We start from the raw sequence: 54,436 nt of genomic DNA, 5'->3' as shown, positions 1-54,436 counted from the left end.
ATCCCCAGCGGCAACTGGTTCAGCCGGTCGCCCATTGCGAGGAAGGTATAGGCCCCGTCGGGCAGGGTGGCGAGGAAGAACAGGTCGATGAAGCGGCTGATCTGGTAGACGCCTGCGCCGAACACGGCCGGGAGGATCAGAATCCCGAGCTCCTTCACCCCGTGCGTGATCCGCGGGCGGCCGAGGCGCATGCGGAAGCCCGCCTTGCGCGCCCAGACCCACAACCAGACGAGTTGGAGCACGCCCGACACGGTGACCGCGGCCGCGAGCAGCTCGCCCGTCGCGCGCCGCGCCTCGACCCCCTCGCCCAGCGTCATGCCCGCAATCAGCGCGACGATCATGCACAGATTGAGCAGGATCGGCGCCGCGGCGGCGGCGGCAAAGCGCGAGAGCGAGTTGAGCACGGCGGCGAACAGCGTCGCGAGGCTCATAAAGGCGAGATAGGGGAAGGTGATCCGCGCCATCAGCACGGCAAGATCGAACAGCTCCGGGTCGCCCTCGATCCCCTCGTTGGCGAACAGGCCGGCGATCCACGGCATCGCGATCAGCGCCAGCGCGCCGAACACGATCAGCACCGGGATCAGAAAGGCGAGCACTTCCTCCGCGAAGCGGCGCGCTTCGGAAAGGTCGTCGCGGCCTGCCATGCGCCGGTTGAACAACGGCACGAAGGCGCTCGCGAAGGCGCCTTCGGCGAACAGGCGACGGAAGATGTTGGGGAGCTGGAAGGCGAGCTGCCAGGCGTCAGCCACACCGCCTGCGCCGAGCGCCCGCGCGAGCAGCATGTCGCGCGCGAAGCCGAACAGGCGGCTGACCATGGTCAGCCCCCCGATCGTCCCGACGTTCTTGAGCAGGCTCATGCTACCCGTACCCTTCCCGCTACTTCGTTGGGAGGGGCGCGGAAGCTCAGGCCTCGCCCGCCGGCGTGCCACCCGCAGCGGCTTCTTCCTGCTGCTTCTGCTGCAGGCGCTGCGTGTAGAGGCCGTTGAAGTCGATCGGGTCGATCATCAGCGGCTGCTGACCGGCGTCGCGGCTGGCATCGGCCAGGATGCGGCGGGCGAAGGGGAACAGCAGGCGCGGCGCTTCCGAATAGAGGAAGGCATGCGCCTGATCCTCGGGCAGGTTGCGCATGCCGAGGAGGCCGCAATAGGCGACTTCTACCAGGAACACGTTGCCCTGTTCCGCCTTGGCGGTGGCGTTGATCTTGAGCTCGACCTCATGGACCTCGTCGCTGATCTGGCGCGCGGCGATGTTGAACTGCACGTCGACCTGCGGCGTGTCCTTCCACTGGAAGCACTCGGGCGCGTTGGGCACTTCGACGGACATGTCCTTGACGTACTGCGCGATGATCCCGGCGGCGGGAAGCGTGTCCGCACCGTTGCCGTTGGGTGCGGGATCGAGATCGAGATCGGTGAGAACGTCGCCTTCGTCGGCCATGATGGAATACGCTTTCGTCGAGAATGGTACGGAGCGCCCGCCCGGCAGGGCGAGCCTTGGCCCGCGCGCCTAGCACCGCGCGCGCGGTGCCGCAACTCACGCTTGCGGCACGAGGCAGGCCGGATCGCAGACGGGGCGATACGCGTTGTCCATTTGTATTTTGCCACTATCTAGGGCACGATTGACCGCGTGCGGCATCTGGCCGCCCCGCTACGCAAACGGACAGCATCTGTGATCTACGAAATCGTTATCCTCGCCATGATCGCCGCCTTCCTTGGCATGCGACTCTATTCGGTTCTCGGCCGCCGTGCCGAGCACGAGGAGGAGCCGATTCCGACGCGGTTCGACAAGGGCAAGCAGGCCGCGCCCCACGCCGCCGCGCCGGTGCACCGCCAGAACGCGCCGCCGCCGCGCCCCGCGGGCGTGGTCCCGGCGGTCGAGCGCGGGGTGCAGGAGATTGCCGCCGCCGACCGCTATTTCGACCTTACCGCCTTCCTCGAAGGGGCCAAGGGCGCCTATGCCATGGTGCTCGAGGCGTTCTGGAAGGGCGACCGCGAGACGCTGCGGGAGCTGTGCGACGACGACGTCTACGCCGGCTTCGACGGGGCGATCACGGCGCGGGAGGAAGCGGGCGAGACGCTCGACAACCGCCTCATCCGGATCGAGGACGCGACGATTCATAGCGCCTCGCTCGACGGCGGGCGGGCGCGGATCGCGGTGAACTTCGTCTCCGACATTGCCGCGGTCACCCGCGACAGCGAGGGTAACATGATCGCCGGATCGCTCGACGATGCGATCGAGAGCCGCGACGTGTGGACTTTCAGCCGCATGGTCGACTCGCCCAATCCGGACTGGTTGCTCGACGAGACCGACGAGGGCTGATTTCAGGCATAAAGGGAGAGACCGGCCATGCGTCGCTGGGGGATACTGGCCGCGCTGGCCCTGATGACCGGCTGCACGATCGTGCCTCCGGGCACCGGACCGCGCCCATCCGGACCGCCCGCCGGGATGACCAGCGCCGCCCTTGCCGGAGTCGCCGCCGGTCCGAACATCGGCTCACTCGGTCTCCGCGCTGCCGATGCGGGTACTGCGCTCGCTTCGTTCCGCGAAAGCTGCGGCTGGCTGCTGACCCGTCCCGACGCGAGCGGCCTGACCCGTCCGGACGATTGGCGTCCGGCCTGCGACGCAGCGAACACCTGGCCGCACGGCCGCGGGCAGGAATTCTTCCAGCAGTACTTCGAAACCGCCCGCATCGGCGACGGCGCGGCCTTTGCTACCGGCTACTTCGAACCCGAGATCCGCGGCAGCCGCACGCGTCTCCCCGGCTACGATGTGCCCGTCTACGCCATGCCGCCCGACCTCGTCCGCGCCTGGCCCGAGGACGTGCCGGAGAGCGAGCGCACCGGCCGTCCGCCGCTCGGCCGTTACGATGAGAACGGCGATTTCGTGCTCTACTACGACCGCACGCAGATCGAGCAAGGCGCGCTCGCCGGCCGCGGGCTGGAAATCGCCTGGGTGGCCGATCCGGTCGAGTTCTTCTTCCTCCAGATCCAGGGCTCCGGCCGCTTGATCGCGCAGGACGGCAGCGTCATGCGCATCGGCTATGCCGGGCAAAACGGGCGTGAGTATGTCGGCGTGGGTCGCGTGATGCGCGAGCGCGGGCTGATCGGCGACGAGCCGGGCCAGTACTCGGGCTCGATGCAGGGCATCATGGCCTATATCCGCGAGAATCCGGAGGAAGGCCGCGAGCTCATGCGGCTCAACAAGAGCTGGATCTTTTTCCACGAGTTGAAGGGCGACGGACCGCTCGGCTCGCTCGGCGTGCCGGTGCGGCGCGAAAGCTCGGTCGCGGTCGATCCCGCCTTCGTTCCCTATGGCGCGCCGGTCTGGCTCGAAGTCGACCGGCCGGAGGCGGGCGGCCTATGGGTGGCGCAGGACACCGGCGGCGCGATCAAGGGCGCGAACCGCTTCGACACGTTCTGGGGCGCGGGCGAGGATGCGCGTCGGATCGCCGGCGGCATGAGCGCGCGCGGCCAGGCGCTGGTGCTGCTGCCGAAGGGAACCGTCGCGCGCCTCAACGGGCGATGAGCGCCCCGCGGGGATTGAGCGAGGCGGAGAAGGCGGCATGGGAACGCCTGGCCGCCACGGTAACGCCGCTGCGCCCTCTTCGCCCCCGGGCAGGAACCGTGCCGGCTGACCCGAAGCCTCCGGCCAAAGCGCCTCCGAAACCGCAGGCCAAGTCCGCCAAGCCGCCGGCGTCCGGAACGCGGCCCGCGCCTCCCCAGCAACCTCCGGCCAGTGCCCCTCCCGCCAGGGTGGAGGATGGGCTCGACTCGCATTGGGAGCGGCGCTTCAAGGCGGGCAGCGTGGCGCCCGACTTCACTCTCGATCTGCACGGGCACACGCTCGACGCGGCGCACGCGCGGCTGGAGAGCGGCCTGTTCCAGGCCAAGGCGATGGGCGCGCGCGTGATCCTGCTGATTGCCGGCAAGCCGCGGCCGGTGGACGCCGCGGACCGCGGCAACCGCCGCGGCGCGATCCGGGCGAAGATCCTCGACTGGCTCGCCGCGGGCCCGCATGGTTCCGACATCGCCGCCATACGAAAAGCGCACCGCCGCCACGGAGGCGAGGGTGCGCTTTACCTGGTGCTGAAGCGGCGGAGGTGAGTGGATGGGTGACCAAGTATCCGAACGTGTGGTTGAACAACGGCTTCGAAACCGCATCATCGAAGCGGTCGACATCTTGGCCGAGGGCAAAGCCGGGGTGCGAACCGTCGGTTTCGCCGACTACTTCGAGATCTTCTACGACAACGTTCCGCACCGGGACGACGGGCCAATCGCGCAACTATCCACGCTCAGTGCCCGAGAGCGAGTGCTGCTCGATGAGCTTTGTACGATTGTCGATAATGTATGCGATGCCACGCCGGGGCAGATGACGGAGGCGGATTTCATCGCGACTGGGTGGCCGGACCGCATCGCAGACCATGCACGCCCAGTTTTGCGAGCAATGCTGACACGAGGGCGGTTCAGGGAGGACATCGAAGAACCCGAACCCTCACTGGCCTGACCTGTCTACACTCAGGCCGCCTGCGCCACCTCCACGGGTTCGTTGCGGATCAGGTAATCGAAGGCGCTCAATGCCGCCTTGGACCCTTCGCCCATCGCGATCACGATCTGCTTATAGGGCACGGTCGTGCAATCGCCTGCGGCGAAGACGCCGGGCAGGTTGGTGGCCGCGCCGCCATCGATTTCGATCTCCCCGAACTTGCTCAGCGCGAGGCCGCTGTCCTTGAGCCATTCGGTGTTGGGCACGAGACCGATCTGGACGAACACCCCGGCGAGATCGACACGATGCTCCTCGCCGCTCGCGCGGTCCTTGTAGACGAGGCCGTTCACGCGGGTGCCGTCGCCGGTGATCTCGGTCGTCTGCGCATTGGTGAACACCTCGACGTTGCCCATGCTGCGCAGCTTGGCCTGCAGCACTTCGTCGGCACGCAACTTGGTGTCAAACTCGATCACGGTGACGTGATCGACGATCTTGGCGAGGTCGATCGCCGCCTCGACGCCAGAGTTGCCGCCCCCAATCACCGCGATGCGCTTGCCCTTGAACAGTGGGCCGTCGCAGTGCGGGCAGTAGGCCACGCCCTTGTTGCGATATTCGGCCTCGCCCGGCACGCCGAGGTTGCGCCAGCGTGCGCCGGTCGCGAGGATCAGCGAGCGCGTCTTGAGCGAGGCGCCGTTGGCGAACACGACTTCGTGCAGCGCGCCCAGCTCCGTCGCGGGGATCAGCCTTTCCGCCTGCAGGCGGTCCATCAGGTCGATCTCGTACTCGCCGACGTGGCTTTCGAGCTGCGCAGCGAGTTTCGGGCCCTCGGTATAGGTCGTGCCGGTCAGGTTCTCGATCCCGAGCGTGTCGTGGAGCTGACCGCCGAAGCGCTCGGCCGCGACGCCGGTGCTGAAGCCCTTGCGCGCGGTGTAGATCGCGGCCGAAGCACCGGCGGGTCCGCCGCCGACGACGAGCACCTCGAACGGGTCCTTCTCGGCCAGCTTGGCAGCCTGTCGTTCGCCTGCGCCGGTGTCGAGCTTCGCCAGCACGTCCTCCAGGCTCATCTTGCCGTTGAAGAACGGCTCGCCGTTGAGGAAGGTCGCGGGCACGGCCATCACATCGCGCGCCTCGACCTCGTCCTTGAACGTGCCGCCTTCGATCAGCGTCGCGGTAATGCGCGGGTTGAGGAGCGCCATCAGCGTGAGCGCCTGCACCACGTCGGGGCAGTTATGGCAGCTCAGCGAGAAATACATCTCGAAATTGTAGTCGCCCTCGAGCCGTTCGATCGCCTCGATCGTTTCGGCATCGACCTTGGGCGGATGGCCGCCGGCCCAGAGCAGCGCGAGCACCAGCGAGGTGAACTCGTGCCCCATCGGCAGGCCGGCGAAGTGGACCCACTTCTCCGCATCAGACGCGCGGCGGATGACGAAGCTCGGCTTGCGTTCGTCGGTCCCGTCGAACTGGGCGGAGACGTGCTCGTGCAGCTCGGCGATCTCGGTCAGGAGCGCGCGCGTTTCGCCTGACTTCGCGTCGTCGCCGAGCGAAGCGACGAGCTCGATCGGCTCGCGCAGATTGGCGAGGTACTGTTTGAGCTGCTGCTTCATCGCGGTGTCGAGCATGGGGTGAACTCCTGGAAAGTGCTTCGCCATTGCCGGCGCGCCGATCGCGCGCGGTCGATCCAGCGGGCGGGCCCGCCGGATCGCGTCGTCGCTTGTCCCCTCGCAATGGCGATGGGAGGGGCAGCGGAAGAAAGTGGATGAAGGCCCGGGGCGGGGGGGAGGGGGGAGGTCGCCCCGGGCCTTCCACGTGACCCGGGCCGAAGCCCAGGGTCCTGTGTTCGGTTGCTAGCCTTAGAGCTTGCCGACGAGGTCGAGCGAGGGGGCCAGCGTGTCGCCGCCTTCTTCCCACGCCGCCGGGCAGACCTGGCCCGGGTTCGCGCGGACATACTGCGCGGCCTTGATCTTGCGGGTCAGCTCGTTGGCATTACGGCCGACGCCTTCGCAGGTGATCTCCATGATCTGGATCACGCCGTCGGGATCGACCACGAACGTCGCACGGTCGGCCAGGCCGGCGCCTTCGCGCAGCACGCCGAAGTTGTTGGCGAGGATGTGGTTCTGGTCGCCGAGGAAGGCGTATTCGAGCTTGCCGATCTTCTCCGACGTGTCATGCCAGGCCTTGTGGCTGAAGTGCGTGTCGGTGCTCACGGCATAGACGTCGACGCCCATCTGCTGGAGCATGTGATACTTCTCGCCGAGATCTTCGAGCTCGGTCGGGCAGACGAACGTGAAGTCGGCCGGATAGAAGAAGAACACGGCCCACTTGCCCTCGAGGTCCTTTTCCGAAACTTCGAAGAAGTCCTTGCCCTTCTGGAAGGCGGTCGCCTTGAACGGCTGGATCGTGCTGCCAATGATACCCATGTCTGAAATCCTCTTTTTAGGTTGAAACTCGAGGCTTCAGATAAGGTCTTGTACGATCAACAAAAGCGTTTTTGTGCGATTGCGAACATCGGAATAATCGATCACAGCGCTGGAACTTTCGAAAAGTGCAACGGACTCATGATGAGCATTGCGCGCGGTGCAACATCTTGTGGTCGGCCAGCACCAGCGCCATCATCGCGGCGACCACCGGCGTGCCGCGGATGCCGACGCAGGGATCGTGGCGGCCCTTGGTGCGAACCTGCGTCGCCTCTCCCTCGCGAGTGATCGAATCGACCGGGGTGAGGATCGAGCTGGTCGGCTTGAAGGCGACGCGGCAGACCACCGGCTGGCCGGTCGCGATGCCGCCGGCGATGCCGCCCGCGTGGTTGGCGGCGAACTCCGGCCCGTTCTCTCCGGGGCGCATCGGATCGGCGTTCTCCTCCCCGCGCAAGGCGGCGGCGCCGAACCCATCGCCGATCTCGACGCCCTTGACCGCATTGATCCCCATCATCGCCGAAGCGAGGTCGGCATCGAGCTTGGCGTAGATCGGGGCGCCCCAACCCGCCGGCACGCCTTCGGCGACGCATTCGACGACCGCGCCGAGGCTGGAGCCGTCCTTGCGCGCCTCGTCGACCAGGTTCTCCCAGCGCTTGGCGGCCCAGCTATCGGGGCAGAAGAAGGGATTGTCGCCGATCGTGTCGAGGTTCATCGCCTCGCGGTCGATCGCGTCGTTGCCGATCTGGACGACATAGGCGGTGATCCTCACCTCGGGGATCACCAACCGTGCCACGGCCCCCGCCGCGACCCGCGCCGCCGTCTCGCGCGCCGAGCTGCGCCCGCCGCCGCGGTAGTCGCGCAGGCCGTATTTCGCGTCGTAGGCATAGTCGGCGTGGCCGGGGCGGTAGGCGGCGGCGATCTCCGAGTAGTCCTTCGACCGCTGATCGGTATTCTCGATCATCAGCGCAATCGGCGTGCCGGTCGTCCGCCCGTCGAACGTGCCGGAGAGAATCTTCACCCGGTCCGGCTCCTGCCGCTGGGTGGTGAACTTCGACTGCCCGGGCCGCCGCGCGTCGAGGAACGGCTGGATCTGCTGCTCGGAAAGCTCAATTCCCGGCGGGCACCCGTCGACCACCGCGCCGAGCGCCGGCCCGTGGCTCTCTCCCCAGGTCGTCATGCGAAAAACGCGTCCGAATGTGTTCCAGCTCATGGGTGAGGATGTGGCGCAAGATTTCTGGCGTGTCCAATTCCGGCGAGGAAGGAATTTTTGGATCGCGCAAAGGCGCAAAAGACGCGAAGATGTCCCGATCGCGGCGAAGCCGCTATATTTCACACAAAGACACGAAGATGGAGTGCCCGGTTCGACCGGCGCGACATCTTCGTGTCTTTGTGTGAACCAAATATTCGAACGCGGCTGCGCCGCATGGGCCTCCGCGCCTCCGCGTGAATGATCCTCCGGCGGGGATTGCTCCACGTGGAGGGCTGGCCAAACCGCCCGCGCTCGGGCAGGAACAAAGCATGATTGCGAAGCTGAAGGGCCTGCTCGACGAAACCGGCGCCGACTGGGCGGTGATCGACGTCGCGGGCGTCGGCTATCTCGTCCACTGTTCGTCGAAGACGCTGGCCGCGCTGGGCGATGTGGGCGAGGCCTGCACCGTCTATACCGACCTGCAGGTGAGCGAAAATGATATGCGTCTACTCGGCTTCGCCGAGGCGGCGGAGCGGGACTGGTTCCGCCTGCTGACGCAGGTGCAGGGCGTCGGCAGCAAAGTCGCGCTGGCGATCCTCTCCGCCCTGTCGCCGGGCGAGTTGCAGGCGGCGTGCTCGGGCGGCGATGCCGCGATGGTCGCCCGTGCGCAAGGCGTCGGCCCCAAGCTGGCGAGTCGTATCGTCAACGAGCTGAAGGACAAGGCCGGCGCGCTGCCGGGTGGCGGTGGAGTGGGCGCGGTGCCGGCCACCCCCGCAGGCGGCGCCAGTGCGGACGCGGTCTCCGCCCTCGAAAACCTCGGCTTCAAACCCGCCACCGCCGCCCGCGCCGTCGCCGCCGCGCAAGGCGAGCTGGGCGAGGGTGCCAGCGAGAGCGAGCTGATCCGTGTGGCGCTGAAGAGGGCGGCGGGGTGAGGCTCGCGCTCGGCCATCTCTCTCGCTGGAGCGATCTCACGCTGTTCGGCCTGCGTGTGCTGACCGGCGGCTTCCTGATGCACGAGACCTGGGACAATGTGACCAGCCGCGCGCGGATGAACGAATTCGTGCAGTTCCTCGACCAGTTCGGCTTCCCCCTCCCGTGGCTGCTCGCGCCGTTCTCGGTTGCGGTCCAGTTCGGCTGCGGCGCCCTGCTGGTCGTGGGCCTGCTGACCCGCTGGGCCGGGTTGCTGATTGCTGCCAACTTCGCCGTTGCGGTCGCCATGGTGCATGTGAACGAGCCGTTTCGCGGCTGGTGGCCGGCGATCGTGCTTGTGTTCCTGGGTCTGCATTTCACGGCGTCGGGATCGGGCAAGTTCGGCCTCGACGGGTTCTTCGGGAGGGGTCGGTGAACCTCGACGATCCCGACCGGCTGACCGCGCCCGATCGCCAGAGCGGGGACGTCGACGCCGCCCTGCGCCCGAAGTCGCTCGGCGAGTTTATCGGGCAGGAGGGCGCGCGGGAGAACCTGCGGGTGTTTATCGCGAGCGCGAAGTCGCGCGGGGAGGCGATGGACCATGTGCTGTTCTTCGGGCCGCCGGGGCTCGGCAAGACGACGCTGGCGCAGATCGTGGCGAAGGAGCTGGGCGTCGGCTTTCGCGCCACCAGCGGACCGGTGATCGCCAAGGCGGGCGACCTCGCCGCACTGCTAACCAATCTCGAGCCGCACGACGTGCTGTTCATCGACGAGATCCACCGGCTCAATCCGGTGGTCGAGGAAGTGCTCTATCCGGCGATGGAGGACCGGGCGCTGGATCTCATCATCGGGGAGGGACCGTCGGCGCGCAGCGTGCGGATCGACTTGCCACCGTTCACGCTGGTCGGCGCGACCACGCGGCAGGGGCTGCTGACCACGCCGCTGCGGGACCGCTTCGGCATTCCGGTGCGGCTCAATTTCTACACCCACGAGGAACTCGATCTGGTCGTTACCCGCGGCGCGCGGCTGCTGGGGATGGAGATCGACCCGGCGGGTGCGCGCGAGATCGCCCGCCGCAGCCGGGGAACGCCGCGCGTCGCCGGGCGGCTGCTGCGGCGGGTGCGCGACTTCGCGCATGTCGCCGGCGACGGCGTGGTGACGCGCACGGTGGCGGACGAAGCGCTGACCCGGCTGGAGATCGACCGCCTCGGCCTCGACGCGATGGACCGGCGCTACCTGACAATGATCGCCACGACCTACCGCGGCGGCCCGGTGGGCGTGGAGACGCTTGCTGCCGGGCTCTCGGAACCGCGCGACACGGTGGAGGAGGTGATCGAGCCCTACCTGATCCAGCTCGGCCTGGTGGCCCGCACGGCGCGCGGGCGCTGCATCAACGAATCGGGCTGGACCCATCTGGAAATGACACCACCCAAGGGCGCGCAGTCGGGCCTGTTCGACGAAAACCCCTGACGCGAAGGCAAGGATTTCCGCGGTTTTCGCCCCAACGCGGGACAAGTCGTGCCCGTCCGCGGATTTTGGCCGGTTTTCTTCGGCAGTGGCCTCCGAAATGTGGTTAAAACGATTGCCGCGTTAGCTGCGTTGCGTTCCCATGGCATGACAAGGAGCGGTCTGTAGCCGGGTTCGCCGGCCGCCAGAGCTCCGAGGCAACGAGAGAACCTGTCATGTCGGTAAAGATGGCTCTGGCGAAACTGTCCGTGACTGCGGTCGGCGGCGCGCTGCTCGCAGGCGGCGCGGTCCACGTGGCCGAGAAGCAGATCACCGACACGCCCTCGTACAAGTCGGGCAAGACGCAGCCGGTGCGCTACATCAAGGAAACGCCCAAGATCGTGAAGCGCGCGGTGCCCGAGGAACGGCGCAAGCGCCGCATCGTCGAGCGCCGGGTGGAATGCGTGCCGGCGGGGCCGGCTGCACCCGCGCCCGCCCTGCCCGCGCCGGTCTATGACGAGGAGTGCCCGCCGGCCTACCAGGTCGCGATGGTGCCAGTGCCACTGCCTCCCGCGCCCCCGATCTCGGGCGGCAGCAGCGGCGGCGTGACGGTGATCGGCGGCAGCGGCGGCTTCGGAGGTTTCGGCGGAGGGTTCTTCGGCGGCTTCTTCGGCGGCGGCAGCAGCAGCGGCGGCAACGTCGTGGTCACCTCGACCACTTCGGGCGGCTCGACCTCGACCTCTACGGGCGGCAGCTCGACCTCGTCCGGCGGCAGTTCCACCTCCACGTCGTCGGGCGGCAGTTCGACGTCGACCTCGACCGGGGGCAGCTCGACGTCGACGTCCACCGGCGGGAGCTCGACTTCGACCTCGGGCAACGTGTCGACCAGCACCTCGACCTCGGGCAACGTCACCAGCAGCACGAGCACCAGCAGCTCCACCAGCACGTCGAGCAGCACCAGTTCGAGCACGAGCAGCTCGACCAGCTCGAGCACCTCGTCCTCGACCAGCACGTCGTCCAGCACCGGCGGCACCACCAGCGGTACGCAGGTGCCGGCTCCGCCGATGACGATCCTGTTCGGGCTCGCCGCGGCAGCAGTGCTCGGCCGGCGCAAGTTCAAGGCGGCGAAGGCGGCCTAGACCCGGCCCTCGCCACTCCCTACGAGCCCGTCACTCCCACGAGAAAGGGCGGCCCCCGCGAGGGAGCCGCCCTTTTTTGCGCCCGCGCAGGCCTGCGGCTCAGGCTGCCAGCTTGCGCAGCACGTAGTGGAGGATGCCGCCGTTGCGGTAGTATTCCATCTCGTTGGCCGTATCGATCCGGCACTTGGCGGTGAAGGTGAAGCTCTCACCGTTGGCGCGGGTCACCTCGACCGTGACGTCCTGCGCCGGCTTGAGATCGGCGAGGCCATGAATGGTGAAGCTGTCGTCGCCCGTCAGACCCAGGGTCTCGCGCGTCTCACCGCCCATGAACTGCAGCGGCAGCACGCCCATGCCGACCAGATTCGAGCGGTGGATGCGCTCGAAGCTTTCGACGATCACCGCGCGCACGCCGAGCAGGATCGTGCCCTTGGCCGCCCAGTCGCGGCTCGACCCGGTGCCGTATTCCTTGCCCGCGATGACGACCAGCGGGGTGCCGTCGGCCTTGTGCTTCATCGCCGCGTCGTAGATCGCCATCTGCTCGCCGTTGTAGGCGGTGAAGCCGCCTTCGACCCCGGGCACCATCTCGTTGCGGATACGGATGTTGGCGAAGGTGCCGCGCATCATCACTTCGTGGTTGCCGCGGCGGCTGCCGTAGGAGTTGAAGTCCGCCTTCGCGACCTGGTTCTCGATCAGGTACTTGCCCGCCGGGCTGTCTTCCTTGATCGATCCGGCCGGGCTGATGTGGTCGGTGGTGACGCTGTCGGCGAGGATCGCGAGCGGCTTGGCGTCGACGATATCGGTCACCGGCGCCGGCGTCATGCTCATGCCCTCAAAGTAAGGCGGGTTGGCGACGTAAGTGCTGCCCGGGCGCCACTGGTAGGTGTCCGATCCGGTCACGTCGATCGCCTGCCAATGCTCGTCGCCCTTGTAGACGTCGGCATAGCGGGCCTCGAACATTGCGCGGTCGATCGCGCCCGAGCGGACGGTGGCGATCTCGTCGTTGGACGGCCACAGGTCCTTCAGGAACACGTCGTTGCCGTCCTTGTCGGTGCCGAGCGGCGTTTCGATCATGTCCTGCGTCACCGTGCCCTTGAGCGCATAGGCGACCACCAGCGGCGGGCTGGCGAGGAAGTTCGCGCGCACGTCGGGGCTGACCCGGCCTTCGAAGTTGCGGTTGCCCGAAAGCACGCTGGCGGCGACGATGTCGTTGCTGTTGATCGCCTCGCTGATCGGCGGAGCGAGCGGGCCGGAGTTGCCGATGCAGGTCGTGCAGCCGTAGCCGACGAGGTCGAAGCCGATCGCGTCGAGATGCTCCTGCAGTCCGGCCTTCTCGAGATAGTCGGTGACCACCTGCGAACCGGGCGCGAGGCTCGTCTTGACCCAAGGCTTTGGCTTCATGCCGCGTTCGTTCGCCTTCTTGGCGAGGAGGCCGGCGGCGACCATCACGTCCGGATTGGAGGTGTTGGTGCAGCTCGTGATCGCGGCGATCACCACGTCGCCGTCGCCGATGTCGTGGTCCTTGCCCTCCACGGCCACGCGGGCGGGCACGCTCTTGCCGTAGAGCGTGTCCAGATCGGCATTGAACAGGTCGTCGACTTCGGGGAGTATGACCTTGTCCTGCGGGCGCTTGGGGCCGGCGAGGCTGGGGACGACCGCGCCGATGTCGAGTTCGATCGTCCTGGTGAAGACCGGCTCGTTGTCCGGCTCGAACCACATGCCCTGTTCGCGGCTATAGGCCTCGACCAGCGCGATCGTATCCTCGCTACGGCCGGTCAGGCGCATATAGTCGAGCGTCTTGTCGTCGATTCCGAAGAAGCCGCAAGTCGCGCCGTATTCGGGCGCCATGTTGGCGATCGTCGCGCGGTCGGCGAGGCTCAGGGTCGAGACGCCGGGGCCGTAGAACTCGACGAAGCGGCCGACCACGCCTGCCTCGCGCAGCATCTGGGTGCAGGTGAGCACGAGATCGGTCGCGGTCACGCCCTCGCCCAGCGAGCCGGTCAGCTTGAAGCCGACGACCTCGGGGATCAGCATCGAAACCGGCTGACCGAGCATGGCGGCCTCGGCCTCGATCCCGCCGACGCCCCAGCCGAGCACGCCGAGGCCGTTGACCATGGTCGTGTGGCTGTCGGTGCCGACGCAAGTGTCGGGATAGGCGACCATCTGGCCGCTTTCGTCCTCGCTCGACCACACGCCTTGGGCGATGTGCTCGAGGTTGACCTGGTGGCAGATGCCGGTGCCCGGGGGCACGGCGGAGAAGTTGCGGAAGCTCTTGGAACCCCACTTGAGGAAGTCGTAGCGCTCTGCATTGCGCGCGTACTCGAACGCGACGTTCTGCTCGAACGCTTTGGGATGGCCGAACTCGTCGACCATGACCGAGTGGTCGATCACAAGGTTGACCGGCACCTGCGGGTTGATCTTGGCGGTGTCGCCGCCGAGCTTGGCGATCGCGTCGCGCATCGCGGCGAGGTCGACCACGCAAGGCACCCCGGTGAAGTCCTGCAGCAGCACGCGCGCCGGGCGGTACTGGATTTCCTCGCCGGTAGCCGGGTTCTTCTGCCAGTCGGCGATTGCGCGGACGTGTTCCTCGCCGACGGTGAAGCCGCCGTCCTCGAACCGCAGCATGTTTTCGAGAAGGACTTTCAGCGAAAACGGGAGACGCGAGATGTCGCCGACGTGCTCCGCCGCCTTGGCGAAGGAGTAATAGGCGTAGTCCCTGCCGTTCACGTTGAGGGTGGAGCGGGTCTTGAGGCTGTCCTTGCCGACCTGGGTCATGCTGTGCGTCGTCCTTTCGTGAATGGCGTCCGCCGTCTGCGCTCCGGCGGAAAGAGTCGCGATTTTGCCGCGGCACCTGCGCGTTCGCGCGCGAGGCGTCAAGGGCGCGCACCGCGACCATGCACTGCGCGCGGCGCATTATCCTTGCACAAGCAATAGCTCTTATAGCGCGCTTTGTTCCGGCCGGCGCCGTGCGGCGATCCAGCAGCCGATCACGATCAGCGCTGCGCCTGCGACCGTGCCGGGCCCCAACTCCTCGCGGAAGAACAGCCAGCCGAACAGCGCGGCCCAGAGGAAGGCCGAATATTCGATCGGCAGGAGCACCTGCGTCTCGGCCCGTGCATAGGCCCAGGCGAGTGCGATGGCGGCGCCCGTCGCGAGCAGCGCGGCCGCGCCGATGTCGCGCCAGGCCGCCGGTTCCGGCACGATGAACAGCAGCGGCGCGAGCGGCAGGAGCGTGAGGGTGACGATGCCGTTCTGGAAGGTCGCGACTTCGAGCGGCCTCGCTACGAGCGCCTGTTCGCGCTGGATCACGAGATTCCATGCGTAGAGCAGGGTGGAGAACGCCATCGCCGACAGGCCGAGCACGGCATCGCGGTCGAGTTCTTGGGTTCCGAGCTTGCCGGCGACGATCACCACCACGCCCGCCAGGCCCAGCAGTGCGGCGATCACCGCCCGCCGTTCGATCGTCTCACCCAGCAGGATCGCGGCGAGATAGAGCGCGATCAGCGGCGCGACGAAGGATAGCGCGATCGCCTCCGCCAGCGGCAGGCGCACGAGTGCGAAGAAGAAGGTGAGCGCCATGAAGGCCACGACGATCCCGCGCTTCAGGTGGATGCGCAGCACGCGCCGTGCCGGCCAGCGCCCGCCGAGCCCCAGCCAAAACGGGGCGACCACGGCGAGCCCGATCGCCGTGCGCAGCAGCAGCGCGCTATAGGCGCCCACCACCATCGCGGCCGACTTCATGAAGGCGTCCATCGCTGCGAACAGGGCGATTCCCGCCACGGTGACGAGGATGGGCAACTGGCGGTGCTCGGGAAGCATTGCAGCGGCCATAGGCCCGGTGTTGCGGCGCGTCATCAGCCATCTGAATTCAGCCGCCAGTCAGCCGCGGTGCTTGATGCGCATGGTTCGTTAAGGCAGATTCGCGCCGGCCCTCGCTACGACCAGAGGCGCCCCGGGGGCTAGAGACAGGACAAATGACCAGCAAACTTTCGCCGATCCTCCTTGCCGCCGCTTCGCTGACGGCGCTTCACCCCGCCGCCGTGGCGGCGCAGCAGCAGGCGCCGGAGAACCTCCTGCCGGAATCGCAGGCGGTCGGGCAGTATCCGGTCCGGCCCGACACCGACGTCGTCGCCAGCGAGCCGGCGCAGCCCGCCCGGCCGGCGCCGACCCCGCCGGTCGCGGTGCCGGGCGATCCGGTCCGCACGATTGCGAAGGAAGTGGTCCAGCAGTTCGAGCCGGCGGTCCAGCCCTGGACCGTCGCGAACGCGGAGAAGCTCGCCACCGTCATCGCCGGCATCGGCACAGAAGGGCTTGACCCGGCCGACTATGGCGAGCTGGCCCTGCGTCAGGCGATCGCGGCCGGTCCGGGCGAGCAGCTCGACCAGGTGGCGAGCCGCGCCTTCGCCTGGCTGGTGGAGGACATGCGCGATGGCCGCACACCGATGGAGGCGCGCAAGCAATGGTTCGTGGTCGATCCCGATCCCGACCGCTACCGCACCGGCGACGTGATGGCGGGTGCGCTTGCCAGCGGCGACATCGCCGGCGCGCTGCAGGATCTCGCGCCGCTTCACCCGGATTACGCCAAGCTCAAGGCAGAACTCGCCGGGACTGCGGCAGGCCAGACCTCGAAGCGCAAGCTGATCCGCGCCAACATGGACCGCTGGCGCTGGCTCGCGCGCGATCTCGGCAATCAGTACCTGATGACCAACGTGCCCGAGTTCCAGTTGCGGCTGACGGTCAACGACAAGATCCTGCGCACCTACAAGACGATCGTTGGCAAGCCGGGCCGCACCGCGACTCCGCAGCTCGCCGAGATCGTCGAAGGGGTGATCTTCAATCCCAACTGGACGGTGCCGCAGTCGATCGTGAAGGGCGAAGGGCTCGGCGCGCGGGTGCTCGGCAATCCCGGCTGGGCGCGGGCCAATGGCTACAAGGGCTGGCGCGACAAGGAGACCGGTTTCGTCACCGTGGTCCAGCAGCCGGGGCCCGGCAACTCGCTCGGCCTGATGAAGCTCGATATGCCCAATCCGCATGCGATCTTCCTGCACGACACGCCTTCGCGCCACTTGTTCAACAACGCCAATCGCGCGCTCAGCCACGGCTGCATCCGCACCGAGCGGGCGAGCGAATTGGCGATCACGCTGGCGATCCTGGCGAAGAACCCCACCACCGACGAAGCGCGCAAGATCGCCGCGGAAGAGGCGGTCGAGATCCTCAAGTCGGGCGAGTACACCAAGGTCCCGTTCACCACGCGGATGCCGGTTTACATTACCTACTTCACGATGGGCACCGACATCGACGGCGAGATGCGCACCTTCAAGGACATCTACGGTCGCGACGCTCCGGTCCTCGCCGCGCTCGACCAGCCCCGCCAGGAAAACCGCGCGCGCCGCACGAGCGAGGAAGCGGTCGAGATCATCGACGACATGAAGACCACCTGAGGGAACATATCTTCGTCATCCCAGCGCAAGCTCGGATGACGAGGCCGGTGCTCAGTAGACGCCCGGGTTGAGAATGTCCTCGCCGCGGGGCGGTTGGGGTGTCAGCGGCGTGATCTGGCCGGCGCCCTGGGCGGGGCGCGGAACGATCGTGCCGTCCGCCGCGAGGCCGAGGCGGTCGGCGAAGAGCACCCGGCCGCCGCCGAGCTGGAGCAGGGCAAGCTTGAAGTCCGCATCGCCCATCGCAAAGCATCCGTTGGAGCGGCCGAGGCGGCCCCAGCGGGCGAGATGCTCGGGCTCGGCATAGGCTGCGCGGTGCATCACGATGGCGCGGTCGAGCGCGTTGGAGTTGTCCGCCTCCAGCCCCTCGAGCCGGATCGAAGTGCCGAACTGCCCGGTGTACCAGCCGTAAGTCATGTAGGCGCCACGGCTGGTGCAGAGCGATTCGGGCACGTTGGAGAACCAGTTGAGCCAGCCGTCGTGCTCAGGATCGGAGCCGCTGCCGTGAGTGACGAGGTAGGAATCGACCCGCCCCGCCTCGAGATTGACGAAATGGAAGCGCGGCTCCGAACTGCGCAGCCCGTAGTCGGCGATGCCGACGATGTCGGTGCGCCAGAGGATCGATCCGGCCTTCTGCTGCTCGCGCTTGGCGATCTCCACCAGAATCGCATCGCGCGGGTTTCCGCTGCGCACTTGCGCCGGGAGGCGCGAGGGGAGAGCCATGGTTGCGCCCAGCGCCAGGGCGCCCTTGATGATGCCGCGTCTGTTCATTGTCAGACCTTAGCATAGCAAGCGGTAACGGGAGCGTGAACGGGGAACGGCTCCCGTCGTCCACACGTTTGGCCGCACATGAAGCACATTGCCCTGCCGGCGCTGCTCGCGCTTGCCGCCTGCACGGCCGCGCCGCCGCCCGAAACCGCCCTGCCGCCGGTGGAGGAGATCACGCCGAAGGCTCCCGCCGCCACCCGCATCCTCAGCCAGGACGCCGCGCATCGGCTGCGGAACAACGGTGGCATGACGCTGCAATGGATCACCTGGGATCTGCGCGGCGACGTGGACGTCAGGGTCGACGCAAACGGCGTCTGGCACCTGTCCGGTTCGCAGAGCGCGCAGGACGGTCCTGGCCGCGTGTCGGTGGAGGGCGTGGTGACCGAGATCGGCGCCGACTACTTCCTGCTTGATGGCCGCGTGACGATCACCGACACGCCCGACGCGGGCCGCCGCTGTACCGCCGACAAGGTCTGGCGCTTTGGTGTGACCCAGGGCCGCCAGTACTGGCGGCTGCGCGAATTCGAATGGTGCGACGATCTGACCGACTATGTCGAGATCTACTTCTGAGCGCAGCGCTACTCCGCCGCCTCAGGCAATTCGTGTTCCTGGGGGTTGGCCTGGCCTGCGTCGCTCATGTCAGCCTCGATCTCGGCGGCCTTCTTCTCGACCAGCTCGACGATATGGTCGAGCATGTCGGCGTCGGACACGTGGTGGTCGGTCACGCCCGACAGATAGACCATGTGCTTGCCCTTGCCGCCGCCGGTGATGCCGATGTCGGTCTCGCGCGCCTCGCCCGGGCCGTTGACGACGCAGCCGAGGACCGAGAGCGAGAGCGGCGTCTTGATGTGCGAGAGCCGCTCCTCCAGCGCCTGCACGGTGCGGATCACGTCGAAGCCCTGCCGCGCGCAGGATGGGCACGAGACCACCCGCACGCCGCGGGTGCGCAGGCCGAGGGCCTTGAGGATTTCGAACCCGACACGCACTTCGTCTTCCGGCTCGGCCGAGAGCGAAACGCGGATTGTGTCACCGATCCCGGCCCACAGCAGGTTGCCGATGCCGATGCTCGATTTCACCGTCCCGCCGATCAGCCCGCCGGCTTCGGTGATGCCGAGGTGCAGCGGGCAGTCGACCGCTTCGGCGAGGCCCATGTAGGCGGCGACGGCGAGGAACACGTCGCTCGCCTTCACCGCCACCTTGTATGCGTGAAAGTCGTGATCCTGCAGCAGCTTGATATGGTCGAGCGCGCTCTCGACCAGCGCTTCGGGGCAAGGCTCACCGTATTTCTCGAGCAGGTCCTTTTCGAGGCTGCCGGCGTTGACGCCGATGCGGATCGCGCAGCCGTTGGCCTTGGCTGCGCGGACCACTTCGGCAACGCGCTGGTCGCTGCCGATATTGCCAGGGTTGATCCGCAGGCAGGCGGCGCCGGCGTCGGCAGCCTCGAGCGCGCGCTTGTAGTGGAAATGGATGTCGGCGACGATCGGGATGTTCGAGGCGCGCACGATCAGCGGCAGTGCGGCGGTCGCTTCCTTGGTCGGGCACGAGACGCGGATGATATCCGCCCCCGCCTCTTCGCAGCGGCGGATCTGGTCGATCGTCGCGGCGGCGTCCTCGGTCGGGGTGTTGGTCATCGTCTGCACGGTGATCGGCGCATCGCCGCCGACCGGCACGTTGCCGACCATGATCTGGCGGGACTGGCGACGCGCGATCGTGCGCCACGGACGTATCTCGGACATGGCCCGCCATATAGGCGCAGCCCGATGAAGGAGCAATGACAGCGCCCGGCGTTTGCGGCATGGAAGGCGCGATGAACGATCTGGCCGATCCGACCGACGAGAACGAGGACGAAACGGCGTTGCTGTTCGGCCGCGTGCTCGACGGCAGGGGCGGCGCGCGGGCGATCGGGTGGGAAGAGGTGCAGGGATGGGGCCCGGTCGCTGCGGGCGAAGTGCTGTGGCTTCACTTGCGGCGGACGCGCGCGGGCGTCTGCGACTGGCTTCAGGCGGAGCTCGGCATTCCGGAGCAGACCGCCCGGCTGCTTACCAGCGATGCGACCCGCCCGCGCGCGTTCCGCGAGGGCGAAACGCTGGTCGCGATGCTGCGCGGGATCAACTTCAACCCCGGCGCCGCGCCGGAGGACATGGTCTCGATGCAGTTGTGGAGCGACGGGACGCGGCTGGTCACCCTGCGCCGCGCGCCGCTGCAGACGCCGCAGGACACGCTGCTGGAATTCGAAGCGGGCGCCGGCCCGGTCGACGCCGGCTCGCTGGTCACGTCGCTGACCGGCAACATGGTGCAGCGAATGAACGCCGCGATCGTCGACATGAACGACGAGATCGACCGGCTGGAAGACCTCGACATGGAGGAGGAGAGCAACGATGAGGTGCTCTCCAACGCAGTCGCGATCCGCCGGAACTGCCTCGCGCTCCAGCGCCACATGGGGCCGCAGCACGTTGCCCTGGAAGCGATTGCGCGCGATGCGCCGGAGTGGTTCGAAGCGCACGACCGGCGCGAGATCGCGGAGGCCATCGCGCTCCTGCGGCGCTTTCTCGACGACGTCGACATCAGCAAGGAAAGTGCGGTCGTGCTGATGGATGAGCTGCGCGCCCGCTCGCTCGCCGGGTCCGAACGGACCAACTATCTGTTGACGATCGTGGCCGCGATCTTCCTGCCGCTGACATTTCTCACCGGCCTGCTCGGAATCAACGTCGGTGGAATGCCGGGGGCGAATGATGCGGCGGCTTTCTGGATCGTGGTCGCGCTCTGCGCCGCGATCATGCTGACGCAGCTCGCGCTGTTCCGGAAGTGGAAATGGCTCTGAGGCGGTAACCATTGCCGTTCCTCGCCCGGCAGGTGCGCGGTAGGCCCGCGTTAAGCATTCGGCTTAACCGTTCCTGCCGTGTCCGAGCGCTATCATGGGCTTTCCGCCCACGTGCGGAACCTTTCGGAGACGTATCGATGCAGCCTCGGGCCCTCTTTCGCGAGGCCATCTCGGTTCTGGCCGAGATCGCATTCTCGCGTAGCCTGCGCACGGCGGCGCTGTTCCTGCTTCCCTATGCGGGCGTGCTGGTCGGCCTCGACGTCGCGGCGCATTACGGCGAACTGACCGATGCGCATCTGCCGGTGCAGTTCTTCCTCGCCTCGGATGGGGGCTTCGGCGAATGGCTGGAATATGCGCTGACTTTCGCGGTTGCGGCGATGCTGTTCGTCATGTGGCGGTGGGACGGAGCGAGCGTCTATCTCGCCAACGCGCTGCTGTTCGCCTGGCTGACGCTCGACAACAGCATCGAGATCCACGAGCGCTTCGGCCATGCCTTCGAAAGCTGGTTCGCCGGATGGCCGCTGCCGGTCGCGCCGAACGATATCGGCGAGGCGAGCCTGTTTCTCGCGATTGGCGCATTCTGGCTGGTCGCGCTGTTCGTCAGCCTGCGCCATGCGCGGCTGCGGGCGGCGGTCGAATCGCTGATCCTGGCCGGATGCGTCGCGGCGACGGCATTCTTCGGTGTCGTGGTCGACCTGATCGTCGTCTGGGGGCCGCACACGCAGGCGATGATCGAGATCGAGACGTTCATCGAGGATGGCGGCGAGTTCCTGATGATCTGCGCGGCGTTCCTGATTGCGGTGGCGCTGTTCGATGCCGCGCGGCGGCGGCGCGGTGTGGGCCCGCGCCTGCCGGAGATTGCCTCCGCGGCCTGAACCGGCCAATTCACCCTTGCTCTCGGCAGGCGCGGCGCTAGCCTCGAGGCCATGATCAAGCTCTCTGCATTGCTCGCGCTTCTCGCTCTCGCCCCGATGGCCTCGCTCTCGGCACAGGAGGCGGACGATGCGCCGCGCTGGTCGCTCGCGATCCATGGCGGCGCGGGGACGCTCAAGCGGGAGAACATGAGCGCCGAGCAGGAGGCGGAATACCGCGCCGCCCTGCAGTCCGCGCTCGACGCGGGGGCGAAAGTGCTCAGCCAGGGCGGCAGCGCGATGGATGCGGTCGAGGCGGTGATCGTGCTGCTGGAGGACGATCCGAAGTTCAACGCCGGCCGCGGCGCGGTGTTCACCTGGGACGGGAAGAACGAACTCGATTCATCGATCATGGACGGCGAAACGCGCGCCGCCGGAGCGGTCGCGGGGGTGACGACCGTGCGCCATCCGATCCGCCTCGCGCGTGCGGTGATGGAGGACGGGCGTCACGTCTTCCTCTCGGGTCACGGCGCCGAGCAGTTCGCGGCGGAGAAGGGCCTCGAGATCGTGCCGCCCGCATGGTTCGCGACCGAACATCGCCGCAAGCAGCTCGAGAAGATGAAGGCAGAAAATCTCGCCGCGCTGGACGTCGAGTTCAAGTTCGGCACGGTGGGTGCGGTGGCGCGCGATTCCGCTGGGCACCTCGCTGCCGGCACCTCGACCGGCGGGATGACCGGCAAGCGCTGGGGCCGCATCGGCGATTCGCCGGTGATCGGCGCGGGCACCTGGGCCGACGACCGCGCTTGCGCCGTGTCGGCCACCGGCTCGGGCGAATACTTTATCCGCGCCGGCGTCGCGCATGCGATCTGCGCGCGCATGCTGCTGGCGGACGAAAGCGTGCAACAGGCCGCCGACGCGGTGATCGCCGACGTCGGGGAACTGGGCGGCGACGGCGGGGTGATCGTCGTATCGAAGAACGGCGAGGCGGTGTTCAGCTTCAACACCCCCGGCATGTACCGCGGCCGCGCGACCAGCGATGGCACGAACGAGGTGGCGATTTTCGAGGGGGAGTAAATTCGGCCCACCCCGTCATCTCCGCGAAAGCTGGGATCGCGTGCAGCGAAGACCGACCTGGCGGGTAGCGATCAGCGTTCGCTGCGATGACGCAGAGGCTAAGATTCAGGTCACCCGAACATATCTCGCGATGACGTGCCCCACTTCCGCCAGCACGGCTTCGGAGGCCGGATCGGCCACCGTGTGCTGGCGCGCGGCGCGGAAGTATGTGGCGAAGGCCAGCGGGGCGCGGTCAGGCGGCTCGACGTAGCCGACATCGACATAAACGCTGCCCATGCCGGGCGCGAGCGAAGTGCCGGTCTTGTCGCCCGAGGGCCATTCCGGCGGGAGCCCGGCGCGCACCCGCTTCGTACCGGTGCGGGTCTCGGCCATCCACAGCTTGAGCGTGGCGCGCGCCGCTTCGCCCAGCGCATCGCCGTAGAGCAGCTTGCCCAAAGTGCGTGCCATGGCGGCGGGGGTGGTAGTGTCCTTGATCTCGCCGGGCGGCACCAGGTTGAGCTCGGGCTCGTAGCGGTCGAGGCGGCTCGTCTCGTCGCCAAGCGCACGCCAGAACGCGGTCAGCCGCTCGGGTCCGCCGAGCCGCCGCAGGAGAACGTTTGCCGCCGTGTTGTCGCTCAGCTTCTGGGTGAACTCCGCCAGCTCGCGCAGAGTCGCGCCTTGCTCCAGCCGCTCCTTCGCGAACGGTGCGTAGGCGAGCAGGTCGTCCTCGGTCCAGGTGACGTGCTCGCCGGCGTCGATCGCACCCGTCTCGTCGAGATGCAGCACGAGCGCGGCGAGCGAGAGCTTGAACGAGGACAAGTGCGGGAAGCGTGCATAGTCGGCATGGCCCCAAACGCGGCCGGTGCCGGTATCGAGCACCGCGACGCCGAGCGTGCCGTTCCCCTGCGCCTCAATGATGCGCAGCAGGGCACTGAAGCGCCCGGCGAGGTCGCGCTCGATCGGCACGCAGGCGCCCGCCGCCAGCGCGAGTCCGCTCACGAGCGCGGTTCGGCGGTCGATCGTCACAGCCATTTCTCCATGCACAGGCTGAACTCGTCGGAGACGTAGTCGCCGAACGCCGGGCATTCGGCAAAGCCGTGCTTTTCGTAAAGCCGCAAGGCAGGCAGGAACGCTTCGGGGCGCCCGGTCTCCAGCCCCAACCAGCGGTAGCCGCGTGTCTGCGCCTCCCCCAGCAGGTGGAGCAGGACCGCCTCGCCCGCGCCCTTGCCGCGGTATTCCGGGGCCGCGCGCATCGACTTGAGCTCGCCGCGGTCGGGCGTGAGTTCCTTGAGTGCACCGACCGCCGCCAGCCCATGGCCGTCGCGCACGACATAGAACGTCACGTCCGGCGCGCGCAGCCGCTCAGCCGGCAGGGCGTGGACCTTGCAGGCGGGCGACCAGCGGTGCATCTCGTCGAGGTGGAGCTGGAGGAGCGCGAGCACTTCGGCGTCCTCCAGCGGGTCTTGCGTGATCGCATATTTCATCGCAGGCCTTCTGCGCTCCGCGGGCCCCGGATGGCAAGTGCCCTAGCTGAACTTGTCCGCCTTGCGCTTGCCGAAGCGCATGTCGCGTTCGAGCCTGGCGCGGAGCTGCGCGTAGAACGCCTCGAGGAAGGCACGCTCGTCGCCGCTGCCGGGGTTCCAGCCGATCTTGCGGCAGATCGCGTCGTGAACCGATTCGAGCGCTTCGGGCCTGCCGTCGCGCAGCACGCGCTCGAGCGTCTGCAACTCGTATTCGCCGTAGATTGCCAGCTCGGCCTCGCCGAACCGGTATTCGGCGCCCGTCAGCGCGCTCGCCCCCTCGCGCGCGGCACCTTCGGTCGAAAGCGTCTCGGCCAGCGCGGCGCGCGGCGCCTCGACCACCCAGGTGCCGGCGATCAGATCGCCCGCGCGCAAGGCGTCGCGGTTGAAGAACGGGAACAGCAGGAACACGAGGAACCACGCCGCGGCCGCGATGCCGGCAGCACCGGTCTCGCCGCTCGGTGCGCTCATCAGGAAGACGATCGGCAGGAACAGCTCGATGTCGCGCAGGAGGTTGCGCGCGACCACCGCCTCCGGCGTGAGCCGTCCGCCGTCGCGCGAGGCGACCCGAATGCCGGTTGCGCGCTTGCCGAACGTCGCGCCTCGCGGCCCCATTTCCATGACCATGAAATAGCCGTTCCACAGGAGGAACCAGAACAGGGTCCAGAACACGGCGATGAACTCGATCGCTCCGTTCGTCCCGCCGGGGCCGCCGATGGCCTCGAACAGGCCGCCGGCGATCCAGATCAACGCCAGCGTGACGACGATGCCGGTGACGAACATCAGGGTCAGGTCGAGCAGCAGCGCCCCGGCACGCGCGCTGCGGCTGGCGACGGTGAAGGGGAGCGCGATCCCTTCGGGCGTGACGACGTCGCGGCGGCGCTTGGCGCGGTGCGCGAGATGCGGGGCCGCCCGGGCCGTCATGCCTTTCTTTCCCGCCCGAAGGCGAAGAAGTAGGCAAGCCAGAACAACAGCATGACGCAGCCGATGATCAGTCGCCCCTCCGTCCCGAACAGTTGACGCGGAAAGGCCTCCAGCAGCGCGGCGGCGACCAGCATCAGCACTACCCCGACCATGACCTGCGCCCCGCGGCGCCCGCTCTCGGCAGCGGCAGTGAGGATCGAGCGGCTGCCGGGGAAGGCCATCGAGCGGCCGATGTGCATGCCCGCCGCGCCCGCGAGCAGGATCGCGAACAGCTCGGTCGTCCCGTGCACGCTCAGCCAGGCGGCGAATTCGAGCGTCAGCCCCGCATCCGCATAGAGCCACAACATCGCACCGAGTATCGCCATGTTGTGGATCAGCAGCATCAGCGAGGGAATGCCGAAGGCGAAGCCGAGCGCGAAGGCGAGGATCGAGACCCCGGCGTTGTTGCTGAACAGGAAGGCCGCGAAGGCGGACATGCCTTGCGCGTCCTTCTCCACCTGCAGGCTTTCGAGCAGCACCTCGCGGCTGGCGCCGGGCACGCGCGTGTCGGCGAACTGGACCGGGACGAAGGCGTAGTACCATTCCCTGTCCTGTGCGACGAGCAGCCAGCCCGTGATCGTGCCGGCCACCATCACCGCCAGCGCAATGCAGATGTCGAGCCAGATCGCACGGATCGCGCGGCTGAGCCCGCCGCCGAGAAATCCGCGCAGCCACCCGACGAACCCCTGACGCGGCCCGTAGACCTGGAACCAGGCCCGCTGGACGAGCGAATCAAGATATTCGAGCGTCGCCGCGTCGAGCGATGTCTCGCGCGCTACGGCAAGGCTGGAGGCGGCGGTGCGATAAAGCGTGGGCAGCGCCAGCACGTCCTCGTCGGAAAGGCCGCGCAGCCGCCCCTTTTCCATCCGCGCGACGATGTCCTCCAGCCGCCGCCAGTCGTGCTCGCGCTCGAGCCGGAAGCGGTCGGAGCGCAGCGCGGCGGCTTCGATCTCGGGCGGCGGCGCGACTTCGGCTTTGCCGAACAGGGTCCTGAGAATGGGCGTCGTCACCCGATCGCCTCCGCGCGCTTGATCTCGAGATAGCGGTCGATCAGGCGGTAGCCGATCCGGTCCCACGGCGCCTCAATGATGTCGACGCCCATCTGCCGCAGCCGCTGTAGCACCAGCGCGCGCTGGCGCAGCAGGGTGTCGGCGGAGACGGCGGTGGCGAGCGCGTCGAGCGTGCCGGGCTCCGCGGCGGACATCGCAGCGAGGTCCTCGTCCTCCATGGTCACGAACAGCACCAGATGCCTGTCGACCAGCCGGCCGACACTCTCGATCATCAGTTCCGCGCCGGTCGGATCGGTGAAGTCGGAGAACAGCACGATCAGCGAGCGGCGCTGGAGCCGGGCGGAGAGCGTCGCCAGCGCGAGCGTGAAGTTCGGCTCCTCCGTATGGTAGTCGAGCCCGGCCGCGGCGCGCTGGAGGCGGTGGAAGTTGCGCGAATCGCCGACGAACGGCGTCGAAAGCTCGGGCCGCTGGGCGAAACCGAACAGCGCCACGCGGTCGCCGCCCTTGAGCGCGACGTAGGATGCGGTGAGTGCCGCGGTGACCGCACGGTCGATCCGCGGCAGTCCGCCCACCGGTTCGCACATGGCCTGGCCGCAGTCGAAGGCGAAGACGATCTGGTTGTTGCGTTCGCTCTCGTTCTCGCGCGCGTAGAGGCGGGTGTGGCGCGCGCTTGCCTTCCAGTCGATCCGGCGGCGGTCCATGCCGGGCTCATATTCGCTCAGCGCCTCGAACTGGGTGCCTTCGCCGCGGATGCGACGGGCGATGAGGCCGAACTGGGCGTCGCGCAGGAACGTCTGCAGCTCGGGGCTGCGGACCGGCGCGAGATCGGGCCAGATGCGGACCGTCCGGTCGAGTTCGTGGCTAACCTGCCGCGCGCCGAGGCCGAGTGGACCGGACCAGCGCAGCCAGACGCGCTCGACCGGTGCGGTCCCGCGGCGCGAGGGCGTGAGCGCGGCAGTGCCGTGCCAAGTGCCGGTAGCCGGGTCGAACGGAGCGGCGAATTGCACGCCGCCGCCCGGTTCGAGCCGCGGATCGACGGCGAGTGCGACCTCGACCGGCGTGCGCGCGGCACGCCCGGTGATCTCCGCCAGCACGGCGACGGTCAGCGGCTCGCCGACTTCGGCGTCGGCGGGCGCGTGAAGCCGCCAGTCCGTCATCCGCCCGGCCAGCACGCCGTCGAGCAGCGCGAGCACGAGCAGCGCCACCCCGGCGGCCGGTGCGATCACCCACGCCCCCGGGGCCGCCGCGGCGATCACCAGCGCCAGCGGCGCCGCCAGCGCAGCGAGCCACGCGGTGCGGGCCGTGGGGACGACGGGGAAAGTCACGTCGAACGTCTTCCCCGTTTATGCTTCGTGAAAATGGGAAGGATCTGGGCTTCGCCTGTCACCGCGGGGCCTCGGTGCTCTCGACGAGGTCGGCAACCAGCGCCTCGACCTCGCGGCCTTCGATCTCGGCGGCGGGGCTCAGGACCAGGCGGTGACGGAGGACGGCGGTGGCGAGAGCCTTCACATCGTCGGGGATCACATAATCGCGCCCCTCCAGCGCAGCGCGGGCGCGGGCGGCATTCGCAAGGAGAACGGCCGCTCGCGGGCTGGCGCCGCTCGACAAGTCCGTGCTCTCGCGCGTGGCGCGCACCAGCCGCACGACGTAGTCGACGATCTCCTTCGCGACGGCCACCCCCTTGAGCGCCGCGCTCGCTTCACCCAGCCGCGCGGCATCGGTGACGGCGGCGACGCCGAACTCGGCCGGGCGCGGCGGTCCCTGCCGCTCACCGAAACGGGCGACGATCGCCGCTTCCTCTTCCTCGCTCGGATAGGGAACCAGCAGCTTGAACAGGAAGCGGTCGAGCTGCGCTTCGGGCAGCGGATAGACGCCCTGATTCTCGATCGGGTTCTGCGTCGCGACGACCATGAAGCGGTCGGGCAGCGCATGCGTCTCCCCATCGAGGGTCACGCGGCGTTCCTGCATGGCTTCGAGCAGCGCGGCCTGCGTCTTGGGCGGGGTGCGGTTGATCTCGTCGGCCAGCAGCAGCTCGCAGAAGATCGGTCCGCGAGTAAGCGTGAACTGGCTGGTCTGGAAGTTGAACAGGTTGGAGCCGAGGATGTCGCCCGGCAGCAGATCGGGGGTGAACTGGATACGGCCGTAGTCGAGCCCCAAGGCACAGGCGAAGCACTGCGCGAGGAACGTCTTGGCCGTGCCGGGCGGCCCTTCGAGCAGCACGTGCCCTTCGCTCACCAGCGCGACGAGCAGGTGATCGATCGTCGCATCCTGGCCGACGATCGCCTTGCCCACTTCGCCGCGGATCGCCTGCGCCATCGCGCGGACATCGTCGAGCGTCATCGTCATCGGATCAGCTTCCTTTCGAGGGATTTGAGCGCGCTCGCGGCGCGCAGGATCTCGTTCGGGCGGGCCGCCTCGCGCAGCGCTGCGGCGCTCTCGGCGAAGCCCGGCGCATCGGGCAGGTGCGTGGCGATCGCGCGGTTGAGCGTCTCGTCGTCGGACCCCCGCAGGCGCAGGGCAGCGGCGAGGCGCTGCCGCATCGTCTCGATATAAGGTCCGGTCAGCAGATGCAGGCGCCGCGTGCGCAGAATGAACGCTGCGCCGTTCGCCACCAGCCGCCGCTTGCCGAAGGCGATCGCGCGCGCTTCCGCAAGCGGCGGGCCGAACCGGCGGAAGGCACGCCAGGCGACCACGATCATCGCCAGCGCGAGGCACAGCGTGGCGGCGAGGAAGGGCGGCGCGAAGGCGAGCGTGAGCAGGTTCTGGGTCCGCCCGAGGCCGTTCAGGGTCAAGTCGAACACGATCGGCAGGTCTTCGCCCTCCATCGCCAGATCGACGATCTCGTGCGCCAGCGCAGCGCGCTCGCGATCGGCCATGCCGTAGTTGTCGAACAGATCGGGTTCGGCGACGATCGTGAAGTTCCAGCGGCTGGTGTCGAGATCCTCCTCGTCAGCCGGCGGCAGGTCCGCCGCCTCGTCGAGCACCGGATAGTATCCGCCGTCGTCGTAGTAGCCGACGAGAATGTTTCCGTTGCTGGCGGTTACCAGCGGGATCATCGTGGCATCGGCGATCGTCTGCACCTGTTTGGGATCGGGTAGCACGCCGCGCCGGGTGGCCGATTGCCAGTGCGGCCCTTCCGCCGGATCGAGCGGACCGAGCGCCAGCTTGGTCGCATATTGCCTTTCGAATGCCTCGACCCACGACGGCATGCCGGCACCGCCGAGGATGACCCAGCCGTCCTCCTTCTCGACCGGGACGACCTCTGGTATCTCCATCGCGTACCACTTGGGCAGGACCAGGAGCGTCGGGCCGACGTAGCGGCGATTGCCGATCAGCTCGGCGATCTCCTCTCCGTCGGCGAAGGCAGGCGGGGTCAGGATCAGCAGGACTTCGTCGTCGAGGGCCCCGGGACTGCGCGAGAGCGAGACCTCGTGCCCCTCGGCCTCGAGGATCTCGGCAAGGGCGGCGTACCCGGTCAGGCCCTTCGCCGCTGCGTGACTGCCGCCATCGTTGGGCCCGCGCGAGGTCTCCCCGGCACCGATGAAATAGAGCGTCGCGGCGAACGCGATGGCGCCGAACAGCAGGAGGCCGAGCACCACCCTGGCGTTGAATGCAGGCGCGTCTTGGCCGGTCATGCCGTGCGGCCCGGAAGGCGCTGGAGCGCGAACTCGGCGTAAGCGGCGCGCGCAGCCTGCCAGTCCTCCGCCCCCAACCTACGCAAGGCGAAGAGGCTGCGCTCGACCCGCTCAGCGATGGCGGCGAAGGCAGTGCGTGCCGCTTCGGGCAAGGCCGCCAGCGCGGCTAGCTCGCGCGCTGTGCTGGACGGCTCGACCCAGTCGGGCCGGGCAGCGGCGATCTGGCCAACGCTGCGCTGGAGCAGCAAGTGCGTCGCCTCGTCGTAGCGGCCCTCGGCGGCGAGCCGGTCCGCGTCCTCGAGCAGCGCTAGCGCTTCGGCGCGGTCGGGCGCCCAGGCCTGCTCCTCCTCGGCCGGTCGTTCGCGCCGGGCCAGGGCAGGGGCGAGCAGCCGCCAGAGCAGGTAGCCGGCCAGCAGCACGCCGATGGCGAGCAGGACCCATTTGAACACCGGCCACGACATGCCGAGCGCGCGCCCGATCGGTGCGAACAGGTCGCCCAGCGCTTCGAACAGGGCTGCCAGCCAGCCGGGTGGCTCCTGCCGTTCGGGCAGGTCGACCGGTGTGAACTGGATGGTGTCATCGGCGCGAACGGCGTCCCAGCCGGTCCCGGCTGGTTCCGTTCCGCCCTCTGCGATGTCCCCAGCGCCCCGTGCCACGGGGACGAGTGGTGGCAGGTCGCCCGGCGCTGCGCAAGCGCGATCGGCCCCGTGCCGGCGCCGCGTCAGGGCCGCGAGCGCGCCTGGCGGTAGCTCCCGAGCAGGCGCAGGTCCTTGCAGTGGAACGCCAGTTCCTCGAGTGCGCCGTCGACCCGTGGATCGCCCGGCGCACCCACGATGTCGGCGTAGAACATCGTCGCGGCGAAACTTGCGCCCTGCTGGTAGCTTTCGAGCTTGGTCATGTTGACGCCGTTGGTCGCGAAGCAACCGAGCGCCTTGTAGAGCGCGGCGGGGACGTTCTTCACTTCGAACACGAAAGTCGTCATGGGCGTGTCGCCATCGAGCGCGGATGGATCGAGCGGCTCGCGCGCGAGGACGACGAAGCGCGTGGTGTTGTCGGCAGCGTCCTCGACCCGGTCCTCCACCACCTGCAATCCGTAGAGCTCCGCAGCGAGCTTCGGCGCGATCGCGGCGAGCCGGGGATCGCCCTTCTCCGCCACGAAGGCGGCCGAACCGGCGGTGTCGGCATGGCTCAGCGGTACGATCCCGCGTTCGCGCAGGAACATCCGCGACTGGCCGAGCGCCTGCGGGTGGCTGTAGGCCGCCTCGAACGGGCCGAAGCTGCCGTCAGGGTTGGGAATCGCCATCAGCGCGTGGGTGATCGGCATGAAGTGCTCACCGACGATCGACAGGCCGCTCTGGGGCAGGAGGAAGTGGATGTCGGCGACCCGGCCGTGCTGGCTGTTCTCGATCGGGATGATTGCGCAGCCGGCGCGCCCGTCCTTCACCGCATCGAGCGCGTCCTCGAATCCGAAGCACGGCAGAGGCAGGTAATCGGGCGCGGCTTCGCCCGCGGCGCGGTGGGAGTTGGCGCCGGGCGCGCCCTGAAAGGCGATCGCGCGCATCGGATTCTGCGCGGCTGCGGCGCGCATTCGCTCGACCATGGCGAGCGCGGGGGCGGGGAAGCTTTGCATCGAGGCTGGGCCCTAAGCGCGCCCCGCGCGGCGGGCAAGAACTATGGCTTGCGCTTGGCTGGGGTGCCGATTAGAGCGGCGCGCGAAACAGCCACAATCGTATTCCTCGGATCTCTTTGCGCATGAACGACCGTTTCAACACCGCCGCCGGATGGCTTCTGTTCGCGGGGATCGTCGGCCTTGGCCTGTCGAGTGTGAGTTCGCGCTTTTTCGCGACGCATGCTCCGGAAGAAGGCGGCTATCCGATCGAAGGCGCGATTGAAGAAGGCGGCGGCGAGGAAGCGCTCGACATCGGCCTGCTGCTCGCGAATGCCGACCCGGCGGTAGGCGAAGCGGCCGCCACGGCGCGTTGCGGCACCTGCCACACGTTCAACCAGGGCGGCGCTACCGGCCAGGGTCCGAATCTCTACGCGATCATGGGCACCACGATCGGCGCGCATGCTCCGGGCTTCGCCTACAGCGATGCGCTCTCAAGCCATGGCGGCAACTGGACTTACGATAACATGTTCGCGTGGCTCGAAAGCCCGCGCTCGTTCGCGCCCGGCACGAAGATGAGCTTCGCCGGCCTCTCGAGCCCCGAGGACCGTGCGAACATCATCCGCTTCATGTACGAAAACGGCGGTGGCCCGGCACTCCCCGAACCCGCTCCGGTGGAAGAAGCCGAAGCGGCCGCCACCGGCGAAACGGAAACGCCCGAGGCCGAAGAGATTGCGCCCGGCGCCGATCAGACCAACCCGGTCGGCGAAGGCGCCTAAGGCGATTATTGGTATCCCGGCCGCGGGGTCGGGACCGCTCCAGCAGTCTCGCTTGCCGTTCCGGCCGTCCCCTAGTCGCGGCCCTTGAAGCCCTGAGCCACGACATACCATTCGGACGAGCCCTTGCGGCTCGCCGGCGGCTTGGCGTGCTTGACGGTGCGGAAGTGTTTCTTGAGCAGCGTGAGCAGTTCGGCGTCGGTGCCGCCGGCCAGCACTTTGGCCAGGAATGCGCCGCCTTCGGCCAGGTTCTCGACCGCGAACCAGGCCGCAGCCTCGACCAGGCCCATGGTGCGCAAGTGGTCGGTCTGCTTGTGGCCCACGGTGTTCGCCGCCATGTCCGACATGATGAGATCGGGCGGACCGTCGAGCGCGGCTTCGAGCGCGGCCGGCGCCTCGTCGGCCATGAAGTCCATCTGCAGGATCGCGACGCCTTCGATCGGTTCGACTTCGAGCAGGTCGATGCCGACGATCGCCGCCTTGGGCACCTGTTTGCGCACGACTTGGCTCCATCCCCCTGGCGCGATGCCTAGATCGACCACACGGCGCACGCCTTTGAGCAGGCCGAACTTCTCGTCGAGCTCGATCAGCTTGTAGGCTGCGCGGCTGCGGTAGCCCTCGGCCTTCGCCTGCTGGACGTAGGGGTCGTTGAGCTGGCGTTCGAGCCAGCGGGTCGACGAGGCGGTGCGCCCGCGCGCGCTGCGTACGCGCTTGTCGGGATTGCGGCCGGAGCGTGCCATCAGACCCTCGCCGACGCTTGCGGTGCGTGGTCGGAGGCGGGCGCAACGCCGGCCGCCATCAGGCTGCGCAATATGCCCTCGCGTATCCCGCGGTCGGCGACTCCGAGCCGCTCGGCCGGCCAGATGTCGAGGATCGCCTCGAGAATCGCGCAGCCGGCCACGACCAGCTCCGCCCGGTCGTTGCCGATGCACGGCAACCGGCCGCGCTCCTCCGCGCTCATCGACGCGAGGCGCGCGCTGATGGCGCGCATGTCTCCCGAGGGGACGATCAGGCCGTCCACCGCGCGCCTGTCGTACTGCGGCAATTCGAGATGGACGCTAGCGAGCGTCGTCACCGTGCCGCTGGTGCCAAGGAGCCGGATCTCGCGCTCGGTCTGCGCAGCGCCGGCGATCCGCTCGGCGAAAGGGGCGAAGCTTTCCGCGACGACGCGCCGCATTTCCGCATAGCGGGCGAGGCGCCCTTCCGGCGTCCTCTCGCCCCTCGCGACCATGTCCGTCAGCGAGACCACGCCCCAGGGCACGCTCTGCCAGTCGAGGATACGCGGCACCGGACCTTCGGGTTCGATCAGAACGAGCTCGGTCGAACCCCCGCCGATGTCGAAGATCACCGCCGGCCCTTCTCCGCGCTCGAGCAGGATGTGGCAGCCGAGCACGGCGAGCCGCGCTTCCTCCTGCGCCGAGATGACGTCGAGCACGATGCCGGTCTCCTGCCGGACGCGCTCGATGAACTCGGCGCCGTTGACCGCACGGCGGCAGGCCTCGGTCGCCACTGAACGGGCGAGATAGACGTGGCGCCGGCGCAGCTTCTCGGCGCAGACCCGCAGCGCGCCGAGCGCGCGCTCCATCGCCGCATCGCTGAGCCGCCCCGACATGGCGAGCCCTTCGCCGAGGCGTACCACGCGGCTGAAGGCGTCGATAACGGTGAAGTTCTCACCTGCGGGCCGCGCGATCAGCAGGCGGCAGTTGTTGGTGCCGAGATCGAGCGCCGCGTAGGCCTGCCCCCGGTGCGGCGCTGCGGTGCGCGGCTCGCCTCCCCTCCCATTCGGATGGACATTCGAATGGGCGTCCGAGCGGCGGGCCGGGCGGGTCCCGGGCTTGGTTTTGTCGGTAGGCGCGGGGCGCTTGTAGCGGAAATCGGCTACCTTGCCGGACGTCTTGCCCCCTCGTGCGCCTTGTCTCCTGTCACTGTCCGGCGGAGAAAAATCCGCCATACTTCAATACTTTCAATTCCACCCGCACGTGCTTGCGCGGGGACCTGGCACCGATGCTAGCGTGCGGAGCAGGCGGGGGCAAGCGCGCAGGCCAGAGCGGGCTTGACCTGGGCTCCGCGCAAAACTAGATGCGCCCCCTCGCGACCACACTCGCGCATTGCCCCGTCGTCTAATGGTAAGACTACGGACTCTGACTCCGTCAATTGAGGTTCGAATCCTCACGGGGCATCCATCTTTTCGCTGAGCTACGCCGCCCCGTGGCGGCTGGACGCGACTATCGAGTGCGTCCATGGTCCGGTCTCGCCCCACGAGCCCGGTTTCAGCCCGTCCATGCTTCTTTACCAGCGCAGCCGACTGCAACCTTCCGTCATCGAACGCCATCGCCATACGCGGCCGTATGCGACGGTGATCCTGTCCGGGCGGTACGAGGAGGCCGGCGACGCCGGACGGTTCAAAGTCGAGCCCGGCGATGTGCTGCTCCATCGGCCGTTCTCGGCGCACCTCGACCGCATTTCCGGCGAGGCGGCGATCGTCTTGGACTTGCCGCTGCCGTTCCAGGCGTCGCTCGGGCCGGCGAAGGGGCGAATTGCGGATCCCGATGAACTGGTCCGCCTCTCGCAAACCGATCGGCGGAGCGCCGTCGAATATGTCCTGAACGAGTTTCGGGCGCTTCGCAGCGAAGAGGGCGACCTGCCCGATCTGCTGGCCCAGGCTCTTGCGGGCGTAGAGCCTCCCGCGATCGGCGGATGGGCCGAAGCCATGGGCCGAACGCGAGAGCACGTCTCCCGCGCGTTCCGTACCGTTTATGGCGTATCGCCGGCGCGCTACCGGAGCGAGGCCCGGGCGAGAAATGCTTGGCAGATGATCCTCGCGGGACACGCCAGCCTCGCGGCTATCGCGGCCGACACCGGATTTGCGGATCAGGCGCATATGGCGCGGGCGATCCGGAACTTCACTGGCTCGACGCCGACCGCTTGGCGAAAGTGGACGCATCGTCCCCCATCGAAGCGAGGCCCGACGGGCAATATGCCGGCGATCTAGATCACATTCGTTCAAGACAATCGCAGCGGCGGTCGTGAAAGGGGGCGTATGATCCAGATCACCGCTCCCACCATCCCGTTCGTCCAGCTCTACGGTTTCCGGTTCCGGCTTTGGCCCATTCTGTTGACCGCCATCCTGATGCAAGGGATCCTCACCGGCGGACAGGAAATCGCCAAATGGATCTACAAGGGCGGTCCGGCAGCATGGAGCGGCCACGTTTCGATCTTCCTGCTCCTGGCGATTGCGTTTCAAGCGCTACTCGGCTTGGCCGGCATCGCGGTCGTAAAACGCCTGGTGCCCGAGATGGATGCGCACCTGCGCTGGCCTCCGGGGCGCACATATGTCGGCCCAGCGCTCCTGATCGGCGTGGCCATGGGCCTGATAATGCTGATTGCCGACTACTGGCCGGCGCTGCTGAGCCAGACCCCGCCCACCACGCAATACTCTACGACACCACTCGATTCGGCCGGCTTTCTTCTGGGAATGCTTACGACCGGCCTGGCCGAGGAGACCATCTTTCGCGGGCTCCTCGTCGGCCTGCTGGTCGTGCTGGTGCCGGGGCGGCTCCGGATCGGGGCCGTCGATCTCCCGGTGGCCGCCTACATCGTCGCGCTGCTCTTCGCCCTGGCACACTGGAAATCGTTCGTCGTGAGTCCCTTCCACCAGGCACTTGCCCAGCAGAGCTATGCGTTCGTGTGGGGACTGACCTACGTCTGGCTTATGGAGCGCTCCAAGAGCTTGCTCGCACCCATCGTGGCGCACGGCGTGGGTAACTTCACCGAAGTCGGTATCATCATCTTACTCGCGGCTGCATGGGCCTGAGCAGAACCGCGCGATCTACGCTGGCAGGGGCTGCGCACGGGCCTGTTTGCGCGAGGCTGCGAGGATCGAGGCGGCGATGTAGAGCGCGAGGCCGACCCAGAAGATCGCCACGAATGGCGCTTCGTTGCCGATCGTGAAGCGCGCCACGACCGTCGCCGCGAGCGCGGCCGGGCTGCCGACGATCACCCCGGTCCAGGCGGCGCGCAGCCGCGGTTCCTCGATCCCGCGGCGGCGGCGCTTGCCGAGCCAGATATAAGTGCCGGTGGCGCAGATCGCGGTCAGCGCCGCGCCGAAGATCACATAGGCGACCTTCACCCAGAACCCGCCGAAATTGCCGAAGTGCAGCTTGTAGGTCGAGGCCGCGGCCTGCTGGCCCAGCGCGCCGTCGGCAAGACCCGCGGTGCCTTCGAAGCGGCCTTCTCTGTCGAACGTGTAGTATTCGCCGAAGATCAGCCGCCGCTCGTGTTCGCCGACCATCTGCACGTGCTGGCTAGCGGTGAGCGGATCGTGGAGCACGGCGTAAGTCAGCCGCACGTCGGGATACTCGACGGCCATGTGGCGCAGGGCCGCGGCGAGATCGGGCGCCGGGGCGGGGCCGGCGTCGTGCGCGCCTTCTTCGCCGAAGATCGGGCCGTAGACCGCCTCGACATCGCCGTCGTAGGCAGTCCCGGCGACGCCGTAAGCCGTCACGACCGCGAGCCCGATCAGGGCGCCGGTCAGCGCGATCGCGACGGTGAAGGGCAGGGTCCAGACGCTCAGGCGGTTGTGCCAGTCGACGAGGCCCACCCCGCCCTTGTCGCGGGCGCGCAGGCGGAAGGCGTCGCGGAAGATCCGCGGATGGGCGATAACGCCCGAGAGCGCCAGCGCCAGCATCATCACGCCCAATACCCCGACGATCGTCAGCCCGACGAGGCTCGGCAAATTGAGCGTATAGTGGAGCTGGACGAGGAAATCCTTCCACGCGATCTCCTCGGGCATGGCGAGATTGCCTCGCGCGTCGAGATGGAATGCCTGGGTATCGGTGGTGACGGTGGCGCGCGGCAGTTCCTCTACCGGGATATGAACGTAGAGGTGGGTGGTCGTCGGCAGCCCGGCGGCGTCCTCGGCCGCGAGCACGCGCTCGACGCCGCGCTGGACGGCATCGGGCGCGATCGAGGTCATCTCGGGCGCGCCGGGCTGTTCGAACCGCTGGAGCTCGACATAGAACACCGCGATCGTGCCGGTCAGCGAAAGGATATAGAGCAGGGCTCCGGCGATCAGGCCGATGGCGGCATGGGCGGACAGCGCACGCTTCACGGTGCCCGGTTCGATGGTTGGGCTCATCATACGGCTCCCAGGAGGAGCGCGGGCAGGGCCGCGCAGGCGGTGACGGCGAGGTAGACGATCTGGCGCTTCCGGCTTGCGGTCATGAGTAGCGTGAAGGCGAGCACGGTCCACACCACGGGCGTCGCGAAAAGGGCGAGGACGTTCGCATTCGCCTCACCCGCGCCCATCGCTGCAGCGAGCCAGCGGACACCCACGGCGAAGGCGATCGAGCTCAGCAAGGCGGCCACGGCGACGAGAGCGCAGGTCGTCAGCCGCGCACCGATCCTCAGCGGGGCGGGACCTTCGGGCATCATGCCTGCGCGGCGATTGGACGCCTTGGCGCGGCTCGCCGGCGCGCGGAAGCCCTCCCAGGCCAGGATCGCGCAGGCCGCGCCCATAGCCCAGAGCGAGATCACGGTGGCTCCCCAGGCCCCGGCGGCCGCCCATCCAAGGATGAGCGCGGCGAGGCAGAAGCCCCATCCGGCTGCGTTGAGTGCCGCGGAGCGCCCCTTCTGTGCCCATGAGAAACGCAGGACCGCGACCGCCACGATCGCCAGCGCCGATCCGGCGACGATGCTCCCCCCGGCGCCCATCAGAAGCGGTAGCTCACGGTGCCGAACACGTTGCGCTCGCTACCCATGAAGCAGTCGCCGCGCGCGAGGCAGGCGGAGTAGTAGCGCTTGTCGAACAGGTTCGTCGCGTTGATCGCGAAACTCCAGCGGTTCCAGCTCACCTCCGCAAAGGCATCGGCGAGCGTGAACGCGGGCGTGACGATCCCATCGGGGAAAGCCGGCCCGTAGGAGCGGTTCTTGCCGACGTGCCGCACGCCGCCGCCGAGCAGGAGCGAGGCTTCATCCGACAGAGCGAACTGCTTCGTCGCCCAGAGCGAGGCGTTGAACTTCGGTACGTTGTCGAGCTGCTGGTCGGTGCCGTCGATCTCGGCCTCGTTGTAGCTGGCGTTGGCGATCAGGTTCAGATCGCCGGGCAGGGTGGCGTTGCCCTCGAACTCGATGCCCTTGGAGGTCATCGAACCGATCTGGATTTGGTCGAACGGATCGGGCGTGCTGTCGTCGGAGACGGGACGGTTGGTCTCCTTGATGTGATAGCCGGTCATGGTCACCAGGATCGCATCGGTCGGATGAAACTTGATCCCGGCCTCGTACTGATGGCCTTGCTTGGGCACGAAGGGGTTGCCGTTGCTGGCGGTGCCAGCGATGGGCTCGAAGCTTTCGGTATAGCTGACGAAGGGCGAGAGGCCCGGTACGATCTCGGCGATCAGACCGGCGCGGAAAGTGGTCGCGGCATCTTCCTGCCGTGCATTGTTGAAGCTGCGCGAGCTGGTCCAGTCGCGCCGCGCGCCGAGCACCAGGGAGACCCGGTCGAAGAAGCGGATCTGGTCCTGCAGATAGACGCCGATCTGGTCCTGCTTCACGTCCTCCGACGGGCCGGACGGCTGCGGCAGGTCGCCGCCGAAGTCCGACAGCGCCTCGTAATCGATGTTGTAGATGTCGATGTATTCCATCCCGAAACCACCGACCTTGCGGACCCGGTTGAAGCTGAAATCGACACCGGCAAGCACGACGTGCTCCACGTTCGCGCCGGTGTTGAAGTTGAACTGGACGTTGTTGTCGGTGGAAAAGATTTCCATCCGCGCGCGCGTGCCGTCGGCGTAGAGGCCGATCGTGCGCTGGTCCGGGTCGGCGAAGGGGCAGCCGGTGGCCGGATCGATGATCGTGTCGCCGTCTGCGTCCACAGGAGGGCGCCCGGTGGCGGGGTCCAACAGGACGAAGGGGTTTGCGGGGTTGCAGTAGCTGTCTGGATAGTGCGTCAGGTAGGTCACATCGCTGTCGATGTAGCGGGCCTTGAGATTGAGCCGCGCGGTGTCGCCGAAGCGATGCTCGAACAGTGCAGTGCCCTGCAGCAGGCGGCCATCGTAGCGGTCCCAGCCGGGCTTGCCGATAAACAAGTCGTTTGGAAGCTGTCCGTTCGGATTGGGCAAAATCGTGCCGACGAGCGGGAGGAACTGCGCCGTCGAACCGCCGTCGTCCTCCTGATAGAGGCCGATCAGCGTGAAATCGGTGTCGGGTGAAGGCTGGAAAGTCAGCGAGGGTGAGACGAGCACCCGGTCGTCGGGCACGAAGTCGGTCTGCGTGCCCGAATCGCGCACGCGGGCGACGATGCGTGCTGCGAGGTTGTCGGTCAGCGGTCCGGTGAGGTCGGCGAGCGCTTCCTTACGGTCGTAGGAGCCGTAGCGGACCGAGACCTCGCCCCCGGCCGTAAACTCGGGCCGCTTGGAAACGAGATTCATGATCCCGCCCAGCGCGCCCTGGCCGAACAGAACCGAGGCGGGGCCGCGCACCAGTTCGACCTGGTCGAAGTTGTACGGATCGGCACGGATTGTCGCGTAATAGCTGAACACGTCACGCATGTCGTCGCGGAACTGGAGCGCGTTGATCCCGCGGACGAACGCGCCATCGGTGCGGCTGTCGGGCCCGTAAGGATTGGCAGTGACGCCCGAGACGTAGTTGAGCGTGTCGCTGACCGAGATGGCGCCCTGGGCGAGATAGAGCTCGTCGTCGATGATCGTGATCGGCTGGGGCGTCTCGATGATCGGCGTGTCGGTCTTGGTCGCGGTGCTGCTTTCCTGGCGCGCGCCAGTGACGACGATCTGGCGCTGCTCGTCGGCCGCGTAGGCCGCCTCCGCCGCGGCATCGTCGGCCGCGAGGGCAGGCACTGGCACCAGAGCGGTCGCACAGAGAACGGAAAGCCGGAAAAGTCGCATGAACACCCCTTGAACCTGAACTTGGCGGGACGGCTAATGCGAGTCACTCGCACTTGCAAGTACGATGTTGGATTTTTATGGGCAGGATTGGTTGTGCGCCTCTCGATTCCGCACACAAGAAGGGCGGCGCAGGACGCCGCCCCTTCAGTTCGCGCTCGCGCGCGTGTCTTCCGCGCGGTCAGAGCGTGCCGGTATGCGTCTCGATCAGGCCGCTTGCCTCGGCGATCGCATCGCTTGCGGTAACGGTGCCGTCCTGGATCTCGTCTGCGAGCTCGAGCAAGCGCCCGCTGATGACCGTCCCGGTGTTTGCCTCTTCTTCGATGGCAATCCCGCCCTTCGTTCCCGCGACTTCGTCCCACTTGGTGCGCACCGCGGCCCAGTAATCTTTGGTTGCGGTCCAGTACGCGTCGGCGGCCGAAACTTCATAGCCGTCGAACTTGGTATAAGTGTTGAGCACGTATTCCTGCACCACCGGTTGCAGCTCGTCGGCACCGCCTTCGGCGGGCATCATCTTGGTGTTGTCCTGCCAGTGGATCCAGCCGGTCGGGGTGAGCTGGTGCCGGTTGATCGCCGCGTAGCGGTCGTAAATCGGATCACGCACCGCATCGCGACGGGCGAGCGGGCGCCAGGTCCAGTTGGAGCGCCAGCGGCGAATGCCGTGGGTCGTCTCCCATTCGCCCCAGCCGGCGTAGCGCGGGCTGTCGTCGACCTGGTAGACGGTCTGAGACCAGCGGCCGTTGCGCATGCGCTCGGGCACGTCGGTCCACTCCCAGCGGCCGGGGCCGGCGTAGGCGAGGATCTTGGCCGGCTCGTATTCCCAGTCCTGCCGCCAGTGCTTGATGACGAAGGTCTCGCCCTCGTGCTCGGCAACGAGCAGGTGCTGGAGCACGATCTTCGTGCCGGTATCCTCGATAACGCGGACCGATTCATGCCCGCCGGAGATCTTGCGATCGAGCGGCTGATAGCTCTCCGTCCACGGCGTCGACTCCTGCATGTCGAAGCGTACCTTGTAGTCGCCCGCCATCGCGAGGATTGTCGCGCGGTCCTGCTCGAACATCGCCGTCTCCACCGCCTCGCCGCGGTCGGCGATCGGGCCGTCGGCGAGCGCCGGCGAGGTCACGAGTGCAATGCCGAGCAGCGCGGAGCCGATGAAAGTCCTAGTCTTGGTCATGTTCGTTTCCCCTGTTAGAATCGGAAGCTGAGCGAGATGCTCGCGTTGCGGCCGGGCCGCGTGTAGGCGTCTATGGCGCGCGCATCGGCCGCCAGTCCGCGCACGTCCGACCAGTAGGCGTATGTCTCGTCGGTCAGGTTGAAGACACCGGCGCGCAGCTTGATGGCGTCGGTCAGCGCGACGAAGGCGGTGGCGTCGAGAATGGTGAAGGCGCCCGGCCGGTAGCACTCCGCCGAACAGACACCTGCCGCATCGTCGCGCGACTTGCGCGCATGGTGGGTCGCGATCAGCTCCGCACCGAAGCGGCCTGCCGGCTCGCGGTAGCCCAGCCCTGCGACGAAATTGAGCGGGTCGACCGTATTGAGCGGACGCCGCGCCTCACCCGGTGAGAGGATGTCGCCATCGGCATAGGCGATGGCGAACCGGCCGTAGACGCCGCTGTCCATGGTGTAAGTGGCCTTGGCCTCGAGCCCTTCGATCTCGACGCGGTCGTAATTGACGAACTGGTAGATCGCGGGATCGGCGGGCGTGAACGATCCGCTCACGACCTGCTGACTGATGAAGTCGTCGTAGTCGGCATGGAAGGCGGCCAGGGAGAGCGAGACCGCGTCGCCGGTGAAACGAACGCCGGCTTCCCAGCTTTCGCTACGCTCCGGGCCGAGATCGGGATTGGGCGCGGAGATGTAGCCGTGCGCGAGATTGCCGAAGAAGTTGTTCACCTGGCTGGGCGTCGGGGCGCGGAAACCCTGCGCATAGTTGCCGAACAGCAGCACGCCCTCCGCCAGCCGAGCGGTCACGCCGAGCTTGGGCGACAGGCGGCTGTCCTTCTGTCCAGCGCCCTGGAAGCCGGGCAGCAGCGGATCGTCGGTCGGGTCGAGCTCGTAGAAATCGAAGCGGAGCGCCGGGAAGATCGTCAGCGCACCGTCGAACAGCGCGATCTCGTCGGCGAGGAACACGCCGCCAAGCGTGAAGTCGGTGACGGGAAAGGCGCGGGTCGGGAACGTCTCGCCCGCCGGCGGTTCGGTGCCGTCGCGCAGACCTTCCTGGCGGGTGAAGCTGACGTCGCCGCCGAAGGCGAGCGTGTGCGTGAGCGGCCCGGTCGGGAACGTGCTGCGCGCTTCGGCAGCGGCGCCGTAGACGCGGTTCTCGAATGTGTTGAGGCGCTCGCGGTCGGGCACCGGCGTGCGCACCTCGCGGGTGAACTGCACGTCCTCACCGTCCTGGAAGTAGACCGCGACGTGGGCGTAGTCGATCGCGCCTGTGCCTTCGCCCGTGAAGGTCCAGTCGAGCGAGAGGCGGGTGCGGTCGGTCTTGTCGTGCGCGTTCAGATCGTCGACGTTCCACACCGGCGTCGGTCCGAAGAGGTATGCCGGCCCTTCGCCCGAGAGAATATCGCTGAACAGCTCGCTCTCAAGGTACTCGCCCGTCAGCCGCACGCGGTGCGCGCCGCTTTCCCACACGAGCTTGCCGAGCAGCGCGTTCGAGTGGCCGTCCTGCGGGTTAGGGAGCGTCCGCTCCTCGCCGATGCCGCCGACGGTGCCCTTGTTGTCGAGTTCCTCGAAGTCGCGGCGAGTGTAGGCAACCAGCGCCGACCAGTCGCCGCTGCGGCCTGCCAGCGCGGCGGTTTCGGCGAACTCCTCGTCGGCGCTCGAGTATGAGGCGCGCACGAAGCCGCCAACCGACTTGCCCGCATCGATCAGATCCGCGGGATCGCTGGTGGTGAAACTGACTGCGCCGGCCAAGCCGTCGCTGCCGTAGAGCGCCGAGGCCGGGCCGCGCAGGATTTCGACCGACTTGACCAGCGAGACGTCGGTATAGCCGCCGCGGCCGGCTTCCTGCGCGCCGAAGGTGAAGCCTTGCGGACCGCGTATGCCGTCTACCTGGATCAGCACGCGGTTGCCGCCGATCCCGCGGATCACGAAGTCCTCGTTGCGGGCGCGGCCCGTGGTGCCCAGCGCTGCACCAAAGCGGGCCGGGGCGCGGCGGACCGAGACGCCGGGCTCGTAGCGGACCAGGTCCTTGATGTCGGTCGCGATCGTAGCCGCTATCTCCTCGTCGGTGATGACGGTCACGGTCGCCGGCACGTCGTCGATCGAGACGGGGGTGCGGGTCGCCGTGACCACGATGTGCGGATCGCGCTCGGCGCTTGTGGAGTCGTTCGCCGTATCTTCGGTCGCCAGCGCAGCGCCCGCGCCGAGCACCGTCAGCGCAATCCCCGCCGATGCACACAACCACCTGCCGGATCGCGCCGCGATCCGCAGCCCGTTCCTCGAACCTTCTCTCATCGGAGCCCCTGTTCTTCTATTATTGATAATGATTCGCACTAGAATCAGTGTAGGCGTGCGTCAAGCATGATCATTGCTGGCAGGGGCGAACCTCGCGCGTGTCTCAGCAAGGCCTTGATAATTACGGTTTTGTAGGAGGGCCAAACCTATAGAGCTCCTCTCGCAAAAAACCTGTGGTCCGTCGCTTCTGGGAATTTTCTGCACAGACACTCTTGCATTCAGTTCGCTAATGCGAATAATTCTCAACAATGCTAAGGAGAGTAATGTGGCGATAGGCAGGGACACGTTCGCGCAAGGTGTCATCATCAGGCTCTTCCGCGCCTGGTCGGCACAGGTCGAAGCCGGGCATGCGCCGATGGAGCGTCTGCAGGAAATCGTCGCGCCGCTCGGCTTGCCGGATGAGACCGCGATCGCCTGTGCAAGCCTGTTCGAGCTCATCGAGGGGCATCTGGGGCGGCGGCTCGTCCGCGAATCCTGCTGCAGCCGGCGGCTGTCGCCCGATGAAAGCGCGCTGCTCGGCGTGCTTCGTGTGGCTCCGTCGCTCTCGGCCGTTGCCGGCACCACGGCGGTTCCCCATGGGCTCCCCGGCGCGATTATCTGGGCGGTGATCTCCGTGCGCCAGGCGCTCGGCATGACGGAGCCGGACGACGGCCCGGACGAGGCGTCGCAGGGGCCGTTCCCAGCCTGCCCGTTCTCCCCGCGCGTTCATACCGCGGAGGCGCTTCATGGCATTTGATCTCGCCGCACTGACCAGCACGCCCGACTTGCGCAAGGTGTCGCCGATTCACGCCCGGCTGGTCGGAGCGATGCGCTACACCCACGTCGCGCGCCGGGTGGAGACGTACTCGCATGCGGACCTTGCCCGCTGGCTCGGGACCCCGTGCGCGGTGCAGAGCTTTCACGTCTTCCTCGATGAGGCGGGCCGCTCCTGGCCCGATCCCATCGCGCTCAATCCGCCGTGCCAGCCGCTTTTCAGCTACGACGAGATGCTGCTCGTCGATCTCGCGACCGCCGCCGCGCGCAACGATCGCGACGTGTTCGACGACTTCGTGCGCGACATGGTCGGCCTGAGCGGCCGCAACGCCCTCTGGAGCGCCGCGCGCCGGCTGATGCGCTATCTCACGACAGCGGTCGGCTGATCGCGCTCCGTATCGGCGCATCGTGCTTGCCCGCCGGGGGCGGCGGGCCTAGGGCGCTGGCAATGGCAGACGAAGAAACGAAGAACAGCGAACGCGATCTCGCCGATCGCAAGTTCTACCCCGCCGACCAGGAAGCCGCTTTCTCCGACCGGGCCTCGCCCGACACGCCGCAGACGCGCCATCCGGCCTATCGCCTGGCGTTCCGCGACACGGACTTCCTGCTGCGTGACGAGCTCCGGCCAGTGCGCTTCCAGCTCGAGTTGCTGAAGCCCGAGATGCTGCTCGACGAGGCCGGAGTCGGGTCGACCCTGGTCATGTACGGCTCCGCCCGTATCCCCCCGCCCGAGTCGGTCGCCGAGGCGATGGAGGGTGCGGCGAAGCTGCCCGAGGCGGAGCGGCGCGTGGTCGAGAACCTCGCCAAGAAGGCGAAGTATTACGGTGAGGCCTACAAGCTGGCCAAGCTGGCCTCCGAAAAGTCGATCATCGAGGACGGCAAGCGGCAGTTCGTGATCTGCTCGGGTGGGGGTCCGTCGATCATGGAAGCGGCGAACAAGGGCGCAAGCGACGCGGGCGCGGAATCGATCGGGCTCAACATCGTGCTGCCGCACGAGCAGGCCCCCAACTCCTACGTCACGCCCTATCTCTCGTTCCAGTTCCACTACTTCGCGCTACGCAAGATGCACTTCCTGCTGCGAGCGAAGGCCGTGGCGGTCTTCCCCGGCGGGTTCGGCACGTTCGACGAGTTCTTCGAACTGCTCACGCTGATCCAGACCGGCAAGATGAAGCCGATGCCGATCCTGCTGTTCGGCAAGGATTTCTGGAACCGCGTGGTCGATTTCGAAGCGCTGGCGGACGAAGGCACGATCAACCACAAGGATCTCGAGCTGTTCCGCTGGTGCGAGACGGCCGAGGAAGCGTGGGAGAAGATCGCCGGCTTCTACCAGCTCGACGACTACAGTCCTCCGGGTGTCGAACCCGCTTAGAGCGGACGCTGACCTCAGCCGCCTCCGCGCACTGCCTGGTGGCCGAGCGGGCCGCTGCCCGCGCCGAAGCCAGGCGCCTTGTGCAGCGCCTCGATGACGAACCGCCGCGCGAGGCGAATGGCATGGTCGAGCGGCTGGCCGTGGCCGAGAAGCGTCGCGATCGCCGAGGCAAGCGTACAGCCGGTGCCGTGGGTGTGGCGCGTATCGATGCGCGCATCGTCGAACGAGGCGAAATCTCCGCTGGTGTAGACGAGGCGGTCGACCACCCGCTCGCCGACTGCATGGCCGCCCTTGACGAGTACTGCGCAGCCGTGTTCCGCCGCAAGGCTGTGCGCCGCAGCCGCGATCTCGTCCGGCGTGTCGCACGGCATGCCGGTTAGCGCAGCGAGTTCGGGCAGGTTCGGGGTTGCCAAGGTCGCGCACTTCATGAGCGCGGCGAAGGCGGCGATGGTCTCCTCGCTTGCGAGCACTGCGCCGCTGGTCGAGACCATCACCGGGTCGAACACCACGTGCCCGTCGAACCCGGCGAGCCGCTCGGCGACGGCATGGGCGATCTCGGGCGAGCCGAGCATGCCGATCTTGATCGCGTCGGCGCCGATGTCGGACAGGCAGCTTTCGATCTGCTTCTCGACGAAGGTGACGGGGAGCAATTCGACGCCCTGCACACCGGTCGTGTTCTGCGCGGTGATCGCGGTGATCGCGGTCATGGCATAGCCGCCGAGCATGGTGATCGTCTTGATGTCGGCCTGGATGCCGGCGCCGCCCGAACTGTCGGACCCGGCGATGGCGAGAATGCGGGGAGGTGTGGTCATGCGCGACGCCTTGCCCCGGGTGCGGGGCGAAGTCGAGATGCGTCTCGCCTGCCGGTGCGGACGGCGATCAGCCCTTGAATCTGCGCTCCGTGCCGGGCGGATACTTGTCGTGCAGCGCCTTCGCGCGGATCGGGCGGTCCATCAGCTCGCCGCCGCAGTTCGGGCAGACGTCGTCGAGCGCCTCGGCGCAAGGGGCGCAGAAGGTGCACTCGAAGCTGCAGATGAACGCCCCCGGCACTTCGGCTGGCAGGTCGGCGCCGCAGCGTTCGCAATCGGGGCGCATCTCGAGCATCAGGCGGCTTCCTGCACGGCGGCGCAGATCCGGTCGACCACCTGTTCGACCTGCTGCCCGTCATCGCCTTCGGCCATGACGCGGATCAGCGGCTCGGTGCCCGAAGCTCGGATCACGAGGCGTCCCTTGCCGGAAAGCTCCGCCTCCGCCGCGGCGATGCAGGCCTTCACGCGCTCCGCCTCGAGTGGTGCCCCGCCGTTGTAGCGCACGTTCTTGAGCAGTTGCGGCACGGGATCGAACAAGTGCAGCAACTCGCTCGCGCGCTTGCCGGAGCGCACGAGCCCGGCGAGCACCCGTAGCGCAGCAAGCGTGCCGTCGCCCGTCGTCGCGTGGTCGAGCAGGATCATGTGCCCCGATTGCTCGCCGCCGACGTTGAACCCGCCCGACTGCATCCGCGCTAGCACGTGGCGGTCGCCGACCTTGGTTCGCTCAAGCGACAGGCCCTTGCCCGCGAGATAGCGCTCGAGTCCGAGATTCGACATGACCGTCGCGACGACTCCGCCGCCGCGCAGAGCGCCTTTCTCGGCCATGCGCGTGGCGATCAGCGCCATGATCTGGTCGCCGTCGACCGTGCGGCCCTTCTCGTCGACGACGATCAGGCGATCCGCGTCGCCGTCCAGCGCGATCCCGACATCGGCGCCTTCGCGCACAACCGCTTCGCAGATCGCCTCGAGCGAGGTCGAGCCGACGCCGTCGTTGATGTTCGTGCCGTTGGGCGCGTCACCGAGCGTGATCACTTCCGCGCCCAGCTCCCAGATTGCGGAGGGCGCCACCTGGTAGGCGGCGCCGTTCGCGCAGTCGACCACGACCTTGAGCCCGTCGAAACGGGTCTCGTTCGACACCGATTGCTTGACCGCGTGGATATAGCGTCCGCGGGCGTCCTCGATCCGCCGGGCGCGGCCGATCATCGCGGCGGCGGCGAGAGGCGGCTCGCATTCGAGCAGCGCCTCTATCGCCATTTCGTCCTCGTCGGACAGCTTGAAGCCGTCGGGGCCGAACAGCTTGATCCCGTTGTCCTCGAACTTGTTGTGGCTGGCCGAAATCATCACGCCCAGATCCGCCCGCATTTCGCGCGTGAGCAGTGCGATCGCGGGCGTGGGCAAGGGCCCGGTCGTCACCACGTCCATGCCCACGCTGGTGAAGCCCGCGACCAGCGCGCTTTCCATCATGTAGCCCGAAAGCCGCGTATCCTTGCCGATCACCACGCGGTGGCGATGGTCGCCGCGCAGGAAGTGTCGGCCCGCGGCTTGGCCCACACGCATCGCGGTGGCGGCGGTCATGACGCCATCGTTGGTGCGGCCGCGGATGCCGTCGGTGCCGAAAAACTTGCGTGTCATGTTCGAAATCTATCCCGATGCGATTTGCCACGCAGTTCTGGCGCGGTTAGGCGACGAATGGAAGGGACCCGCAATCGGATGGCCGTCGAAAAGGCAGAATCGAACGAACTCCTGGCGATCCGCCTGCCGGTCTGGTGGACCTTCGGCGGGCTGGTTGCCGGTCTGCTGGCGGGGCTGGTCCTCGCCGGTACCGATGCGCTCGCCCCGGTGCTCGCGATAACCGAGCCTGCCGGCACCCTGTGGCTGCGCGCACTGCAGATGACGATCATCCCGCTCGTCGCCGCGCTGCTGGTGATCGGCATCGCGCAGATGGTCCGCGCGGCACGCGCCGGCGCGGCCGCGCGGCGAATGCTCGGTTGGGTCTTCGCGGTGCTCGTCTTCTCGGGCCTGGTCGCGGCCGTCTTCATGCCGCTGCTGCTGAGCGTCTTTCCGATTCCCGCGGCCGCCGACACGCTGCTGGAGACCGGCGGCATCGCGCCGCAGGAAGTGCCCGGCGTCAGCGAGTTCGTCACTTCGCTGATCGCGCCTAACGTGATCGCCGCAGCGGCGGAAACGACGATGCTGCCACTCACGATCTTCTTCGCGCTGTTCGCGGTTGCTGTCGCGCGCTTGCCAGAAACGCAGCGGGCCACGCTGCTCGGCGTGTTCCAGGCCCTTGCCAATGCGATGCTGACGATCATCGGCTGGGTGCTGTGGATCGCGCCGGCGGGCGTCTTCGCGCTCGCTCTCGGCGTCGCGGCGCGGGCGGGCGGAGGCGCCTTCACCACGCTGGTGCACTACATCCTGGTCGTTTCCGCGATGGGCGGGGTGATCCTGATCGCCGGATATGTCCTCGCGTGGATCGCGGGCGGGATCGGCCCGCTGCGCTTCGCTAAGGCGATGATCCCCGCGCAGGCCGTTGCGGTCTCGACTCAGAGCTCGCTGGCGAGCCTGCCTGCCATGCTTGCCAGCGCGCGGCGGCTGTCGCTGCGTGAGAGCACCGCCGATTTCGTGCTGCCGCTGGCGGTCGCGATCTTTCGCGCCACGAGCCCTGCCATGAACATGGGCGTGGCCATTTATGTCGCCACTCTGGCCGGCGTCGAGCTGACGCCCGCGATCCTCGCGGCCGGCATTGCGGTGGCGCTGGTGATCAGCGTCGGGTCGGTCAGCCTGCCCGGGTCGATCAGCTTCGTCGTCTCGATCGGCCCCATCGCGCTGGCGATGGGCGTTCCGGTGGAGCCGCTCGCGCTGCTGGTGGCAGTCGAGATGCTGCCCGATCTCATGCGCACCCTCGCCAACGTCACGATGGATGTGGCAGTGACCGCCGCGACCGATCACACGGACGAGGAGTCGGACTGAAACATGCAACGCATCCGCCGCCCGCGCGTTGGTCGGGCGAGCCGGGAACCCTTCACCACTGAACCTTAGAGGAGCCAACCATGGCATTCAGACTGATCGATCTGCCTTATCCCAGCGACGGCCTCGCGCCTGCGGTGTCGGCCGAGACGCTGTCGTATCATCACGGCAAGCATCACCAGGCCTATCTCGACAAGACCAACGCCGCGATCGCCGGCACCGACCTCGAAGGGCAGCCGCTCGAAGCGGTCGTCGCCTCGGCACGGGGCAGCAACCAGGGCCTGTTCAACAACGCCGCGCAGAGCTGGAACCACGGGTTCTACTGGCACTCAATGGCGCCAGACGGGGGCGAACCTTCGGCCGAGCTGGCGCAGATGATCGACGCGGCGTTCGGTTCGCTCGACGATCTCAAGACCAAGCTGGCAGAGCGCGGCGCGGGCCACTTTGCGAGCGGCTGGGTCTGGCTGGCGGAAAAGGGCGGCCAGCTCTCGATCGAGGAGACTCACGACGGCGACACGCTGGCCGACCTCGACTTCAATCCGCTGCTGACGGTCGATGTGTGGGAGCACGCCTACTACCTCGATCATCAGAACCGGCGCCCGGATTACCTCGACAAGGTGATCAACGAGAAGCTCAACTGGGGCTTCGCTTCGGAGAACCTCGCGCGCGGCGAGACCTGGAAGTATCCGGCCTGATCCGCCGCCAAGGAAGCGAGAGGCCCGTCCCGCATCATGCGGGGCGGGCCTTTTCTATGCCGGCTCTTCCTCGTGCCCCATTTCCATGAGATTGGCCGCGAACAGCGGCTCACCGAAGATGAAGCCGACCAGATTGGGTCGTCCGACATGGTCGAAGAAGGCGGTCAGCATCAGCAGGATCGGTACGGATAGCAGCGCGCCGAACACGCCCCAGACCCATGAGAAATAGCTGAGCGCGATCAGGATCAGCACCGGGTTCATCGTGAACCGCGCGCCGAGGATCGACGGGGTGACGATGTTCGATTCGACCGTGTGCAGGCCCAGGTAGGCCGCCGCGGGCACGATCCCCAGCAGCACCGTCTCTGCCGTGCCGATCCCGAACAGCGCGAGCAGCGCAGTCATTGCCAGCGGCCCGATGTAGGGCAAGAAGTTGAGGATCGCGGCGAGGCCGCCCCACATAACCGGCGCCTCCACACCCAATGCCCAGGCGCCGAGGGCGACGATCACGCCGACGCCGGCGTTGATCCAGGCGACGGTGAGGATGTAGGCGGCGACCCTGTCCTGCACCTCGCGCATCACGCGCGCGGCCTTGATGCTGGTGCCGAAGCTCGCCCGGTCGAACAGCAGGTGGCGGCGTAGCCGGACCCGCGCCTCGATCATGAAGAAAGTCATCAGGAAGGTCAGTAGCACTTCCAGCACGACGCTCGGCGTGGCGAAGGCAAGCTGCTCGATGACCGAAGGACTCGCGAGGACGACTTCGCGGCCCGAGCGGCCCATGAGCCCGGCCAGCCGCTCGTTCGCCAGCGCGATCCAGGCGAACTGATCGCGCAGCTCCGCAAAGCGCGCGCCAACCTGATCGGCCATGCGCGGCAGCGAATCGAACAGCGTGATCGCCGGCTGCAGGATCAGCGCGAGCGCGAGCAGCAGAACGGCGAAGAACGCCGCCAGCGCGATCAGCGACGCGAGCACGTTGGGCAGGCCCCAGCCAGCGAGCTTGTCGGCCAGCGGCGCGAGGATGATCGTCAGCACCAGCGCGGTCACCAGCGGCAGGAACACGACCGAACCGATCGAGAGAACGAAGGGCAGGGCCAGGAACAGGCCGAGGCCGATCAGCAGCACGAGCGTGGAGATCAGCCGCAGTTCCTGCTCGGCAAACGCCGTGCGCCGCAACCGTCGCACGGGCTGCATGTCGCTCCCGGCGCGAGTGTCAGGTGGCACGTCGGTCATGCGGCTGTCGGATCCCGTCATTGGCTGCTGCGGAGCTTTGCCGCTGCGGGGCTGCGCAATCAAGCGCTCACCGCGTCGGCGAGGTCTCGCCGCGGCCGGCGGCCACCTCATCGAGCTCCTCGAGGATCGCGCGATGGGCCACTTCGTCGCCGATCGCGCGTTGCGGGATCGAGCCATCCTCGAGCATGGTGTTGAGCGCGGCGCGCGCTCGGCCCACGCGGCTCTTGATCGTGCCGACCGCACAGCCGCAGATCGTGGCGGCCTCTTCGTAGGAGAACCCGCCCGCACCGACGAGCAGCAGCGCCTCGCGCCGCTCGGGCGGCAGGGTCAGCAGCGCGCGGTGCATGTCGGACAGGTGAATCGGCTCCTCCTGCCCGGCCGGCTGGGTCAGCAGCCGCTCCGCGACATTCTCGTCGTATTCGCCGCGGAAGCGGTTGCGCCGCATGTCGGTGAGATAGGCATTGCGCAGGATCACGAAGGTCCAGGCACGCATGCTGGTGCCGGGCTCGAACCGTTCCTGCGCCGCCCATGCCTTCAGCAGCGTTTCCTGCACGAGATCATCGGCCATGTCCGGACGGCCGCACAAGCCCCGGGCGAACGCCCGCAAATGCGGTACGACCTCGGTGAGCTCACGTTTGAAGTCGGCCTTCTGCGAGGCCGTCCGCTCGTGTCTTGCCATCAGGATTTATCGTCCAGCTTGGCCAAAAGATCCTTGAAACTATCCGGAAGAGGTTCGTCGACAACCGAATCGTAAAGCTGGCGCAGGCCTTGGGCCCACCCCGGATTCTCGCCGCTTTTCGATTTTGCGTCGCCCCCCCGGGCCGCCCCCGTGCCTCGATCCCTGTCAGTGTGCATGCAGGTTCACAAATCCTTTAATGAAAGTCATACAACGCACCTAACCGTAGTTCGCGTTGCCGAAATTTTCCAGTTTCGATGTCTGGGGAACGAAGGCGGCTTTTCTTGGTTCCCGCAAGGCAATGGGGGTCTACGCGATCATGATAGAAATACATCGGATCGGGGGTAACGGCGCGGGTTGATGCGAATTCAAGGGCCTCGAAGAACCAGAAGGCGCCGATGGTTGGTTGAATATCCTCGCGCAGCTCCGGTCGGAATATTTCTCCTCATCGCGGCGATCACGGCGCTCAGCGTCTTCGCGATCGAGCGTGGGGAGGCGGAGCGCGAAGCCGCCACGCTCAACGAGCGCGCGCGGGCAGTGGCTTCCGCACTCGAGCGGCGGGGCAATGCGAGTGCCGCTTACCTGCGCGCGGGATCGGCCATGTTCGCCGCAGTCGACCGGGTGGACGAGAACCTGTTCGACCGATTCGTTTCCGAGCTGCAGCTCGACTTCGACTATCGCGGCGCGGAGGGGATCGGCTGGGCGCAGAGCCTCCGGCCGTTCGAGCTCGACCAGTTCCGCATCGGCGCGAACGAAGGCGTGGCCGGGCCGATCAGGATCCGCCCCACGCCGACGAGCGTGACCGGGCGCGTCGTGCCGGTCACGTTCCTTCGCCCCCTGACCGAGCGCAATCACCGCATGCTCGGCTACGACATGTATTCGGAGCCGGTCCGCAGGGCGGCGATGGAGGAGGCGGAGAAGTCGGGCCAGCCGACGGGGAGCGGCAAGCTCGTCCTGCCGCGCGGCGGCGTGGATGCGCCGGGCTTCGTCATCTACATGCCGGTGTTTCAGGACGGCCAGGGCGTCGGCCGCCGGCTGCGCGGCTTCGTTTTCAGCCCGTTCGATGCCGAGGATTTCCTGACCGCCGCGCTGGAGCTGGCCGACGCGGGCGAGCGCGGCGTGCGGCTCTACGACGGCGAGGCAACGCCCGACCGGCTGCTCGCGCAGATCGAGCCCGTCACCGGCTCCGGCATTATTGCGCAGAAGCAGATCACGATCGCCGACCGCCCGATGGTGGTCGAGGTGGAATCGGCCGGCTCCTATTCGCTCTCCACCCTGTCGATGCTGACCCTGCTGTTCGGGCTGCTGGTGGCGAGCCTGCTGCTGGTAGTGGCGCGGCTGGTGACCCAGCAGGCGCGCGAGGATCAACTCAAGCTCGAATGGCTGGAGGAGCAGGATTCGATCCGCAATTCGCTCACCCGCGAGCTCAACCACCGGGTCAAGAATACGCTCGCCAACGTGCTGTCGATCGTTGCGCTCACCCGTCGGCGCTCGGAAACGCTCGACGAGTTTGCCGACGGGCTCGACGGCCGCATTCGGGCGATCTCGGCGACGCACGATCTGCTCACGCAGTCCGAATGGGGCACCACTCCGGTCCGCGCCGTCGTAGCGGCCGAGCTGGCGCCGCACGTCAGTGATAGCAGCCAGGACTTCGTCATCGCCGGGCCCGAAGTCGAGCTAGCGCCGAACGATGCGCTGACGCTGGGCCTGGCGATCCACGAGCTCGCGACCAATGCCTCGAAATTCGGCGCCCTGAGCGAGCCGGAGGGGCGCGTCTCGGTCACCTGGGAGCTGGAAGGCAAGGATATCGTGCGGATGGAGTGGGTCGAGACCGGCGGTCCGCGGCTGACGGGCCGGCCTCAGGGGCGCGGCTTCGGCCTGGATCTGATCGAGAAGATCGTCGCGCACGAGCTCAACGAGAAGGTCGAGCTCGACTTCCCGCCGGAAGGGGTGCGCTGCACCCTGCGCATTCCCGTGCGCCGGCCGAGCGAATTCGCCATCCGCGCAGCGCGGCGGCGGAGCGTGATGGAAGGCTGAGGCCAAGCGGACGGCGGGCGGCCCGCGCCAGTCCGCCATCGTCATCCAGCGAAAGCTGGGACCGCTCTCCACCGGGTCGGACGATACGGCACGCGATCCCGGCTTTCGCCGAGACGACGGATTTCGAAATATCCCGAGATTGCGGGGCGGCTGGCTAGCCGGCCGCCCGCAACCGGCCCGATCAGGCGATCGGGCGGCTCGAGTTGAAGAACAGCGCCTGGCTGATCGCCGTGCGGACCGTGGCTTCCTTGAACGGCTTGGTGACCAGATAGGTCGGCTCGGGGCGGTCGCCCGTCAGCAGCCGTTCGGGGTAGGCGGTGATGAAGATCACCGGCACGCTGTCGATCGCGAGAATATCGTCGACCGCATCGAGCCCCGACGAACCGTCCGCGAGCTGGATGTCCGCGAGCACGAGGCCGGGCGTGCGCTGGGCAACCACTTCCTGCGCCTGCGTACGCGTCGCGGCGGTCCCGCAGATCTCGTGGCCGAGCGAGGTGACGAGGTCTTCCAGTTGCATCGAGATGAGCGGCTC

54 protein-coding genes and 1 tRNA gene (2 of these 55 only partly in view) are annotated in these 54,436 nt (G+C 67.6%); 22 read left to right on the top strand and 33 right to left on the bottom strand.

Annotation, left to right across the window (positions count from 1 at the left end):
- Together murJ and secB are read right to left on the bottom strand one after the other, a co-directional pair.
- Positions 1 to 857: the 5' portion of a murein biosynthesis integral membrane protein MurJ gene (gene murJ / locus AC3A5N_RS14430; protein WP_487738020.1), read on the bottom strand. The gene continues 715 nt to the left of window position 1, outside the view; the window shows 857 of its 1,572 coding nt (coding positions 1-857); its start codon is at positions 855 to 857; the stop codon falls past the left edge of the window.
- A gap of 46 nt (positions 858 to 903) precedes the next feature.
- On the bottom strand, positions 904 to 1,434 hold the full coding sequence (gene secB / locus AC3A5N_RS14425; RefSeq protein WP_487738019.1) for a protein-export chaperone SecB: 531 nt from the start codon (positions 1,432 to 1,434) through the stop codon (positions 904 to 906).
- Positions 1,435 to 1,665: 231 nt separating this feature from the next.
- On the opposite strand from secB, the gene AC3A5N_RS14420 reads away from it, so the two are divergent.
- From AC3A5N_RS14420 to AC3A5N_RS14405, 4 genes are all read left to right on the top strand, one after another.
- Positions 1,666 to 2,316: a Tim44/TimA family putative adaptor protein gene (locus AC3A5N_RS14420; protein WP_487738018.1), complete on the top strand. Its 651-nt coding sequence runs from the start codon at positions 1,666 to 1,668 to the stop codon at positions 2,314 to 2,316.
- Between the two features lie 27 nt (positions 2,317 to 2,343).
- Complete coding sequence (mltA, locus tag AC3A5N_RS14415; protein WP_487738017.1) at positions 2,344 to 3,522, top strand: murein transglycosylase A; 1,179 nt, start codon at positions 2,344 to 2,346, stop codon at positions 3,520 to 3,522.
- Positions 3,523 to 3,749: 227 nt separating this feature from the next.
- On the top strand, positions 3,750 to 4,100 hold the full coding sequence (locus AC3A5N_RS14410; protein ID WP_487738016.1) for a Smr/MutS family protein: 351 nt from the start codon (positions 3,750 to 3,752) through the stop codon (positions 4,098 to 4,100).
- Between the two features lie 4 nt (positions 4,101 to 4,104).
- Positions 4,105 to 4,500: a hypothetical protein gene (locus tag AC3A5N_RS14405; RefSeq protein WP_487738015.1), complete on the top strand. Its 396-nt coding sequence runs from the start codon at positions 4,105 to 4,107 to the stop codon at positions 4,498 to 4,500.
- 11 nt (positions 4,501 to 4,511) lie between these two features.
- Here AC3A5N_RS14405 and ahpF read toward each other — a convergent pair whose 3' ends face one another.
- The 3 genes from ahpF to aroC all read right to left on the bottom strand — a co-directional run bounded on the left by ahpF (position 4,512) and on the right by aroC (position 8,103).
- Positions 4,512 to 6,098 (bottom strand): alkyl hydroperoxide reductase subunit F, encoded by a 1,587-nt coding sequence (gene ahpF, locus AC3A5N_RS14400; RefSeq protein ID WP_487738014.1) that lies wholly within the window; start codon positions 6,096 to 6,098, stop codon positions 4,512 to 4,514.
- 231 nt (positions 6,099 to 6,329) lie between these two features.
- Positions 6,330 to 6,896 carry an alkyl hydroperoxide reductase subunit C gene (ahpC, locus tag AC3A5N_RS14395; RefSeq protein WP_487738013.1) on the bottom strand — a complete coding sequence of 189 codons (567 nt, stop codon included), beginning with the start codon at positions 6,894 to 6,896 and terminating at the stop codon, positions 6,330 to 6,332.
- Positions 6,897 to 7,032: 136 nt separating this feature from the next.
- A complete protein-coding gene (aroC, locus tag AC3A5N_RS14390; protein WP_487738012.1) occupies positions 7,033 to 8,103 on the bottom strand; it encodes a chorismate synthase in 1,071 nt (356 codons plus the stop codon).
- Positions 8,104 to 8,411: 308 nt separating this feature from the next.
- On the opposite strand from aroC, the gene ruvA reads away from it, so the two are divergent.
- Genes ruvA through ruvB form a run of 3 tightly spaced genes read left to right on the top strand, consistent with a single transcriptional unit; the run spans position 8,412 to position 10,461 of the window.
- On the top strand, positions 8,412 to 9,014 hold the full coding sequence (ruvA, locus tag AC3A5N_RS14385) for a Holliday junction branch migration protein RuvA (protein ID WP_487738011.1): 603 nt from the start codon (positions 8,412 to 8,414) through the stop codon (positions 9,012 to 9,014).
- Entirely contained in the window at positions 9,011 to 9,427 is a 417-nt protein-coding gene (locus AC3A5N_RS14380) for a DoxX family protein (protein WP_487738010.1), read from the top strand. Before ruvA ends, AC3A5N_RS14380 begins: the two co-directional genes overlap by 4 nt.
- Entirely contained in the window at positions 9,424 to 10,461 is a 1,038-nt protein-coding gene (ruvB, locus tag AC3A5N_RS14375) for a Holliday junction branch migration DNA helicase RuvB (protein WP_487738009.1), read from the top strand. The genes AC3A5N_RS14380 and ruvB overlap by 4 nt, the downstream gene beginning before the upstream one ends.
- A 511-nt stretch (positions 10,462 to 10,972) precedes the next feature.
- Here the strand turns inward: ruvB and AC3A5N_RS14370 are convergent.
- From AC3A5N_RS14370 to AC3A5N_RS14360, 3 genes are all read right to left on the bottom strand, one after another.
- The gene (locus AC3A5N_RS14370) at positions 10,973 to 11,557 is read right to left on the bottom strand and encodes a hypothetical protein (protein ID WP_487738008.1); all 585 of its coding nucleotides are present in this window, start codon (positions 11,555 to 11,557) and stop codon (positions 10,973 to 10,975) included.
- A 118-nt stretch (positions 11,558 to 11,675) separates the two neighbouring features.
- The gene (gene acnA, locus AC3A5N_RS14365; protein ID WP_487738007.1) at positions 11,676 to 14,348 is read right to left on the bottom strand and encodes an aconitate hydratase AcnA; all 2,673 of its coding nucleotides are present in this window, start codon (positions 14,346 to 14,348) and stop codon (positions 11,676 to 11,678) included.
- Positions 14,349 to 14,510: 162 nt separating this feature from the next.
- Positions 14,511 to 15,404, bottom strand: a complete 894-nt coding sequence (locus AC3A5N_RS14360) for a DMT family transporter (RefSeq protein ID WP_487738006.1) — start codon at positions 15,402 to 15,404, stop codon at positions 14,511 to 14,513.
- Between the two features lie 143 nt (positions 15,405 to 15,547).
- On the opposite strand from AC3A5N_RS14360, the gene AC3A5N_RS14355 reads away from it, so the two are divergent.
- A complete protein-coding gene (locus tag AC3A5N_RS14355) occupies positions 15,548 to 17,014 on the top strand; it encodes a L,D-transpeptidase family protein (RefSeq protein WP_487738005.1) in 1,467 nt (488 codons plus the stop codon).
- A gap of 51 nt (positions 17,015 to 17,065) precedes the next feature.
- On the opposite strand, the gene AC3A5N_RS14350 is transcribed toward AC3A5N_RS14355, so the two are convergent.
- Entirely contained in the window at positions 17,066 to 17,782 is a 717-nt protein-coding gene (locus AC3A5N_RS14350) for a murein L,D-transpeptidase catalytic domain-containing protein (protein WP_487738004.1), read from the bottom strand.
- Between the two features lie 78 nt (positions 17,783 to 17,860).
- Here AC3A5N_RS14350 and AC3A5N_RS14345 point away from each other — a divergent pair, with 78 nt between their 5' ends.
- On the top strand, positions 17,861 to 18,349 hold the full coding sequence (locus AC3A5N_RS14345; protein WP_487738003.1) for a hypothetical protein: 489 nt from the start codon (positions 17,861 to 17,863) through the stop codon (positions 18,347 to 18,349).
- 8 nt (positions 18,350 to 18,357) lie between these two features.
- On the opposite strand, the gene ispG is transcribed toward AC3A5N_RS14345, so the two are convergent.
- Complete coding sequence (ispG, locus tag AC3A5N_RS14340; RefSeq protein ID WP_487738002.1) at positions 18,358 to 19,515, bottom strand: flavodoxin-dependent (E)-4-hydroxy-3-methylbut-2-enyl-diphosphate synthase; 1,158 nt, start codon at positions 19,513 to 19,515, stop codon at positions 18,358 to 18,360.
- A 35-nt stretch (positions 19,516 to 19,550) separates the two neighbouring features.
- Between ispG and AC3A5N_RS14335 the strand changes: the two genes are divergently transcribed.
- The 3 genes from AC3A5N_RS14335 to AC3A5N_RS14325 all read left to right on the top strand — a co-directional run bounded on the left by AC3A5N_RS14335 (position 19,551) and on the right by AC3A5N_RS14325 (position 22,525).
- Positions 19,551 to 20,600, top strand: coding sequence for a CorA family divalent cation transporter (locus AC3A5N_RS14335; protein WP_487738001.1), 1,050 nt, complete (start codon positions 19,551 to 19,553; stop codon positions 20,598 to 20,600).
- A gap of 137 nt (positions 20,601 to 20,737) precedes the next feature.
- Entirely contained in the window at positions 20,738 to 21,475 is a 738-nt protein-coding gene (locus AC3A5N_RS14330; RefSeq protein ID WP_487738000.1) for a hypothetical protein, read from the top strand.
- 51 nt (positions 21,476 to 21,526) lie between these two features.
- On the top strand, positions 21,527 to 22,525 hold the full coding sequence (locus AC3A5N_RS14325; RefSeq protein WP_487737999.1) for an isoaspartyl peptidase/L-asparaginase family protein: 999 nt from the start codon (positions 21,527 to 21,529) through the stop codon (positions 22,523 to 22,525).
- A gap of 105 nt (positions 22,526 to 22,630) precedes the next feature.
- On the opposite strand, the gene bla is transcribed toward AC3A5N_RS14325, so the two are convergent.
- The 9 genes from bla to AC3A5N_RS14280 all read right to left on the bottom strand — a co-directional run bounded on the left by bla (position 22,631) and on the right by AC3A5N_RS14280 (position 31,262).
- On the bottom strand, positions 22,631 to 23,530 hold the full coding sequence (bla, locus tag AC3A5N_RS14320; RefSeq protein ID WP_487737998.1) for a class A beta-lactamase: 900 nt from the start codon (positions 23,528 to 23,530) through the stop codon (positions 22,631 to 22,633).
- Positions 23,527 to 23,988, bottom strand: coding sequence for a GNAT family N-acetyltransferase (locus AC3A5N_RS14315; RefSeq protein ID WP_487737997.1), 462 nt, complete (start codon positions 23,986 to 23,988; stop codon positions 23,527 to 23,529). Before AC3A5N_RS14315 ends, bla begins: the two co-directional genes overlap by 4 nt.
- Before the next feature lie 42 nt (positions 23,989 to 24,030).
- Complete coding sequence (locus AC3A5N_RS14310; protein ID WP_487737996.1) at positions 24,031 to 24,948, bottom strand: RDD family protein; 918 nt, start codon at positions 24,946 to 24,948, stop codon at positions 24,031 to 24,033.
- Positions 24,945 to 25,997, bottom strand: coding sequence for a stage II sporulation protein M (locus AC3A5N_RS14305; protein ID WP_487737995.1), 1,053 nt, complete (start codon positions 25,995 to 25,997; stop codon positions 24,945 to 24,947). Before AC3A5N_RS14305 ends, AC3A5N_RS14310 begins: the two co-directional genes overlap by 4 nt.
- A complete protein-coding gene (locus AC3A5N_RS14300; protein ID WP_487737994.1) occupies positions 25,994 to 27,322 on the bottom strand; it encodes a DUF58 domain-containing protein in 1,329 nt (442 codons plus the stop codon). Before AC3A5N_RS14300 ends, AC3A5N_RS14305 begins: the two co-directional genes overlap by 4 nt.
- Before the next feature lie 58 nt (positions 27,323 to 27,380).
- Positions 27,381 to 28,337, bottom strand: a complete 957-nt coding sequence (locus tag AC3A5N_RS14295; RefSeq protein ID WP_487738141.1) for an AAA family ATPase — start codon at positions 28,335 to 28,337, stop codon at positions 27,381 to 27,383.
- A gap of 2 nt (positions 28,338 to 28,339) precedes the next feature.
- Positions 28,340 to 29,632, bottom strand: coding sequence for a DUF4350 domain-containing protein (locus tag AC3A5N_RS14290; RefSeq protein ID WP_487737993.1), 1,293 nt, complete (start codon positions 29,630 to 29,632; stop codon positions 28,340 to 28,342).
- The gene (locus AC3A5N_RS14285; RefSeq protein WP_487737992.1) at positions 29,629 to 30,288 is read right to left on the bottom strand and encodes a hypothetical protein; all 660 of its coding nucleotides are present in this window, start codon (positions 30,286 to 30,288) and stop codon (positions 29,629 to 29,631) included. The genes AC3A5N_RS14290 and AC3A5N_RS14285 overlap by 4 nt, the downstream gene beginning before the upstream one ends.
- Before the next feature lie 65 nt (positions 30,289 to 30,353).
- Complete coding sequence (locus AC3A5N_RS14280) at positions 30,354 to 31,262, bottom strand: prephenate dehydratase (RefSeq protein WP_487737991.1); 909 nt, start codon at positions 31,260 to 31,262, stop codon at positions 30,354 to 30,356.
- A gap of 122 nt (positions 31,263 to 31,384) precedes the next feature.
- Between AC3A5N_RS14280 and AC3A5N_RS14275 the strand changes: the two genes are divergently transcribed.
- Complete coding sequence (locus AC3A5N_RS14275; RefSeq protein ID WP_487737990.1) at positions 31,385 to 32,017, top strand: c-type cytochrome; 633 nt, start codon at positions 31,385 to 31,387, stop codon at positions 32,015 to 32,017.
- Positions 32,018 to 32,088: 71 nt separating this feature from the next.
- Here AC3A5N_RS14275 and AC3A5N_RS14270 read toward each other — a convergent pair whose 3' ends face one another.
- Both AC3A5N_RS14270 and AC3A5N_RS14265 read right to left on the bottom strand, forming a co-directional pair.
- The gene (locus tag AC3A5N_RS14270; protein ID WP_487737989.1) at positions 32,089 to 32,754 is read right to left on the bottom strand and encodes an RlmE family RNA methyltransferase; all 666 of its coding nucleotides are present in this window, start codon (positions 32,752 to 32,754) and stop codon (positions 32,089 to 32,091) included.
- Positions 32,754 to 33,965 carry a Ppx/GppA phosphatase family protein gene (locus AC3A5N_RS14265; RefSeq protein ID WP_487737988.1) on the bottom strand — a complete coding sequence of 404 codons (1,212 nt, stop codon included), beginning with the start codon at positions 33,963 to 33,965 and terminating at the stop codon, positions 32,754 to 32,756. Before AC3A5N_RS14265 ends, AC3A5N_RS14270 begins: the two co-directional genes overlap by 1 nt.
- A gap of 158 nt (positions 33,966 to 34,123) precedes the next feature.
- On the opposite strand from AC3A5N_RS14265, the gene AC3A5N_RS14260 reads away from it, so the two are divergent.
- The 3 genes from AC3A5N_RS14260 (at position 34,124) to AC3A5N_RS14250 (ending at position 35,828) form a co-directional block, all read left to right on the top strand.
- A tRNA-Gln gene (locus AC3A5N_RS14260) sits at positions 34,124 to 34,197 on the top strand.
- A gap of 98 nt (positions 34,198 to 34,295) precedes the next feature.
- Positions 34,296 to 35,006 carry an AraC family transcriptional regulator gene (locus AC3A5N_RS14255; RefSeq protein ID WP_487737987.1) on the top strand — a complete coding sequence of 237 codons (711 nt, stop codon included), beginning with the start codon at positions 34,296 to 34,298 and terminating at the stop codon, positions 35,004 to 35,006.
- A 48-nt stretch (positions 35,007 to 35,054) separates the two neighbouring features.
- On the top strand, positions 35,055 to 35,828 hold the full coding sequence (locus AC3A5N_RS14250) for a CPBP family intramembrane glutamic endopeptidase (RefSeq protein ID WP_487737986.1): 774 nt from the start codon (positions 35,055 to 35,057) through the stop codon (positions 35,826 to 35,828).
- A gap of 15 nt (positions 35,829 to 35,843) precedes the next feature.
- Here the strand turns inward: AC3A5N_RS14250 and AC3A5N_RS14245 are convergent, their stop codons facing one another.
- From AC3A5N_RS14245 to AC3A5N_RS14225, 5 genes are all read right to left on the bottom strand, one after another.
- Positions 35,844 to 37,151 carry a PepSY-associated TM helix domain-containing protein gene (locus AC3A5N_RS14245; RefSeq protein WP_487737985.1) on the bottom strand — a complete coding sequence of 436 codons (1,308 nt, stop codon included), beginning with the start codon at positions 37,149 to 37,151 and terminating at the stop codon, positions 35,844 to 35,846.
- On the bottom strand, positions 37,151 to 37,726 hold the full coding sequence (locus AC3A5N_RS14240) for a hypothetical protein (RefSeq protein ID WP_487737984.1): 576 nt from the start codon (positions 37,724 to 37,726) through the stop codon (positions 37,151 to 37,153). The genes AC3A5N_RS14245 and AC3A5N_RS14240 overlap by 1 nt, the downstream gene beginning before the upstream one ends.
- Entirely contained in the window at positions 37,726 to 39,915 is a 2,190-nt protein-coding gene (locus tag AC3A5N_RS14235) for a TonB-dependent siderophore receptor (RefSeq protein ID WP_487737983.1), read from the bottom strand. Before AC3A5N_RS14235 ends, AC3A5N_RS14240 begins: the two co-directional genes overlap by 1 nt.
- A 178-nt stretch (positions 39,916 to 40,093) precedes the next feature.
- Complete coding sequence (locus tag AC3A5N_RS14230; protein WP_487737982.1) at positions 40,094 to 41,086, bottom strand: DUF6607 family protein; 993 nt, start codon at positions 41,084 to 41,086, stop codon at positions 40,094 to 40,096.
- A 14-nt stretch (positions 41,087 to 41,100) separates the two neighbouring features.
- Positions 41,101 to 43,371, bottom strand: a complete 2,271-nt coding sequence (locus AC3A5N_RS14225) for a TonB-dependent hemoglobin/transferrin/lactoferrin family receptor (RefSeq protein ID WP_487737981.1) — start codon at positions 43,369 to 43,371, stop codon at positions 41,101 to 41,103.
- Between the two features lie 265 nt (positions 43,372 to 43,636).
- Here AC3A5N_RS14225 and AC3A5N_RS14220 point away from each other — a divergent pair, with 265 nt between their 5' ends.
- The 3 genes from AC3A5N_RS14220 to AC3A5N_RS14210 all read left to right on the top strand — a co-directional run bounded on the left by AC3A5N_RS14220 (position 43,637) and on the right by AC3A5N_RS14210 (position 45,493).
- Positions 43,637 to 44,107 (top strand): hypothetical protein, encoded by a 471-nt coding sequence (locus tag AC3A5N_RS14220; protein ID WP_487737980.1) that lies wholly within the window; start codon positions 43,637 to 43,639, stop codon positions 44,105 to 44,107.
- Positions 44,097 to 44,510, top strand: a complete 414-nt coding sequence (locus AC3A5N_RS14215; RefSeq protein WP_487737979.1) for a hypothetical protein — start codon at positions 44,097 to 44,099, stop codon at positions 44,508 to 44,510. Before AC3A5N_RS14220 ends, AC3A5N_RS14215 begins: the two co-directional genes overlap by 11 nt.
- A 62-nt stretch (positions 44,511 to 44,572) precedes the next feature.
- Positions 44,573 to 45,493: an LOG family protein gene (locus tag AC3A5N_RS14210; protein ID WP_487737978.1), complete on the top strand. Its 921-nt coding sequence runs from the start codon at positions 44,573 to 44,575 to the stop codon at positions 45,491 to 45,493.
- A 14-nt stretch (positions 45,494 to 45,507) separates the two neighbouring features.
- On the opposite strand, the gene thiD is transcribed toward AC3A5N_RS14210, so the two are convergent.
- From thiD to glmM, 3 genes are all read right to left on the bottom strand, one after another.
- Positions 45,508 to 46,305 (bottom strand): bifunctional hydroxymethylpyrimidine kinase/phosphomethylpyrimidine kinase, encoded by a 798-nt coding sequence (thiD, locus tag AC3A5N_RS14205; RefSeq protein WP_487737977.1) that lies wholly within the window; start codon positions 46,303 to 46,305, stop codon positions 45,508 to 45,510.
- A 67-nt stretch (positions 46,306 to 46,372) separates the two neighbouring features.
- Entirely contained in the window at positions 46,373 to 46,597 is a 225-nt protein-coding gene (locus AC3A5N_RS14200; RefSeq protein WP_487737976.1) for a DUF1272 domain-containing protein, read from the bottom strand.
- Complete coding sequence (glmM, locus tag AC3A5N_RS14195; RefSeq protein ID WP_487737975.1) at positions 46,597 to 47,934, bottom strand: phosphoglucosamine mutase; 1,338 nt, start codon at positions 47,932 to 47,934, stop codon at positions 46,597 to 46,599. Before glmM ends, AC3A5N_RS14200 begins: the two co-directional genes overlap by 1 nt.
- Positions 47,935 to 48,012: 78 nt before the next feature.
- On the opposite strand from glmM, the gene AC3A5N_RS14190 reads away from it, so the two are divergent.
- Both AC3A5N_RS14190 and AC3A5N_RS14185 read left to right on the top strand, forming a co-directional pair.
- Positions 48,013 to 49,272 carry a dicarboxylate/amino acid:cation symporter gene (locus AC3A5N_RS14190; protein WP_487737974.1) on the top strand — a complete coding sequence of 420 codons (1,260 nt, stop codon included), beginning with the start codon at positions 48,013 to 48,015 and terminating at the stop codon, positions 49,270 to 49,272.
- A gap of 80 nt (positions 49,273 to 49,352) precedes the next feature.
- Positions 49,353 to 49,964 (top strand): superoxide dismutase, encoded by a 612-nt coding sequence (locus tag AC3A5N_RS14185; protein ID WP_487737973.1) that lies wholly within the window; start codon positions 49,353 to 49,355, stop codon positions 49,962 to 49,964.
- A gap of 54 nt (positions 49,965 to 50,018) precedes the next feature.
- Here AC3A5N_RS14185 and AC3A5N_RS14180 read toward each other — a convergent pair whose 3' ends face one another.
- Genes AC3A5N_RS14180 through AC3A5N_RS14170 form a run of 3 tightly spaced genes read right to left on the bottom strand, consistent with a single transcriptional unit; the run spans position 50,019 to position 52,046 of the window.
- A complete protein-coding gene (locus AC3A5N_RS14180) occupies positions 50,019 to 51,212 on the bottom strand; it encodes an AI-2E family transporter (protein WP_487737972.1) in 1,194 nt (397 codons plus the stop codon).
- Positions 51,213 to 51,258: 46 nt separating this feature from the next.
- Positions 51,259 to 51,870 (bottom strand): sigma-70 family RNA polymerase sigma factor, encoded by a 612-nt coding sequence (locus tag AC3A5N_RS14175; RefSeq protein WP_487737971.1) that lies wholly within the window; start codon positions 51,868 to 51,870, stop codon positions 51,259 to 51,261.
- Complete coding sequence (locus tag AC3A5N_RS14170; RefSeq protein ID WP_203108673.1) at positions 51,870 to 52,046, bottom strand: NepR family anti-sigma factor; 177 nt, start codon at positions 52,044 to 52,046, stop codon at positions 51,870 to 51,872. The genes AC3A5N_RS14175 and AC3A5N_RS14170 overlap by 1 nt, the downstream gene beginning before the upstream one ends.
- A gap of 223 nt (positions 52,047 to 52,269) precedes the next feature.
- Here AC3A5N_RS14170 and AC3A5N_RS14165 point away from each other — a divergent pair, with 223 nt between their 5' ends.
- Positions 52,270 to 53,904 carry a CHASE domain-containing protein gene (locus tag AC3A5N_RS14165; protein WP_487737970.1) on the top strand — a complete coding sequence of 545 codons (1,635 nt, stop codon included), beginning with the start codon at positions 52,270 to 52,272 and terminating at the stop codon, positions 53,902 to 53,904.
- Positions 53,905 to 54,085: 181 nt separating this feature from the next.
- Here AC3A5N_RS14165 and AC3A5N_RS14160 read toward each other — a convergent pair whose 3' ends face one another.
- Positions 54,086 to 54,436: the final stretch of a response regulator gene (locus tag AC3A5N_RS14160; RefSeq protein ID WP_487737969.1), read on the bottom strand. Its footprint extends 444 nt past the window's final position; 351 of the gene's 795 nt are visible here — the last part of the coding sequence; the start codon falls outside the window, past its right edge — the gene reads right to left on this strand; it ends in the stop codon at positions 54,086 to 54,088.

The organism is Pelagerythrobacter sp. Soil_C_18, assembly GCF_057657235.1.
The sequence above is the reverse complement of the archived record's forward strand: the minus strand, read 5'-3'. Positions and strand labels throughout refer to the sequence as shown.

What these genes read in the sequence shown, in the direction of transcription:
- secB (WP_487738019.1), bottom strand. Translation starts at nt 1,434, where the DNA reads ATGGCCGACGAAGGCGACGTTCTCACCGATCTCGATCTCGATCCCGCA.
- mltA (WP_487738017.1), top strand. Translation starts at nt 2,344, where the DNA reads ATGCGTCGCTGGGGGATACTGGCCGCGCTGGCCCTGATGACCGGCTGC.
- AC3A5N_RS14405 (WP_487738015.1), top strand. Translation starts at nt 4,105, where the DNA reads ATGGGTGACCAAGTATCCGAACGTGTGGTTGAACAACGGCTTCGAAAC.
- ahpF (WP_487738014.1), bottom strand. Translation starts at nt 6,098, where the DNA reads ATGCTCGACACCGCGATGAAGCAGCAGCTCAAACAGTACCTCGCCAAT.
- ahpC (WP_487738013.1), bottom strand. Translation starts at nt 6,896, where the DNA reads ATGGGTATCATTGGCAGCACGATCCAGCCGTTCAAGGCGACCGCCTTC.
- aroC (WP_487738012.1), bottom strand. Translation starts at nt 8,103, where the DNA reads ATGAGCTGGAACACATTCGGACGCGTTTTTCGCATGACGACCTGGGGA.
- ruvA (WP_487738011.1), top strand. Translation starts at nt 8,412, where the DNA reads ATGATTGCGAAGCTGAAGGGCCTGCTCGACGAAACCGGCGCCGACTGG.
- acnA (WP_487738007.1), bottom strand. Translation starts at nt 14,348, where the DNA reads ATGACCCAGGTCGGCAAGGACAGCCTCAAGACCCGCTCCACCCTCAAC.
- AC3A5N_RS14360 (WP_487738006.1), bottom strand. Translation starts at nt 15,404, where the DNA reads ATGGCCGCTGCAATGCTTCCCGAGCACCGCCAGTTGCCCATCCTCGTC.
- AC3A5N_RS14355 (WP_487738005.1), top strand. Translation starts at nt 15,548, where the DNA reads ATGACCAGCAAACTTTCGCCGATCCTCCTTGCCGCCGCTTCGCTGACG.
- AC3A5N_RS14350 (WP_487738004.1), bottom strand. Translation starts at nt 17,782, where the DNA reads ATGAACAGACGCGGCATCATCAAGGGCGCCCTGGCGCTGGGCGCAACC.
- AC3A5N_RS14345 (WP_487738003.1), top strand. Translation starts at nt 17,861, where the DNA reads ATGAAGCACATTGCCCTGCCGGCGCTGCTCGCGCTTGCCGCCTGCACG.
- ispG (WP_487738002.1), bottom strand. Translation starts at nt 19,515, where the DNA reads ATGTCCGAGATACGTCCGTGGCGCACGATCGCGCGTCGCCAGTCCCGC.
- AC3A5N_RS14335 (WP_487738001.1), top strand. Translation starts at nt 19,551, where the DNA reads ATGACAGCGCCCGGCGTTTGCGGCATGGAAGGCGCGATGAACGATCTG.
- AC3A5N_RS14330 (WP_487738000.1), top strand. Translation starts at nt 20,738, where the DNA reads ATGCAGCCTCGGGCCCTCTTTCGCGAGGCCATCTCGGTTCTGGCCGAG.
- AC3A5N_RS14325 (WP_487737999.1), top strand. Translation starts at nt 21,527, where the DNA reads ATGATCAAGCTCTCTGCATTGCTCGCGCTTCTCGCTCTCGCCCCGATG.
- AC3A5N_RS14315 (WP_487737997.1), bottom strand. Translation starts at nt 23,988, where the DNA reads ATGAAATATGCGATCACGCAAGACCCGCTGGAGGACGCCGAAGTGCTC.
- AC3A5N_RS14310 (WP_487737996.1), bottom strand. Translation starts at nt 24,948, where the DNA reads ATGACGGCCCGGGCGGCCCCGCATCTCGCGCACCGCGCCAAGCGCCGC.
- AC3A5N_RS14295 (WP_487738141.1), bottom strand. Translation starts at nt 28,337, where the DNA reads ATGACGCTCGACGATGTCCGCGCGATGGCGCAGGCGATCCGCGGCGAA.
- AC3A5N_RS14290 (WP_487737993.1), bottom strand. Translation starts at nt 29,632, where the DNA reads ATGACCGGCCAAGACGCGCCTGCATTCAACGCCAGGGTGGTGCTCGGC.
- AC3A5N_RS14280 (WP_487737991.1), bottom strand. Translation starts at nt 31,262, where the DNA reads ATGCAAAGCTTCCCCGCCCCCGCGCTCGCCATGGTCGAGCGAATGCGC.
- AC3A5N_RS14275 (WP_487737990.1), top strand. Translation starts at nt 31,385, where the DNA reads ATGAACGACCGTTTCAACACCGCCGCCGGATGGCTTCTGTTCGCGGGG.
- AC3A5N_RS14270 (WP_487737989.1), bottom strand. Translation starts at nt 32,754, where the DNA reads ATGGCACGCTCCGGCCGCAATCCCGACAAGCGCGTACGCAGCGCGCGC.
- AC3A5N_RS14265 (WP_487737988.1), bottom strand. Translation starts at nt 33,965, where the DNA reads ATGGCGGATTTTTCTCCGCCGGACAGTGACAGGAGACAAGGCGCACGA.
- AC3A5N_RS14255 (WP_487737987.1), top strand. Translation starts at nt 34,296, where the DNA reads ATGCTTCTTTACCAGCGCAGCCGACTGCAACCTTCCGTCATCGAACGC.
- AC3A5N_RS14250 (WP_487737986.1), top strand. Translation starts at nt 35,055, where the DNA reads ATGATCCAGATCACCGCTCCCACCATCCCGTTCGTCCAGCTCTACGGT.
- AC3A5N_RS14245 (WP_487737985.1), bottom strand. Translation starts at nt 37,151, where the DNA reads ATGAGCCCAACCATCGAACCGGGCACCGTGAAGCGTGCGCTGTCCGCC.
- AC3A5N_RS14240 (WP_487737984.1), bottom strand. Translation starts at nt 37,726, where the DNA reads ATGGGCGCCGGGGGGAGCATCGTCGCCGGATCGGCGCTGGCGATCGTG.
- AC3A5N_RS14235 (WP_487737983.1), bottom strand. Translation starts at nt 39,915, where the DNA reads ATGCGACTTTTCCGGCTTTCCGTTCTCTGTGCGACCGCTCTGGTGCCA.
- AC3A5N_RS14230 (WP_487737982.1), bottom strand. Translation starts at nt 41,086, where the DNA reads ATGACCAAGACTAGGACTTTCATCGGCTCCGCGCTGCTCGGCATTGCA.
- AC3A5N_RS14225 (WP_487737981.1), bottom strand. Translation starts at nt 43,371, where the DNA reads ATGAGAGAAGGTTCGAGGAACGGGCTGCGGATCGCGGCGCGATCCGGC.
- AC3A5N_RS14215 (WP_487737979.1), top strand. Translation starts at nt 44,097, where the DNA reads ATGGCATTTGATCTCGCCGCACTGACCAGCACGCCCGACTTGCGCAAG.
- AC3A5N_RS14210 (WP_487737978.1), top strand. Translation starts at nt 44,573, where the DNA reads ATGGCAGACGAAGAAACGAAGAACAGCGAACGCGATCTCGCCGATCGC.
- thiD (WP_487737977.1), bottom strand. Translation starts at nt 46,305, where the DNA reads ATGACCACACCTCCCCGCATTCTCGCCATCGCCGGGTCCGACAGTTCG.
- AC3A5N_RS14200 (WP_487737976.1), bottom strand. Translation starts at nt 46,597, where the DNA reads ATGCTCGAGATGCGCCCCGATTGCGAACGCTGCGGCGCCGACCTGCCA.
- glmM (WP_487737975.1), bottom strand. Translation starts at nt 47,934, where the DNA reads ATGACACGCAAGTTTTTCGGCACCGACGGCATCCGCGGCCGCACCAAC.
- AC3A5N_RS14190 (WP_487737974.1), top strand. Translation starts at nt 48,013, where the DNA reads ATGGCCGTCGAAAAGGCAGAATCGAACGAACTCCTGGCGATCCGCCTG.
- AC3A5N_RS14185 (WP_487737973.1), top strand. Translation starts at nt 49,353, where the DNA reads ATGGCATTCAGACTGATCGATCTGCCTTATCCCAGCGACGGCCTCGCG.
- AC3A5N_RS14180 (WP_487737972.1), bottom strand. Translation starts at nt 51,212, where the DNA reads ATGACGGGATCCGACAGCCGCATGACCGACGTGCCACCTGACACTCGC.
- AC3A5N_RS14175 (WP_487737971.1), bottom strand. Translation starts at nt 51,870, where the DNA reads ATGGCAAGACACGAGCGGACGGCCTCGCAGAAGGCCGACTTCAAACGT.
- AC3A5N_RS14170 (WP_203108673.1), bottom strand. Translation starts at nt 52,046, where the DNA reads ATGCACACTGACAGGGATCGAGGCACGGGGGCGGCCCGGGGGGGCGAC.